We start from the raw sequence: 56,228 nt of genomic DNA, 5'->3' as shown, positions 1-56,228 counted from the left end.
AAGGTTCTACTTTTATCATCCGTCTGCCACTGACGCTGGCTATTCTCGATGGACAGTTGGTTAAGGTTAAGGACGAAACCTATATTTTTCCGCTGGTTTCTATTGTCGAATCTATTCAGCTGCAGAAACGCTCACTGAATCATGTAACGGGAAGCCAGTACGTTATGAAATTGCGGGACGAGTACATTCCTATTGTCCGTCTTGACGAGCTGTTTAACCTGCGTGCAAGTGATGATGAATTTGAAAATCCAATGCTGGTCGTGGTTGAAGGCGATAATGAAAAAGTCGGCATCGTTGTTGACGATCTTCTTGGCCAGCAGCAGGTCGTAATTAAAAGTCTGGAACAGAACTATAAACGTGTTACCGGAATATCGGGCGCAACTATTCTTGGTGATGGAACCGTTGCACTCATTATTGATGTTTCAGATGTTGGTAAAAATCTGGACAAATCTGCAAAAGGCCAGTCCCGATCAGATCAGGCTGCATAGGAAATCTTATGGATGCTCTAGCAATTGAAGAAAAAAAAGAACCGGGTAGTTCAGATGATCAGCAATATCTGACATTTATGATGTCTGATGAAGAATATGGGGTCGATATTCTTGCTGTACAGGAAATCCGTGGCTGGGAAGAGTCGACTTTGATACCCAATGCTCCTGATTATATCCGGGGAGTGATTAATCTTCGCGGTACTATTGTTCCCATTATGGATTTACGTATCCGCTTTGGCCTTAAGCGTGTGGAATACAGCCCTGTTACCGTTGTTATTATTCTTAAAGTAGAGCGTGAAAATGGTGAGCGGGTTATGGGGATTGTAGTTGATGCAGTCTCTGATGTTTATACCATTGCCGATGCATCCACACGGAAACCGCCGGAACTTACCGAAGATAAAAACTCCGGATTTATTAAGGGGTTGGTTAATGTTAACGAAAAAATGGTCATTCTTCTTGATGTGGATGATCTTCTGAATATTTCTGAAGATAAATATCATTCAGGTTTTACAGATAATCAGAGCCTGTTTAATTAATATCAACAGGCCACCAATAATAATTCTTCATTGTCAGGCTTGAGTCCGGGCAGTGCAGAAAAGGAGAGTGAGATGAGTATTTTGAATAATATCTTTAGTTCCGGAAGCTCCGCAAGAGCGCGTGAAATGGAATCAACACTAAAGGCGCTCGATTCCAGTATGGCAAGAATCGAGTTTTCTATGGATGGTGTTATTCTTAATGCTAACAGTAACTTTCTTGATTTGCTCGGATACCGGCTGGATGAAGTTGTTGGCAAACATCACCGGATATTTGTCACTCCGGAGTATCGTGAAAGTGATGAATACCGTGACTTCTGGACTATTTTGAATCAGGGAAAGTTTCACCAGGAAGACTACCTGAGAATCAGGAAAGATGGCAGTGAAGTCTGGATTCAGGCCACTTATAACCCGGTTATGGACGATAGTGGCAAACCATTTAAAGTCGTTAAGTATGCCACTGATATAACCGAGCGTGTTAAGAAAGACCGGGAAAATAAAGTTAATGCAAACATGGCCGGTGCACTGGGGATATGCCAGGCAAATGTTATGTTGGCCGATAACGATATGAAAATAACGTACATTAATCAAAGCCTGAGAGAGATGCTTGAAGAAAGGGAGGAAGAAATCAGAAAGGAACTTCCCGATTTTAATATGAGTTCTCTGGTCGGGACTAATGTTGATGTCTTTCACAAGAAACCGGGTCATCAGCGTAAGATGATTGCTGCTCTGAATGAGCCTTATAAAACCAACATCAAAGTTTCTGATCTTACGTTTTCATTAACTGCAACTCCCTGGCTGGACGTTTCCGGAAAGCGGATTGGTACAGTTGTCGAATGGTTTGATAAAACTAACGAACTGGCTCATGAAAAACGAGAACGTGATATCAGCAATGCTAATGCCAGGGTTAAGCAGGCTCTTGATGTCGTCACTACCAATGCCATGATTGCAGATAATGACCTTCGTATCGTGTATATGAACCAGGCCGTGAAGGACATGATGAAACACGCGGAGGCAGACCTTCGCCGGGATATTCCCGGCTTTGATGCCAGCCGTCTGGAAGGACAGAATATTGATGTATTCCACAAACGGCCAGAGCACCAGCGCACTATGCTGGCTGCCTTACAGAATACGTATAAAACCCAGATCACTGTTGGTGGCCGCACTTTTGGCCTCATCGCTAACCCCATTTTCAATGATGAAAAAGAACGCATCGGCACCATTGTCGAATGGAAAGACCGTACTGATGAGGTATCAGCGGAACAGGAAATTGATCGTATTGTAGAAGCTGCAGCTTCCGGTGATCTGTCCCGGCGTATTGATCTGAGCGGCAAAGAAGGGTTCTTCCTGAATCTTGGTCAGGGGCTGAATCGTCTGCTGACCATCGCCGATAGTGTTATCAGCGATACAATCCGTGTATTTGATGCACTTGCGCACGGTAATTTGACGCGAAAAATTGACGATGATTATCAGGGCGCATTCGATAAGCTCAAACAGGATGCTAACGCCACGGTTGATCGTCTGACCGATATTATTACGCGTATCCGTGAAGCGGCATCAACGGTCTCAACCGGTGCCAGTGAAATCGCTCAGGGGAATGCCGATCTGAGTAAGCGGACAGAATCGCAGGCATCCAGCCTGGAAGAAACCGCTTCCAGCATGGAAGAGATGACCAGTGCGGTAAAACAAACCAGCGAAAATTCAGTGCATGCCAATGAGCTGGCCAGTTCTGCGAAACAAAAAGCTCAGGTGGGAGGCGACGTTGTCAGCAAGGCCGTGGTTGCAATGGACGAAATTAATGCAGCCAGTAAGAAGATTGCAGACATTATCAGTGTGATTGATGAAATTGCCTTCCAGACTAATCTGCTTGCCTTGAATGCTGCCGTTGAGGCCGCCCGGGCCGGAGAGCAGGGCCGGGGGTTTGCTGTTGTTGCAGGCGAAGTCCGTAATCTGGCTCAGCGCTCAGCCGGAGCTGCCAGAGAGATTAAGGATCTGATCCGTGACAGCGTTGATAAAGTTGATGCAGGTACATCGCTGGTTAACGAATCAGGGAAAACACTGAATGAAATTATCCAGGCTGTGGATCGGGTGTCGGTGATGATTCAGGAAATCAGCACGGCAGCCAGAGAGCAATCGTCCGGTATTGAACAGGTTAACAGTGCTGTTGCACAAATGGACGAAATGACTCAGCAGAATGCTGCATTGGTTGAAGAAGCCTCTGCAGCAGGGGAAGCAATGGCCGAGCAGGCTCAGTCGATGCTGCAGATGATGGAGTTTTTCAGTATCGATGGTCATCAGCGCCAGTCAGCGCCTGTGCTTTCCTCTGTTCCTGCAGCTAAGCCTGCCGCAAAAAGCAGTGGGCACAGCCACGGGCAGAAAAGTACCGGCTTATCGGTGAAGGATGATGACGATGAATGGGCAGAGTTCTGATTTCTACCGATATGACAACTCCAACGGTATCGGCCGATAAAGATAGTGAAGTCCGCGAATTTTTGATGACGGATGAAGATTTTGCACAGATTGCTCATCTGGCAGGAGATCTGACCGGCATCGTTTTGGGGAATCATAAGCGGAATATGGTTTACAGCCGTATCGCCCGTCGTGTCCGGGCGCATGGTTACTCGACCTTCCGTCAGTATCTGGACTATCTTGAAAATAATCTGGAGGCAGAATCCACAGAGTTTATTAATTCACTGACAACCAATCTGACTTCGTTTTTCCGTGAAGGACATCACTTCAGTTTTTTAAAGGATACGCTCTTCCCGCAACTGAGGTTTGCCAATAAAGACCGCAAGCGCCTACGTATATGGTCGGCGGGTTGCTCTATTGGTCAGGAAGCATATTCGATTGCGATTACTCTGCGTCAGGTCGGTTTTCCATCCGATTGGGATGTGAAAATCCTGGCTACGGATCTGGACTCCAGTGTTCTGGATACCGGACGGGCCGGAATTTATCCGACCTCTCATGTTGAGGGGCTGGAACCGTCAGTAGTGAAGCGTTTCTTTTTGCGCAGCCGTGATGAACGTTCTGTTCAGGTGAAGGATGAACTCCGGGATCTTGTCTATTTTAAACGTCTTAATCTGTTAGAAAGCTGGCCTTTAAAAGGTCCGTTCGATGTGATTTTCTGCCGTAATGTTGTGATCTACTTTAACAAGGATACACAGCGGATTCTGTTTGACCGGTACGCCGACCTTCTGCCTGTCGGAGGACATCTTATGATCGGGCATTCAGAAAACATATCCGGAATAACGGATCGGTTTGAATCGTTGGGAAATACCATATACAGGAAGGTTAAATGAGCATTATCCAGCCTGGACGTCCTGTACAGCCCCCTCCCAGCTCAGGTTTTGAACACGTTAACCGCTACTGGGATAATGTTCATCAGACCTGGGCTGCAAAAATTTTGCCGGGAGAATTTTATGTCTCCACGCATGGGGAAATGATCGTCACCGTACTTGGCTCCTGCATTGCAGCCTGCATTCGTGATCGTGTCCGCGGTATTGGTGGTATGAACCACTTCATGTTGCCGGAGCAGGGCGAACATTCATCCGATGTCTGGGGTAGCAACCCCTCGACCCATGCCTCACGTTATGGCAACTGGGCAATGGAATATTTGATTAACGAAATTCTGAAACGCGGGGGGCGGCGTGAAAATCTGGAAGTAAAACTGTTTGGTGGCGGGCAGATGATTGCATCGATGAGTGACATTGGGCAGCGTAATATATTGTTTGCTTACAGTTATCTCGCCAATGAAAAAATCACCGTGGCAGCCGCGGATGTCGGTGATGTATTCGCCCGTAAGGTGCTTTATTTCCCCGATACCGGTTCAGTGAAAGTTCGCCGCATTAAACAGTTGCAGAACGATACATTGATTGCTCGTGAAGAGGCGTATCAAAAAGCGGTATCTCAACCAGCAGTATCTGATGCTGGTTCTATTGATCTGTTCTGAGAGGAATTATGAGCGCTAAGATCAGATTGTTAATCATTGATGATTCTGTACTCATCAGAAAAATGCTTAAGGAGGTGTTTGACTCTACCGCTGACATTGAAGTAATCGGTATGGCAGCAGACCCTTTTATTGCCCGGGACAAAATTAAGCAGCTGAATCCGGATGTACTGACACTGGATGTTGAAATGCCACGCATGAATGGCCTGCAGTTCCTGAATAATCTGATGCGGCTGCGGCCAATGCCGGTTGTCATGGTGTCAACGCTGACAGAGGCTGGAGCACCGGCTACATTGGATGCTTTGGAAATGGGAGCGGTTGATTACATCGCCAAACCTCAGGCTCAGAATGAACAAAGTTTTCTGGCGTTTGCTGCCGCGCTGACAGAAAAGGTACGGATGGCCGCTAATGCCAGAGTGCAGCCTCTGAAAAGCACGAAAATGTTGCGGCCTTTACCGGTAGTCGAGGCCTCGGTCAGTTACCGCCGCTGGATTGCTATTGGCTCCTCGACCGGTGGGACAGAAGCAATAAGAGAAGTTCTGAGCCGCTTGCCGGCTCATTGTCCGCCCATTGTGATCACCCAGCACATACCTGCAGTATTCAGTGCTTCACTGGCGATGCGTCTTGATCGTACTCTGGCAATTGAAGTTCGTGAGGCTTGTAACGGTCTTGAGGTCCGACCTGGCCGCGCAATTATTGCCCATGGAGACTATCACCTGCGTTTCCGCCGCGAAGGCCAGAGCTATTATTGTGTGCTGGATGACGGAGAAAAAGTAAACCGGCACCGGCCGTCGGTTGAAGTGATGTTTGATGATCTGGCAGAAAAGCTGGACAGCAAGCATCTGGTTGCAGTGATGTTGACCGGTATGGGCGCGGATGGCGCCAGAGCTATGCAACGATTACATGATGCGGGTGCTTATACGCTGGCTCAGGATGAGGCCAGCAGTGTCGTTTGGGGAATGCCGAAAGCAGCAGTTGATCTTGGAGCGGTTGATAAAATAGCTCCTTTGGGACGGATTGCTGAGCTGATGCTGGAAGCTGCTGTGTGATAGATTGCGGGCAGATGGCAACAATGACAAAAGACATCTTTGTGCTAAACCTATTGAAGGACTGACAGGATAACGACAGAATCAGAAAGTCCTGTAAATTGTGGTTAAGTAAGGTTTGCAGACACTCAGAGAAAACTCTCTTGGTGCACGACCAAAAACGGAATCGTCCCGTTTGGTTGAAGGAATAATTATTATCCGGTGGAGAAGAACAGATGACTGTACAAGCATCTCTCGCAGGGAATGGGCGGGAACTGACGATTAAAGTAGATGGGCGGTTTGATTTCAGTGCGCATCAGGAATTCCGCGATGCCTATGAAAGCATGGCTGCAGATGTTCAGAGCTACGTTGTGGATCTGGGTGGAACCTCTTACCTTGATAGTTCGGCATTGGGAATGTTGCTGCTGCTGAGAGATCACGCCGGTGGCGATGGGGCCGATGTCCGGATTGTTAACTGTAATCAGGATGTCCGGAAAATACTGACCATTTCTAACTTCGAACAGTTGTTCAAGATACAGTAAGCCAATACTGCATGGATGCCATTAAAGTTCTGATTGCGGATGATAATCAGATTGACCGGATGGTGCTGTCACGCATAGTGCGCAATCAGGGCTATCAGGTACTGGAAGCTGAGAATGGTGTAGAGGCCGTTCGTGCTTTCGACCTGCACCGTCCGGATATTATCCTGATGGATGTTATGATGCCGGTGATGGATGGTCGTGAGGCCGCCCGCCGTATCAAAGCTGATGCCGGAGAGGATTTTGTTCCGGTTATCTTTCTGACCTCTCTTACTGATGCGCAAAGCCTTGCAGACTGTCTGGAGTCGGGTGGCGATGACTTTCTCAGTAAGCCTTACAATCACATTATTCTGCAGGCAAAAATAAGCTCATTTTATCGTATGCGTGAGATGCACCGAACCGTGCAGCATCAGCGTGATACGATTGCCAGTAATAATGAACACCTCCTGCATGAACAGCATGTGGCCAAAGCCGTGTTTGATAACGTGGCTCATGCCGGCTGCCTTTCGGCACCTAATATCCGCTATATGTTGTCCCCACTGGCCGTCTTTAATGGCGACGTGTTACTGGCCGCGCGCAAACCTGCGGGAGGCATGCACGTTTTGCTCGGGGACTTTACCGGGCATGGTCTGCCCGCTGCGATTGGTGCTATGCCACTGGCAGAAATATTTTATGGTATGACGGCCAAGGGCTTTGCTCTGCGCGATATTCTGCGGGAAATTAATCTCAAGCTGAAAGGCATTCTTCCTGTTGGTTTTTTCTGCTGTGCTGTCGTTGTTGATCTGAATTTTGACCGTAAATCGGCAAGTGTCTGGATGGGCGGCGTACCGGATTGCTATATGCTGCGCCAGGATGGTGCCAGGGTTGAAAGCCTGAAGTCGACACATCTGCCACTTGGCGTGCTCAATAACGAACAGTTCAGCGATACCCTGACGGAATATCCTATGAGTGATGGCGACCGTCTGTTTTTGTGGTCCGATGGCATCGTAGAAGCCCGTAATCCGGCAGGCGAGATGTTTGGCGAAGAGCGTCTGCAGAATGTCTTCAGCAAGGCCTCAGATCCGCATCACGTATTTGATGATATTCAGCATGCGTTAGCGGAGTTTGTTGCTGACAGTGCCCGTGATGATGACACCACGCTGCTTGAGCTGCGGATGATTGCTGAGCATGAGCTGGAAGATATTGCTCTGCAACTGGCGTCCGGGCCGTTATCCGGTCCGGTAGACTGGGAGATGTCTTATTATCTTGGGCATGAAACCCTGAGAAACTTTAATCCGTTGCCGCTGATGATTCATATCATGATGGAAGTACCCGGATTACGGGTAATGGGCGGGCAGCTGTATACCGTGATGGCAGAACTGTTTTCCAATGCTTTCGAACATGGCGTACTGGGGCTTAAATCTGAGCTGAAACGCTCATCGGATGGCTTTATGCAGTACTATCAGGAACGCGAAACCCGGCTTGCAGGGCTGAATGAAGGCTATGTCATTATCAGCATGAAACACCAGGGAGACGGACGCAGCGGACGATTAGTCCTGACGGTTGAAGATAGTGGCCCGGGGTTTGATTTCGCCCCTGTTTTTGATGAGCCAAAAGATCCGGCTTCTGCCCAATATTGCGGTCGGGGAATTCCTCTGGTTGATCAAATCTGTGAATCGCTGGAATATAAGGGCAGAGGCAATGTCGTCGAAGCGGTGATACGATGGCCGCAAATATTGGATGGGAGACTATGATGTCACTGGCAGAGCACTTTGACCCCGAGTCACTGGATATGCTCCGGGAAGTTATGGACGATGAATTTTCAGATCTGATGCAGGTCTACATCGACGACTCCCGGCAACGTCTGCCATTGCTGGCACAGGCGCTGCAGCAGCAGGATGCGCAGCAGCTGCGTGAGCTGGCGCACAGCTTTAAAGGTGCCAGCAGTAATATCAGTGCTAATGTTCTGGCGCAATTATGTTATCAGCTGGAAACGGCAGCCCGGGAGGATAAGCTTGCCGGAGCCGATTTGCTGATTGCGCAGATTGAAGCTGAGTATTACGCCGTAGAAACTTTGCTGCAGGACATGCTGTAGGTTACTGGCTACAGGCCTGTTGTGGCCGCTGTGCCAATTATGTCTGATGTACAGCGCTCTTCCCTAACAACCATTCCTTTTTCTTTCCTCTTTTCGGCAATTTGGCCCGTGCTTTGCCTATAGCTACAGGTAAAGCCTTCTGCAGGCCTGAGTAACGGAGATTGGAATGAACGCGACGGGATCAACCTCCAACGCAACAAGTATTCTGCTGTCGCTGGGTATGACCGGCGACAGCGGGCTGTCTGGCCTCGGCGGAGAGGCCGGGGATCAGGGTTTTTCATCCTTACTGTCACAACTAATGCCGGGCGCAGGCGAGAACGCTTTGCCGCTCCCCTCGGCTGATGGCGCACAGACCTTGCCGCCGGAGCAACAAACCTTGCCGCTTATGCTGTCGTCAGCTGCTGTAGACGGTGGCGCAGATGTTAATGATCTGCTGGGACAAATCGGTCTGGGTCTGGAAATGGCTGCTCATACAGATGCCGTCAGGGCTGATGCAGTACCTGCAGCTCAGGTGCTGGCTGGCAGTCTGAAAGCACTATCTGTAACGGACAGTCACCCGGAGGACGATTCTGAAACACCGGATGCCGATGCATCGGCAGCCGCGATGCTGCTGGCGACAAGTGTACCTGTCAGTGATCCGGAAGCCGGAGCGATGAAGCCTGTGCCACAGAGTGAGGGGGCATCGCAGCCGGGCGCTGTCGCCAGCATGATGGCGCCTGGTCAGACGCAGAAAACAGATCATGCCAGAAAGCCGGCAAGTGAGCCGTTGTCTGGCATCGCTGTAGCGACAACTGTCGATGACACCGCCACGGTCGCGGATGAAGGCGCTGGATTCTTACTGCCGGGCGAAGACCGGCCAGCTGCGCAAAGCCTGCAGGGACAGGGGCTAAGCCTGCAGGGGCAGCAAGGGACGGTTCAGCCATCACCGAACAGCGGGAGCACCCTTATTCCGCCAGCCAGTGCTGCGGCAATGACTGCTGCAAGTACGGAAGATAACAGCAGCGCCAGTAGTTTTGTCAGTGAAAGTGGAGATACGCTGACGGATACCGAGCTGCAGGCGCAGCGGCTGCACAGTAGCCGTGAGAAGCTTGAGTTTGGCCAGGATCGTCGCGAGTGGGGTGGTGCACTGGGTGCCCGCATTATGACCATGGTGGCCGAAGATGTGCAGAAAGCCAGAATCCAGCTTGATCCACCGGAGCTGGGCAGTCTGGAAATTAAACTGCATGTCAGTCAGGATCAGGCCAGTGTGCAGGTTCAGGCGCAGCATGCTCATGTCAGAGAGGTTCTGGAAGCGAATGCTCACCGGTTGCGCGATGCTCTGGCAGCCCAGGGGATTACGCTGAATGGCTTTGATGTCAGTGAGCGTGGTCAGGGAAATGAGGGTTCTGGTCAGTCCGGCGATGGACAGGGAGCACAGGGCGGTGATGACTGGCTTGCTGAAGACGGTGTTGTGGATGATAAGCCACAGCCACAGGTAAGCAGCAATAATCTTCTGGATACATTTGCCTGATCTTTCCCCGCCGGTGGCTATCGATGCCCTGGTGGCCCTAAGGCGTGTTTAATCAGTTTTTATACACACTGATAAACACGCCGCTTATTGGCTCAGAATTTTTCAGGCAAGGCGCTGAGTGTGTAAACAGTTCAGCGTATTACCCGTGCTGAGCACAATCCTCTTCTATATCGCCGTAATTCCGGCACCTGCGGCAGAACCTTCTAGACTTACAGCAGCTTTCACGGGTTATTGGTCGTGATGCGATGGATTTTTGACGGAAATCTATGGCACAGCTATTGCTAAATTGACATTTACTGGGGAGATTTTCCGACATGGCAGCAGAACAAGATCTGAAACTAGATGGTGGCAATACCGCAGCAGAAGCACCTGCCGGGGGCAGTAAAAAGAAGCTGATTCTGATTATTGCCGCTGCCGTCCTGTTGATTGCAGTGGCGGTTGGGGTGACGCTTTTTCTGGTCGGCGGCGATGACAGCAGTACAGATGAAAACAGTGCTGACACGGAAGAAACCGTTGCTGAAGAGCCATTGCTACCGGCTCAGTATGTGATTCTGAAGCCAGAGTTTGTGGTGAGTTTTCAGGTCGGCTCACGTCAGCGCTACCTGCAGGTCAGTATTGATGTTATGACCCGTAAACCAGCAGTTGTTGATGCGCTGAATTTGCATGAACCGATGATACGTAACGATATTATCCGGGTCATCGGCGAACAGAATTTTGACCGGTTACGGACGGCGGAAGGGCGGGTCGAACTGCAGGAGTTATTGCTGCAGCAGGTTCGTCAGATCGTACAGCGAGAATCGGGTATAGAGGGCGTAGAAGCTCTTTTATTTACCAATTTTGTAATGCAGTAAGGAACACAGAGCGTGCAAGATTTACTGTCGCAAGATGAAATTGATGCGTTATTGCACGGTGTCGACGAAGGCGATATTGAGCCGGAAGATGACATTGATGCTGCAGGGGTCAAAGCCTACGACCTGACCAGCAACGACCGTATTGTGCGCGGTCGTATGCCAACGCTGGAAATGATCAACGAACGCTTTGCACGCTATACCCGCATCAGCATGTTTAACTTTTTACGCCGCAGTGCTGATGTTGCATCCGGCGGTGTTCAGATTATGAAATTTGGTGAGTACGTACACACCCTGTACGTACCAACCAGTCTTAATCTGGTAAAAATGCGGCCGTTACGTGGTACCGCATTATTTATTATGGATGCCAAGCTGGTATTTAAACTGGTTGATAACTTTTTTGGCGGTGATGGCCGTCACGCCAAAATTGAAGGACGCGAATTTACACCAACGGAAGTGCGTGTGGTACAGCTGGTTCTGAGCCAGATGTTCAGTGATATGATCGAGGCCTGGGGGCCGGTCATGAAACTGGAATTTGAATATGTCGGCTCCGAAGTAAACCCGGCAATGGCTAATATTGTCAGCCCGAGTGAAGTGGTCGTGGTCAGCACATTTCATATTGAACTGGACGGCGGCGGCGGCGATCTGCACCTGACCATTCCTTATTCCATGATCGAGCCCATCCGCGAAGTGCTGGATGCCGGTGTGCAGAGTGATGTGGACGACGTCGATGAGCGCTGGCTGCAGTCATTACGTGAAGATATTCTGGATGCCCGTGTTCCGATACATGGCACGCTGGTAGACCGCTATATCACACTGCGCGAGGTTGCAGCACTGAAAGCCGGTGATGTTATTCCCGTGGACTTACCAGAAGAATTTATTTTGCAAGCCAATGGCGTACCGATTTTCCGCGGGAAAATGGGTATTTCAGATGAAAATTTAGCGGTCAAAATTATTGATCAGCTGAAAAGCAGACGGCGCTGACAGGAGAGTAATATGAGTGATGACAACGAAAAAGACCTGCCAGAAGAAGAGTCTTCTGAACTTGATGCTGATGCTCTGGCGAATGAAGTCGCGGCCGGTGTTTCCGATGCGGGTGATGATGAAGAAGCACTCGCGGATGAATGGGCGGCAGCGATGGAAGAGGCTGGTGAACTGGATGGGGATGACGGCGCTGATGCCGCTTCCGATATTCGCCAGGTTGAGCTGGATGAACTGCACGATGACAGCAAACCCGGCGATAACAACGGCATTGGCCCTGAACTGGATGTCATTCTGGATATTCCGGTCCGTATTTCAATGGAAGTTGGCGCAACACAGATTCCGATCCGTAATTTATTGCAGCTGAATCAGGGCTCAGTGGTAGAGCTTGACCGTCTGGCGGGGGAGCCTCTGGATGTTATGGTCAACGGCACATTGATCGCTCACGGTGAAGTGGTAATGGTGAACGATAAGTTTGGTATTCGTCTGACCGATGTGGTGAGCCAAAGTGAACGTATTCAGCGCCTGCGTTAAAGCGGGCTTAATGACCCCGGTATTTCTGAGTACAGCGCTTGCGGTTGCTGAACCGGCTTTGCCGGCAGCTCCCGATCCGTTATCGTCAGTTGGTAAGGTCGTCATTTTTTTGCTGCTTATTGTGGGCTTGATTCTGCTTTTGGCCTGGCTGGTCAATAAGACTCAGGGGCAGCGGCTTGGGGGAGGCAATGCAAAACTGAAAATGGTTGCCGTTCTGCCGTTGGGAATGAAAGAAAAGATTGCGGTTGTTCAGGTCGGTAATAAGCAACTGTTGGTGGGGATTACACCGCAACAAATAACCACCCTGGCGGAACTGGATGAGCCATTGACGCTGGATGAGGGCGCTGGCTCTGTCAGTTTTCAGGATCTGCTGAAAAAAGCGATACGCTCATGAAAATAACAGCACTGATCAGAATCCTGTTGGGCAGCAGCCTGCTGATGTTTCCGTTGCTGAGTATGGCGGCTGATCCGCAACCATCTTATCTGGGCATTCCGGCGGTTGTGTATAAATCGACGGATAGTGGTGGCGAATATACGGTCACCATTCAGATTCTGGCGATTATGACCATGCTGTCGGTGTTGCCGTCTCTGCTGATTATGATGACGTCATTCACCCGTATTATCGTCGTAATGGCTATTCTCCGGCAGGCCATTGGTTTGCAGCAAACACCGTCAAATCAGGTGTTGTTAGGGCTGTCTTTGTTTCTGACTATTTTTATTATGATGCCTATCTTCCGGACGATTAATGCGGAAGCCGTACAGCCCTATCTGGCCGAAACGATTACACCACTGGAAGCTGCAGAGCGGGCAATTAAACCATTGCATGAATTTATGCTGATGCAAACCCGGGAAAATGATCTGCAGATGTTTATACGAATCAGTGGTCGCGATGATATTGCCAGTCCGGAAGAAACACCGATCCATATTTTAATTCCTGCATTTATTACCAGTGAGCTGAAAACGGCTTTCCAGATCGGTTTTCTGATATTTATACCCTTTCTTATTATCGATCTGGTGGTGGCCAGTATTTTGATGGCGATGGGTATGATGATGCTGTCACCCATTATTATCTCTCTGCCATTTAAGATAATGTTGTTTGTACTCATTGATGGCTGGGTCCTGATTATGGGCACCATGGCCAACAGTTTCGGAACGGTTTAGGAGGCGCTATGACACCATCAGAGATTGGGGATTTGTTTACCCATGCGCTTTATCTGGTTCTGGCGATTGTTGTTGCAATCATTGTTCCGAGTCTGATTGTTGGTCTGATCGTCAGTACCTTTCAGGCCGCTACCCAGATCAACGAACAAACCCTGAGCTTCCTGCCGCGCTTGGTCGTTACGCTGCTGGCTATTATTGCTTTTGGTCCCTGGGCGGTGAATGCTGTACTGGATTTCACCAAAGAAATTTACACCAATATTCCCTTTATTATCGGATAACCTGTGCTGGAACTGGATGCGCTGGATGTCAGTCACTGGATAAGCCGTTATGTTTATCCGTTCGCGCGGATTTCCGGACTGTTAATGGTTATGCCGCTGATTGGTACGCGTATGGTATCGCAGCGCGTACGTCTGATTCTGGCGATTACCATCACGCTGGTGGTTGTTCCTGTACTGCCTCCTTTTATCAAAGTAGATGCGCTGTCACTTGCTTCGCTGATTATTATTCTGCAGCAGCTGCTGATCGGGATTCTTCTCGGTTTTGTCGTCGAATTACTGACGCAGGTTTTTGTTATCGCCGGACAACTGATTGCGATGCAGACCGGTCTGGGGATTGCGACGACGGTCGATCCGTCGCAGGGTGCCTCGGTGGTTGTTATCAGCCAATGGCTGTTATTTATGATCAGTCTGGTGTTTCTGTCACTGAACGGGCATCTGGTGCTTATCGAAATCCTGATCGACAGTTTTTATACCATGCCGATAGGCTTTGATGGTTGGACGCAGAAAGAACTGGGTTTGGTGGTAACCTGGAGCGGTTGGATGTTTGCGGCGGCGCTGGTCATTGCTTTGCCGGCAATGACAGCCCTGCTGATTGTTAACCTGGCATTTGGCGTTATGACCCGTGCAGCACCACAGCTGAATATTTTTGCATTGGGTTTTCCGGTCACCATGATTGTTGGTTTATTTATTTTATGGCTCAGCATGGGAGAGATGGCACAGAGTTTTCAAGGCTATATGGACACGCTGTTTGAATTCATCAAAAAATTGACGGAGATGTCCTGATATGGCGGAAGATTCCGGTCAGGAAAAAAGTGAAGAGCCCACGGCGCGAAGGTTAGACAAAGCCCGTGAGGAAGGTCAGGCTCCCCGTTCGAAAGAGCTGAATACCACCATGGTTTTGTTATTGGGCGCTCTGGGTTTGTTGGCTTTTGGCCCCTGGATGGCCGAGCATATTAACCATATTGCCCGCTTCAGTTTTTCTCTCGAACGTGAAGCCGCCTTTGACCAGAGCATTATGTACGCCCATCTTGGCGCGTCATTATGGCAGGCGACACTGGCGCTGACCCCCTGGCTGATACTGGTTCTTCTGGCGGCCTTATTTGGACCGCTCGGTGTTGGCGGCTGGATTTTTTCCACTAAAGCACTGGCCCCCAAGCTTGATCGCCTTAACCCGTTAAGTGGTCTTAAGCGCATGTTCTCTATGAATTCATTGGTCGAGCTGGTGAAATCCTGGGCCAAAGTTCTGGTGGTCGGGCTTATGGCCTGGCTGGTGCTGTCGGCCTATTTTGAAGATGCAATGCTGTTGCAGCATAAAGAAGCTGAGCCGGCGGTGAGTGGCGCCGTTCATATTATTATCTGGAGTGTTATTTTTCTTTGCCTCTCTACCGTGGTTATCGCCATCGCCGACGTTCCCTGGCAGATATACAGTCATACCAAAAAACTGCGTATGACAATGCAGGAAATTAAAGACGAATATAAAGAGAGCGAAGGTCGTCCCGAAGTGAAAGGGCGTATCAGACAGTTGCAACGGGAAGCATCGCAGCGCCGTATGATGGCGGACGTACCGACAGCTGATGTGGTGATTACCAACCCGACACATTTCGCTGTCGCTTTAAAATACGAATCAGACATGATGCGTGCCCCGACCTTAGTAGCTAAAGGCTCTGATCAGGTGGCGATGAAAATCCGTGAAATCGCCAAAGAAAATAACGTGCCGCAGATGCAGGCACCGCCACTGGCACGGGCGCTCTATACCCACGGTAAAATCGGTGAAGAAATTCCCGAGGGTCTGTATGTAGCGGTAGCTCAGGTGCTGGCGTACATTTATCAGATGGATCTGTATATCAAAGGGCGTGGGCCCAGACCCGAACGTAAACCGGATATGCCGATTCCGCGCGACCTCAGGGTTGACCCTGAGCCACAATAATTCCTTTAAAAGCCGGCAATGCCGGCTTTTTTTATCGCTATTTTCCTGCCTTTGGAAAAATAGGAAAGGTTTTTGCAATACCCTCTGCCAATGATGTTTTTCTGACGGATGTGGTCATGGCAGTAGCCTCAAAAAATCAGGTAATGGGTCAGCTTAAGGGCGGTATGTCGCTGCTGGCTCAGGGGAATTTAAGCATTCCCGTGATGCTGCTGGTGCTGCTGGGCATGATGACGCTGCCGCTGCCGCCGTTCCTGCTGGATACCTTTTTTACATTCAATATTGCTTTATCCATCGTTGTGCTGCTGGTGAGTGTCTACGCCCGCCGGCCGCTGGATTTTGCTATTTTCCCGACCATTCTGCTGGTCGCGACATTACTGCGTCTTGCGCTGAACGTGGCGTCGACACGGGTGGTCTTGCTGTACGGCCATGAAGGTGGCGATTCTGCGGGTAAGGTGATCGAGGCTTTTGGTGAAGTGCTGATCGGCGGTAATTATGCCGTGGGTCTGGTGGTTTTTATGATTCTGATGATCATCAACTTTGTGGTGGTCACCAAAGGTGCCGGCCGGGTATCGGAAGTCAGCGCCCGCTTTACCCTGGATGCGATGCCCGGTAAACAGATGGCGATTGATGCTGATCTGAATGCCGGTCTGATCGATGCGGATCAGGCGAAGATCCGTCGTGCGGATGTTGCTGCAGAAGCAGACTTTTATGGTTCGATGGATGGTGCCAGCAAATTCGTAAAAGGTGATGCGGTCGCCGGTATCCTGATTCTGATCATTAACGTTGTCGGTGGTTTTGGCATCGGTATGGCTCAGCATGGCCTGAGCTTCAGTGACGCTGTGTCCGCTTATACTCTGCTGGCGATAGGTGACGGTCTGGTTGCTCAGATTCCGTCGCTGCTGCTGTCAACGGCAACTGCCATTATGGTGACCCGTAATGGTGGTGACGAAGATATGGGGCAGCAGATCTTCGGCCAGATGTTCGCGTCTTCGCGCGCTCTGGCGGTTGCTGCCGGACTGATGTTTATGATGGGTATCGTGCCTGGTATGCCGCATGGCGTATTTCTTGGCGCCGCCCTGATTGCCGCCAGCGTTGCTTACTTTATTCACTGGCGCAAAGACGGCGGTAAGCTCGGAGATGCGATCGCCCAGCGTATCGGCGCTCAGCCGAAGGCGGCAGAAGCGCTGCCAGCGGGCAGTGGTAACGCATTGGCAGCGCCAAAAGAAAAAGCCGAAGCCGCAATCAAGCAAATGGAAGTCAAAGAACTTGGCTGGGATGACGTCGAGCCGGTTGACCGTGTCGGTCTGGAAGTAGGCTACCGCCTGATTCCTCTGGTTGATAAAAATCAGGGCGGCCAGCTGCTGAACCGGATTAAAGGCGTTCGCCGCAAACTGTCGCAGGAAATGGGCTTCCTGATGCCTTCTGTACATATCCGCGACAACCTCGATCTGCTGCCCAATCAATACCGTATCACTCTGATGGGCGTCACTCTGGCGGAAGCCGAAATCTATCCGGAGCGTGAAATGGCGATTAATCCGGGCCAGGTGTTTGGCAAAATAGACGGTCTGGCCGCCAAAGATCCGGCCTTTGGGCTGGATGCTTTCTGGATTGATGCAACCCAGAAAGACCGGGCGCAGACCCTTGGTTACACCGTTGTGGATGCCAGCACAGTAGTCGCGACCCACCTGAATCAGAAATTACAGCGCCATGCGCATGAGTTGCTGGGTCATGAAGATGTTCAGCAGCTGGTTGATATGCTGGCCAAAGCATCACCGAAACTGGCCGAAGAGCTGGTACCTAATACTTTAAGTATCAGTCAGTTACTGGCGGTTCTGCAGAATCTTTTGCGTGAACATGTACCTATCCGCGATATGCGCTCTATTGCCGAGTCTTTGGCGAATAGTGGCAGTCAGAGTCAAGATACCGCCGCTATGACCGCTGCTGCACGCCTTGCCCTTAGCCGGATGATTGTCCAGAACATCTTTGGTAATGCGGATGAGCTGGTGGTTATGACGCTGGATCCGGGGCTGGAACAGTTGTTGCTTAAAACCCTTCAGCAAAGCGGACAACAGGCCGGACAGTATGGTCTGGTGCTGGAACCGGGAATGGCCGATACCCTGCAACGCTCTCTGGCCGAAGCAGTGCAGGCGCAGGAAATGGCAGGCAATCCGGCGGTGCTGCTGGTAACCAGCCAGCTGCGTGCGGCGATGGCCCAATTTGTACGCAACAGCATCGAGCAACTGCAGGTGCTGGCGTATCAGGAAGTTCCGGATAACAAGAGTATTACCATTGTCGCCAGTATTGGCGGCAAATAGGCCCTTACGAATCATGAGTGCTGACTATGAAAGTTAAACGCTTCACCGCAGCCAATATGCAGCTGGCACTGCGTCTGGTCTCCCAGGAGCTGGGAGCGGATGCGGTCATTCTGTCGAGCAAGAAAGTAGCGGACGGATTTGAAGTGGTCGCCGCTCTGGACTATCAGCCGGGCCATGAGCAGGAACGGGCGGAAATCGAACGCCAGCTGCGCCTGCAGCAGGAGCTGGAAGAGGCGAAAGCGGCATCCCGTGAACCACAGCCAGCGCTGAAAAAACGTGATGAGCGCTATGAAGAACGTATGGCGTTTGCCGGAAAGAGTGATCTTTCCAGCACAGAATCGCTGTCGGCGGTATTGAGTGGCCTGAAAAATGATGATTTCAGTCGCGCCGCCCCGGCAGGTTCGGGCAAAACCGGCCCGGATAACGGCCGCGACGCCACTGAAGACAGCATGTTGCGTCGCCGCGCGGATCAGGAAGGCGAGTGGTACAACAACGTTATTCAGCAAATGAGCGGAGAGTTACGTGAGCTGAAAGACTGGATGGTCAGCCATCAGGGCAGTGCCTGGGATACTCACCGGCCACTGACCTGGCAGCAGTCGCAATTGTGGCAGCGCTGTCAGGATGTCGGGCTGGAGGCGGCCTGGGCGGATCGTGTAGCCAGTCGCATCGATGGCGATGTACCGCTCGAAGACGCCTGGAAAAAAGCATTGAAGCTGATTGCTTCAGACTTGCCGGTAGCCCCGAATGGATTGCTTGATCGCGGTGGTATTTATGCACTGGTTGGCCCGACCGGGGCGGGAAAAACGACCACCATCGGCAAGCTGGCTGCACAGTTTGTGATCCGCCACGGAGCGGAATCGGTGGCTTTGATCACCCTCGATAATTACCGCGTAGCGGCACATGATCAGCTGCGGACCTTTGCCCGCATATTAGGGGTAACCCTGCATGTTGTGCCGGTGAATGGTGATCTGAACAAGGCGCTTGATGGTGTACGTGACAAAAAACTGGTGTTGGTTGATAGCGCCGGACTGGCAAGTCAGGATCCACATTTTGCTGCGCAATTGTCTATGCTTAAACAGGCCGGAGCGCGTCTGAAAAAGCTGCTGGTATTACCTCTGACCAGTCAGGGACGTTGCCTGCAGGAAAACTATGAACATTTTAAAGCGGCAGGTTTGGCGGGTTGTGTGTTTACCAAGCTGGATGAGTGTTTCAGCCTTGGGCCTGCCATGAGTGTCTCGGCGCTGACCCAGCTGCCGGTCACCCTGGTGACTGATGGACCGCACATCCCCGATGATGTGCATTATCCGGATGCTGAAAAACTGGTGAAACTGGCGGAGCAGATGGCGCGCATGGCGCGTACCCGCTGGCAGGCCGCCGAAGCCATGAGCTTCGCCACTCAGCATTCCAGTATTCAACACGGAGTATAACGACTAATGGCAAGGCATCCTGTGCAGGTCATCGCGGTCACCGGCGGTAAAGGTGGTGTCGGCAAGAGCAATGTCTCGGTCAATTTGGCTATCGCCCTGGCCGAAATGGGGCGCAGAGTAGTGGTTCTTGACGCGGATCTGGGGTTGGCAAATATCGATATTCTGCTGGGTATCAGCTCTAATAAAACCATTGAAAATGTTCTGGCGGGTGAATGTGATCTGCGTGACGTAATGGTTAAAGGGCCGGGCGGTATCCGCGTAGTGCCGGCATCTTCTGGTACGCAAAAATTATCGCAGCTGAACGCACTTGAACATGCCGGCCTGATTCAGGCCTTCAGTGATATCGGTGATGATATCGATGTGCTGATTATTGATACCGCGGCCGGAATTTCCGACAGTGTGATGAGTTTTGTCCGTGCCGCGCAGGAAGTGCTGATGGTGGTCACAGATGAGCCAACCTCAATCACTGACGCCTATGCGCAGATCAAACTTCTGAATCGTGACTATGGGCTGTTCCGTTTCCGCATTGTTGCCAACATGGTCCGCACACCACAGGAAGGAAATGCTTTATTTGCCAAACTTACCAAAGTGACAGATCGTTTCCTAGAAGTGGCTATGCAGTATGTTGGCGCCATACCTCAGGACGATGCGCTTAAGCGTGCCGTGCAGCGCCAGAAAGCGGTGATCGATGCCTACCCGCGCTCCAAAGCGGCGACAGCATTCCGTGCACTGGCTAAAAAAGTGGATTCATGGCCACTGCCTTCAACACCCCGGGGGCATCTGGAGTTTTTTGTAGATCGGTTGGTTCAGGAAGCCGGGGCATAACGAGTGTCAGTAGGAAGTTGTCTGGTGTATTCCGACGTACAAAAACACGATTATGAACAGCTGGTACGTGATCATGCGACGCTGGTAAAGCGCATTGCACACCACCTTATTGGCCGTCTGCCTGACAGTGTGCAGCTTGATGACCTTATTCAGGCCGGCATGATTGGCTTGCTGGAAGCCGCGCGTAAATACGATGGTGGCAAAGGTGCCAGCTTCGAAACCTACGCCGGTATCCGCATTCGTGGCGCGATGCTGGACGAGATCCGTAAAGGAGACTGGGCACCACGCTCGGTGCACCGTAATTCCCGTCGTATCAGTGATGCCATTAAACAGATTGAAAGTGAAAAAGGCCGTGATGCTGAAGACAGCGAAGTCGCCGGTTTTCTGGGCATCAGTCAGGATGAATACCATGCCATCCTGAAAGACAGCGCCGGCTGCCGGCTGTTCAGTTTTGAAGAGGTTGTTGAAAAGAGCGAGTCAGGCTTCGACGTCTTTGAAGAAGAGTCCCCCAATCCGCTGGACGGTATCGAACGTGAATCCTTTCAGCGTCAACTCGCCGACGCTATCCGTCATTTACCCGAAAGGGAACAGCTGGTACTCGCCCTGTACTACGACGAGGAACTGAACCTGAAAGAAATTGGCGCCGTATTGGGTGTCAGCGAATCAAGGGTCAGTCAGCTGCACAGTCAGGCAGCTCATCGTCTGCGTGCCCGTCTTGGCGGCTGGTTGTCCTAACTCCTTCCTGTTATTGAAAAAAATCTTTTCTGAGCGCTTTGTTTCTGGATAAAGCGATAACTGTGTCTACACTAAACCTTAGGAACGACTTGGAATATAGAGAGTCGATTACTGGAGGTCGTTTTGGACAAAAACATGAAAATTCTGATCGTTGATGATTTCTCAACGATGAGACGAATCGTCAAAAATCTGTTGCGTGATCTGGGGTTTACCAATACTCAGGAAGCAGACGACGGCACAACAGCACTTCCCATGTTGCAGAATGGTGATTTCGACTTCTTAGTGACGGACTGGAACATGCCTGGCATGACAGGTCTCGACTTGCTGAAGAAAGTGAGAGCCGATGATCGCCTGAAAAGTCTGCCGGTACTGATGGTGACAGCGGAAGCCAAACGCGACCAGATTGTTGCCGCTGCTCAGGCAGGGGTTAACGGCTATGTCGTGAAACCTTTTACTGCTGCGGTACTGAAAGAAAAGATCGATAAGATCTTTGAACGTGTCGAAGGTTAACCAGGAAGACAACTTGATGGCCGGGATCAATCTGGATACCGATAACAGCGCTGTCGGCTCTGAAATCAAAAGCCTTGCAGAAAGCATGCTCAGGCAGCTTGAGCTTGGTGATCTCAGCAAGGCGGTAGCATTGGTTAATAACCTCAACGAGGTTCGTGACCGTACGCTGTACAATGAGATTGGCCGGCTGACCCGCGCTCTGCATGAAGCGATCAAAAATCTGCGGGTCGACTCGGTGGGCGCGGGATCTGAGATCGATAATGCAAGCGATAAGCTGGCCTATGTTCTGGAAATGACAGATAAATCGGCCAACCGCACTATGGACCTGGCCGATGCCGGTATGCCACTGGCAACCGACATCCATGACCGGGCCAGTGCATTATCGGCTGAGTGGCAACGTTTCCTTAATAAAGAATTAAAGCCGGATGAATTCCGTGCTTTAACCAAAGATATCAATCAGTTTCTGATCGACAGTGCGAATCAGTCCCAGAGATTGCAGGGACAGCTATCTGATATCGTGCTGGCGCAGGATTTTCAGGATTTAACCGGTCAGGTTATTCATAAAGTCGCCGCATTGGTAACGGATGTGGAAAGCCGTCTTGTACAGCTTGTTGCGATGGCCGGTAACGTCGATTCCATTACCGGAATAGTTCATGCCGATCTTGAAACGGCTGAAAAGCCGACGGAAGGCGCCAATATCGCTGCGGAGGGACCGCAGATTAATAAGTCCAGTGAAGACGTAGTTGCCAGCCAGGATGATGTTGATGACTTACTGTCCAGTCTTGGTTTTTAAAGGAGCTAACGGATGAGTTTCGATGCTGATGAAGAGATTCTCCAGGATTTTTTGGTTGAAGCCGGAGAAATTCTTGAGCTGCTCTCTGAACAACTGGTCGATCTTGAACAACGCCCACATGATAAAGACCTGCTGAATGCTATCTTTCGCGGTTTTCATACCGTTAAAGGTGGGGCTGGATTTCTGCAACTTAATCCTCTGGTGAACTGCTGCCATGCAGCGGAAAACGTCTTCGATACGCTGCGCAACGGCCATCGTACTGTCAATTCAGATCTTATGGATGTTGTACTCCAGGCGTTAGACAGCGTTAACGAAATGTTTGAAAGCGTTCGCTCCGGTGCTGCGCCTGAAGAAGCAGACCCGGAACTCATTGAGCGGCTGCATAAACTGGCATTACCTGAATCAGAAGATGAAGTTCAGAGCAGCGATCCGGAACCTGCTGCTACTGACTCTGTCGCAGAGGAGCCTGTCAGCGAGTCCGGCCCTGCAGAAACAGCGCCCGCAGAAGACAGTGGTGATATTACAGACGATGAATTCGAGCAACTGCTGGATGCTCTGGACGAAGAAAAAGCGAATGCAGCTGCGGCAGAAACAGCAGATGACGATTTCTTTGATATAGGCTCCGACAGCACAGATAACAATAGTGACGAAATTACCGAAGATGAATTTGAGGCACTGCTTGATCAGATTCATGGTAAAGGTAAGCATGCTGGTGCACAGACATCGGGAACTGTAGAGCCAGAAAAAACAGAGGCTGAGCCTGTCGCAGCGTCTGCTAATGCAGCAGGTGGGGATGATCTGATCAGTGATTCGGAGTTTGAAGAATTACTTGATCGTCTGCATGGCAAAGGCAAGCATTCAAATGCCCCGGGCGCCGAGTCCGCACCTGCAGCCTCTGCGGAAAAACCAGAAGCTGCAAAACCTCCGGTCACGCCCGCTGCAGATACCAAGCCAGCTGCAAAAGCAGAGTCTAAGTCTGCGCCAAAAACAGAAGCAAAACCGGCTGCTGCGAAGGCACCGGCAGCGGTTGAAGAAAGCAAACGTCAGGATAAAGATGCTGCCGCATCAGAAGCAACGGTACGTGTGGATACCAAACGCCTTGACGACATCATGAATATGGTTGGCGAGTTGGTGCTGGTTCGTAACCGTCTGGTTCGTTTGGGACTGAAAAGTACCGATGAGTCGATGGCTAAGGCGGTCGCTAATCTGGATGTGGTAACCGGTGATTTACAGGCATCCGTCATGAAAACCCGGATGCAGCCAATCAAGAAAGTATTTGGCCGTTTTCCCCGGGTTGTCCGCGATCTTGCCCGCCAACTGAAAAAAGAAATTAATCTGGAATTACGCGGCGAAGAAACGGATCTGGATAAAAACCTGGTCGAAGCTCTGGCCGATCCATTGGTTCACCTTGTGCGAAATGCAGTGGATCATGGTGTGGAAATGCCGGACGTGCGTGAAAAAAATGGTAAACCACGGGTCGGTACTGTTGTTCTTTCTGCAGAGCAGGAAGGGGACCATATTCTGCTGATTATTCAGGACGATGGCGGCGGTATGGATGCCGATGTTCTGCGCCGGAAAGCAGTAGAAAAAGGCGTTATGGATCAGGATGCCGCTGATCGTCTGACCGAAAACGAATGCTTTAACCTGATTTTTGCGCCGGGTTTTTCCACCAAAGAGCAGATATCTGATGTATCCGGCCGTGGTGTCGGTATGGATGTTGTTAAAACAAAAATTTCTCAGCTGAATGGCACTATTAACATTGATTCCCGTCCCGGTGTAGGTACAGGAATCCGGATTAAAGTACCACTGACTCTGGCTATTATGCCGACGTTAATGGTCATGCTGAAAAATCAGGCTTTTGCTTTCCCACTGGTTAGCGTCAACGAAATTTTCCACCTCGATCTGACTAAAACAAATATTGTTGATGGCCAGGAAGTGGTGGTTGTACGCGAAAAACCAATACCGTTATTTCATCTGAAACGCTGGCTTATTAAAGGTGAAGCCTATGCCAAAGCCGATGAAACAGCGCATGTTGTTGTCGTTTCGGTGGGTACGAAACGTGTCGGTTTTGTAGTTGACCAGCTGATTGGCCAGGAAGAGGTTGTTATTAAGCCTTTGGGTAAAATGTTGCACGGTACAGCAGGTATGGCGGGAGCAACGATTACAGGTGACGGTCGGATTGCACTTATTCTGGATATACCGAGTATGCTTACCCGCTATGCATCATCCCGGCATTCCAGCGCAGCATAAAGTCTACAACGACTAAGGAAGAGTTGATTTCATGAGTATCCGTGTTCTGGTCGTCGATGATTCCGGATTTTTTCGCCGCCGTGTAACTGACATCATTAATGCAGACGGCCGTATGGAAGTTGTCGGGGTCGCATCTAATGGCCTTGAAGCCATTGAGATGAATGAATCTCTGAAGCCTGATGTTATTACCATGGATTATGAAATGCCGGTCATGGATGGCATTACCGCGGTGCGTAATATCATGCAGCGGCGTCCGGTACCTGTTTTGATGTTTTCTTCACTTACGTTCGAAGGCGCACGGGTTACGCTGGATGCTCTGGATGCTGGTGCATTAGATTTTTTGCCCAAGAATTTTGATCAGATTGCTAAAGATGCAGTTCAGATTAAGCGGGCGCTGACCGATAAAATTGCTGCCGTTGCACGTAGCCAGACTAAAGTGACAACGGTTCAGGCTGTCCGGCCTGCGGTGCGCGGGCGTCTGACTCAGACGGAGCTGGTTGTTATCGGCACATCAACCGGCGGGCCTGCAGCTCTGCAGACATTGTTTAAAAATATCCCCGGCAGTTTCAAAACACCGATTATTATTGTGCAGCATATGCCGGGATCTTTTACCAAAGCTTTTGCTGAGCGTTTGAATTCTCTCAGTCCCCTGATTGTTAAAGAAGCGGCTGATGGCGATAAAATTGAAGCAGGTCATGTTTATGTTGCTCCTGGTGGTATGCAGCTGATGGTGGATCGGCGTGCCGGCGGTGTTATTCATATCCGGGAAAGCGACGAAAGGGTCAACTACCGCCCGAGCGTTGACATTGCGTTTGCTTCAGCAGCTAAACATTACGGTAATAAAACACTGGCGATTGTCCTTACCGGAATGGGAGCTGACGGTCGTGAAGGTGCCCGCCTGCTGAAGCAAGGTGGGGCAACTGTCTGGGCCCAGGATGAGGAAAGCTGCGTTATTTTTGGCATGCCGCTGGCCGTTATCAAGGAAGGGTTGAGTGACGATATATTACCCCTTAAAGATATCGGACCGAGGCTGGTTGAAGAGGTCGGCTAGTGGATCGCTGGGCGTTAGTCACTGTTTTACTGGCAGTTATTGCAGTATTAACCGGCTTTTCCCTTGAAGGAGGAAACCTCACAGCGTTGTGGAATCCTCCGGCAGCTCTGATTGTTTTTGGTGGCGGTATTCTGGCCACTCTTGCCCAACTTCCCGTAAGCCAATACCGCCCTTTGGGTGAATTGCTGTTTTGGCTGATTGCTCCGCCTCAATACTCCTTTGATGTACTCATCAGTAAGTTAACAGTCAGCGGCAATGCTCTGCGCCGTGATGGCCCTTTGGCTCTGGAAAAAGTAGCAGGGTCAGAAACCGACCCTGTTTTCCGTAAAGCGTTGCTATTACTGGCTGACGGTAATGATGTTGAAGCCATGCAGTCTGCACTCCATCTGGAGCTGAAAAGCCAGGAAGAACGTGATCAGGACTTATTGTCTGTACTGGATAATTTTGCCGGTTATTTACCCACTCTGGGAATTGTCGGCGCGGTACTGGGTTTGATGCAGGTTTTGTCGAGTATCAAACAGCCGGAAGCTCTTGCCGCAGGAATCGCCACCGCTTTTGTGGCAACGTTTTATGGCGTTGCCAGTGCGAATCTTATTGTTATTCCCCTGAGCAGCACGTTGCGTCAGCGTCTGGCTATCCGCAGCCGGTATTATGAAGCATTGATGTTAGGTGTTGTGGCATTAAGAAATGGGGTTAACCCGATGGCGCTGCGTTATCGCATGCAGGGAATTGTGTTGTGAGACGGCATGGTCCTGATCCGCATCGCTGGCTGGTTTCTTATGCCGACTATATGACGCTGCTGTGCGTCTTTTTTATCATGTTGTATGCGGTGCAACTGATTGATGATGAGCAGGGCTCAGCAATCCGCAGCGAGCTTGAAGGTGTCTTTTCTACGGTACTTCCCCCCGAGCCCGTCACTCCGCCAACGCTTTCCACGCCCCTGGAAAAGGGCAATGGATTATTACCTTTATTGGCGGATATCCGTCAGGTTGCTCAATTTATTCCGGAATCGGACGATATAAGAATAGAAGGGGACAAAGACTGGATTACCGTATCGTTGAATGCCGATCTTTTATTTGCCCGTGGTGAAACACGTATCCGTGACGAAGCTTTGCCGCTGATGCAGGCTATTGCCGCTGAACTGAAGGATTTTCCGTTTCCAATCAATGTTCAGGGGCATTCGGACGATACACCGGCAAAAGGCATTACCAACTGGGAAATTTCAGCGTTACGGGCAGCATCGGTGGTACAGAATCTGGTGTTGTATGGCGTAGCACCGCAGCGTATGGCCGCTATGGGGCTTTCGTACTACCACCCGTTGAATACTGAAAATACCGAAGAAGCACGGGCAGAGAATCGTCGTGTTGTGATTTTTATGACGCAAACGAGCGAAGCTGCACCCTGGTCCCGTCCTGCTGCAAAGAATTGACATACTTTTTGCTTAATCAATGTTTTACAGCAAAAAGTACTTTTAGTGACCCTTGCGGGTCATGTGCTCACAGAGAACAGGGTGAAACTAGTGCGGATCTGGTCGATAGCAAATCAAAAGGGTGGGGTTGGCAAAACAACCAGCGTGGTTGCTCTGGGAGGTCTGTTGGCTGAACAGGGAAAACGCGTATTGTTGGTGGACCTTGATCCTCATGGTTCCCTGACGAGTTACTTCCGGCAGAATCCCGATAATCTGGAACGCAGTCTTTATCATCTGTTTTTTGAGCAACGCTACAAAGACAAAGCTTTTATTCAGACCGTCATCAAACCCACCAGTCTTCCCAATGTATCTTTGCTGCCTGCGACGACATCGCTGGCCACACTTGAACGTCAGGTCAGTGGGCAGGATGGTATGGGATTGGTTCTGGCACGGTCGCTCGCTCAGTTGTGGGATGAATACGATTACGCCTTACTGGATACGCCACCCATTCTTGGCGTGCTGCTGGTCAATGCGCTGGCTGCCTGTCAGCGTCTGGTGATTCCTACCCAGACAGAGCATCTTGCAATGAAAGGTCTGGAAAGAATGATCCATACCCTGAAAATGGTGATGCGCTCGCAGAACCGTAATCTGCCTTTTATGATCGTACCGACGTTATTTGATCGCCGGACGCTTGCCTCTGTGACCACGCTGAAAGAAATGCGCCGTCTGTATCAGGATTCACTGTGGCAGGAGGCAATTCCGGTGGATACCCGTCTGCGTGATGCCAGTCATGAAGGTGTGTTTCCACATCAGATGGATGAGCAGGGCCGTGGGGTGCGGGCATATCGTCACCTGTTGAGTGAACTGGATGTGGCGGACCCGGGTCGTGGCTAGTTATATTCCACCGTTACCGGCCAATGTCAGCCATCCGCTGGACGACTACTTTGATCATCTGTTAGCCGCTGATGGCGAAGTAGCAGGTCAGGGAGTGAACTGGGATGACTTACTGCGTTCTGCCGTCAGTCCTCATCATCTGCAGGAAGCATTGGCCAGCAGCACGTTACAAAGTGGCTATGCCCCTGTGCTCTTACGTCCGTTAGGTGAGGGAGGTAAAGCAGCTCAGCGCACCCAGCTGTTGACTGCACTGGGGTTGATACGCCATTTACCGGAATCATCGCTGCGTCGCTGTATGTTAGCGGCGTGTCTGCCCGTTGCTGCGGAGACCGTGCTTAATGGCTGATGCTAACTCTAAGACAGATCTGGTAAATCAGGTCGACTTTGTCTTGCAGGACTATCTTGATCAGCTCCTGGTCAGTGCCACGGAAGTGACTCCTGTTACTACGGTTAAATCCGGATCTGCCAGTCTTCAGGTGGCTGAACCTGTTGCAGAAACGCCTTCTGTCGCCATCAGCGAAGAGCTGCCTTCTTCGCCAGCAGAGGTAAAGACAGCGTCACGCACGGTGAGTCCTGCGCGTGACGCCTTTGCTGAGGTTATACCGCAGCAACCAATGCCGGAATTTACTACCGAAACGGATGTCGAAACTCCGTCAGATATCCAGGATGAAATCAGTAGCAGGGCTCATGACGTCAATGAATTGACTAACGAGGCGATGCAAACGCTCTCATTAAACTGGCAATCCAGCCAGGGGATTGATTGTCTTATTTTTAAAGTCGCTGGTCTTAAGCTCGCCATTCCGTTGCCACTGCTTGGCGGTGTGCATAACGTAACAGACAAGGTGACGCCGCTGTTTGGCCAGGCCAGCTGGTCGCTGGGCGTCTGGCAGGGCGATAAGGCCAAGCTTACTATCATCGACAGTGCTCAACTGATCATGCCTGAGAGACGTATCAGTCTGAATGACGACGGCTACAGCTTTTTTATTCAGCTGGACCGCTCGCCCTGGGCGCTGGCGTGTCAGGAAATCTGCGATACCGTAACCTTGGTACACGATTCCATTAAATGGCGTGGGGATGGCAGTAAACGCCCGTGGCTTGCAGGAACGGTGATCTCTGAAATGTGTGCTTTACTGGATGTACCGGGGTTATTAAAACTGCTGGAAGAAAATCGCCGGGTTGCGCGTCAGGCGTAAAGCCCTCCGGTATTTCAGCGTTGCAATATCCTTTCTGTTCAATGGATTACAGCTTTTAGCCCCGGAAAAAATTCCCTGTTTTAACTGGTACACTTTGTGCTCTGTTCTATAGTTAAGAAAGGTTCGTCATGTTTTTTGACACAGTCAGGCATCGGCCTTTCTTAGCGAGGATGTTTTATGTCAGCGATTGCCGGAAATAAAGGTGCGGAAGATCCCGTCTTACAATGGGTAACCTTCCGTCTGGAAAACGAGACGTACGGAATCAATGTGATGCAGGTGCAGGAAGTCTTGCGTTACAGCGAGATTGCACCGGTTCCAGGTGCTCCCCCGTATGTACTTGGCATTATTAACCTGCGTGGCAACGTTGTAACGGTGATCGATACCCGACTCCGTTTTGGCCTGCCAACAGCTGACACCACTGATCAGACGCGTATCGTTATTATCGAAGCGGAAGGTCAGGTGGTTGGTATCCTCGTCGATGCGGTGGCTGAAGTGGTGTATCTGCGTCAGTCAGAAATTGAAACCACCCCGAACGTCGGCAATGAGGAAAGCGCCAAATTCATCCAGGGGGTTTGTCATAAAAATGATGAACTGCTTATTCTGGTGGATCTGGAGAAACTGATGACCGACGAGGAGTGGACAGAAATCCAGGGTTTATAGGAGTCTGTCATGGCGTCTCTGTCACTGATGCACTGGTTATTGATAGGTAATATGGGTTTGCTGTTATTGGTCGGCGCTTTTATGTGGTCGCTTAAACGGCAGCAAAATCAGGATGCCAGCCGGCTGGATCAGGCGGTTGGCAGCTTACAACAGGCACATCAGGCGATGAGCAAAAGCACCATTGGTATGGGGCGAAAGCTCAAACAGATGGATGGACGCCTGCAGCAGGCTGAACGCAAGGTAGTTTTGCCTACAACAGACGAGGCTACCTTTTTGCAGGCATCACGCCTGGTTGGACTCGGAGCAACAGCCAGCGATCTGGTTGACAGTTGTGGCGTCGCGCGGGGAGAAGCGGAGCTGATTGTTTCGCTGAAACGGCAGACAGCGCATTAAAATACTGATTGATTGAAAAAACAGGCCTTGTGCCTGTTTTTTTATGCCTCCGGTGCCGGCCGTATTGAACAGGCTGTGATGGTTCCGCCGATGCAGCGCAGGGATCTTCTGTGTGAAGTAACAAGCCTGTCTGCAGGTAACTCTTTATAACAAAACAATCCATGTCGGCTCCCTCCCTCTTCCTATACTTGGTTTAAGTATGTTGTCAGGAGTTGGGCTATGAAACCTTCACTGCACCTCATGATTATCGGATTATTTACTTTGCTGGGTTTGTATCTGCCTGCTGCAGAACTGCCAGCACAGAACAATCATATGCAGGATGCCCACGCCAGCCTGATCCGTAATGCTACTTTTATGGAGAAAACGCCGGAATTTACCGACCTTTATATTATCCAGACGTCAGATAAAGGCCGGCAAATTGTTATCTACTGCAATTCAGCTTATTGCTACAAACGCAATGGACATATGATGACGGTTTAAACACCGCTGACAAACAGGGCAACGGTGCAGCCAATGCCCGCCGTCCAGACCAGAGAGCGCAGGGTTGCATGATTGCTGAGGTATAACACGCCATACAGCACCCGGATCGCGATAAAAGCCATAGCCAGCATATCAATCCATTCCTGATTACCACCGCTCAGGTGAGCAATAATTACCGCTGCGGCAAATGCCGGAAATGCTTCAAAGCTGTTGAGTTGCACCCAGTGTGCGCGTTTGCGATAACCTTCCTGCTTCTCCAGAAACTCGCGTGGCGAGTAATTGTTGTAACGACGTCCGCCAGCTTTGGCCAGCCCGGTAAATACATAAGGCAATAAAGCGGCGATCAGGACGCACCAATATCCGATAGTCATAGTCTTTCCTGTATTCAGATGAAATAGAGAGCTTGTAAAAGCTGCGCTGCATTTTTAGCTTGTTAGCGGAGGTTGCACGAGGTTGGAGTGTGCCGAAATAGCGTCAGCATTATCCGCACAGGGGGAGTCGCAGTGAAAATGGCGGTACTGAGTACCGCCATAATGTGATCAGGAGTACGGAATGCCCAGTTTGCGATAGATAAATCCCATCAGCCATGCAGGGCCAATCAGCAGAAACTGAATGTCTTTAAAGAATGACGGCTTTTTCCCTTCAATGTAGTGCCCAATAAACTGAAGAATCCACAATACAACAAAGCTGCCAGCGCAGACGGCCCAGAGTGGTGCCAGATTCAGTTGCTCAAACCAGGCAATAAGAGCATAGGTTGCAATGGTAAAAGCGGTCAGGCCGACCGACAGGCTGAATGACATTCGTACATAAAACCCCACTACAACAATGGCTGACAGGGTGGCCCAGTTCAGGTAGGGTACTTGCGTGAAGGTTGCCGGTACCGGTATTTCCCACAGCAACCCCATGATGACAATAAAAATAAGCGGGACACAGATCCAATGAATCAGTTTGTTCAGTGGGTTCTGGTGGCTGGCACCATACTCTTCAAACCATTGATCGGCTGTTTTTTTATTCATAGCGGAGTTCTCTTTGTTTTATTGTTATCGGTTGTCAGATGCTCATAATGTAGCGCAAATGCCGGTATTAAAAATTGTCCCCGCAGGACACCGGGTTTAACCGCAGAAGTCAGTTAATGAATACACCATACAATAACGCGGAAAAAACAGTATCTGTTCTCTGGATAAAAGCCTTACTGCAGGGCGCGGAACTGCAGGGCATTGCTGCTGCCCCGTTGCTGCAGGCGGCCGGCATCAGCCATGAGTTACTGAATACTTCCTACGCCCGGGTATCTCTGCAACAAACCTTAAAAATATGGCGTGCAGCGGAAGCGTTGTGTCCGGCTGAAGATTTTGGTTTGCTGATGGGAGAACTGGTTAAACCGGCACATTTTCAGCTGTTTGCCCTGACACTGATGCACAGTCCGGATCTTGGTTCAGCGTTCGAAAAGTCTGTCCGTTACACCCGGCTTCTGAGTGATGGCGGGCGTTATTTTCTGCAACTCAATGAGCAGGAAGCTGCGATTTGCTACGAACCTCAGGCCGATAATTTCAGCCGTCATCAGGTAGATGCCGTTCTGGTTTTATTACGCAGTTTTGCCAGTTGGCTGGCCTGTAAACCGGTTGCTCTGCAGCGTGCAGAGTTTATGCATAAACAGCCGGAAAATCTGGATAATTACCAACGTATCTTTGCCGCCTCCTTGCAGTTTGAGGCATCGCGGAACGCCTTGGTATTTGCGCCGGAAATTATGGCAGAACCCCTGGCATTAGGTGATGAAAAGCTGGCGGCAATGCATGAGCAGATGCTGGAAGAGCAGTTGGCTCTGCTGCAACAACCCGATACTGCCGGGCTGGTTCAGCACTTTCTGCGTAACAGCATGGATTTATCGGTTGATCGTGATCAGCTGGCCCAGCGTCTGCATATGAGCGGCCGGACTTTGCAGCGTAAATTGCAGGATGATCAGACAAGCTTTCAGCAGTTGTTGGATGCAGAACGTCAGCGGCGGGCTCTGATTCTGTTAACCACAACCAGTCTGCCTCTGACTCAGATCAGCGAGCAACTTGGCTTTTCAGAAAGCAGTACCTTTACGCGGGCTTTTAAACGCTGGGAAGGCGTGGCCCCTCTGGAGTACCGCCAGCAGCATAAATCCTCCACCTCCTAAAACCGCCATTCGATGCCGCTGAAAAAGCGGTAACTGAGCAGGTTAATATCTTCAATACGCAGGCTGTCGTCATCACGGCGGCTGACAAACAGGAAGTTCTGGCTTTCGGTGGACAGGCTGTTCTGCCAGTGCAGATTGGGCGTAATGCGCACTCGCCATACACTGCCGAGCAGTAGTTTCAGGCTGATAAAATCATTGGCCAGCGCTGATTCATCCAGTAATGCCGCGTTACCATCGTCATATACCTGACCGTGCCCGAGACTGAATGCCCAGATCCCCCGCAAGCCAGGCAGTAATGGCTGGTGTTTAATGTTCAGTTGCCAGTAATCAAACTGTGCTGGTATTAAGGTCTCAAGGTTACTGTTCTGCAGACGGACGCTGAGTGGTTGCCATTGTTGTATGTGTTCCAGCCCGGTTGAGCTTATCGGGCTGCCGCTGCGGCGGGTATCCAGCTCCAGTCCCCACTGTTTTGTCGTACTGTTCAGCAGCAGAGCCTGTCCCTGCTGGTAGGACTGATCAGAAATGATCAGTGGTTGCTGCAGCTGGTGTAATTGCTGCAGTTTTTGCTGCTGTGCGCTGAAGGCGACCGTCATCATATCGATCTGGTACAGGGGAAGGCTGATGCGCCAGTCGCTGAATTCGCTATAGCCTTTGCTGCGTGACATTTCAGTGCGCAGACCCTGAGTCCATTCCAGTTGTGGCAGCGCTGGCAGCCAGTGTCGCCCATGCTGGGCTGGTTGTGGCAGGAGGTGGCATTCGACAGCGGCATACTGATCCCCTTCATCCTGCAGGGCAGGAATTCCGGCATAAGGCGCATGCACAAAACCGCCGGAGCAGCCGGCATAATGGCCGGCCCCGGCGAGGGCCGGTGCGGCAGAAAGAATACTGCTGATCAGCAGAAAAAATTCAGGGATTTTCATACAGCCTGTATCGGCCGCCCGGGACAGGAATTGAGGCTTTTTCAGGCGTCAGAGCGTTTTCAGAATATTAATCACATCATCATGATGGGTTTTGGTTTTGACCTTAGCCATCACATGCCGGAGTTTCCCGGTGGCATCAATAATAAAGGTTACGCGGTGGATGCCCATAAACTCTTTGCCCATAAATTTTTTCAGGCCCCAGACGCCATATTGTTCAGCAATGCTGTGGTCTTCATCCGACAGCAGATCAAAATTCAGATCGTATTTATCGATGAATTTCTGCAGGCGTGAAGGAGCATCCGGGCTGATGCCGAGTACTACAGTATTCAGTGCTTCGTATTCGCTGCGTGTGTCGCGGATGCCGCAGGCCTGAACGGTGCAGCCGGGGGTCATGGCTTTCGGGTAAAAGTACAGTACAACGTTTTTGCCTTTCAGTGCACTCAGCGTAACGTTATTACCGTTTTGATCAGGGGTGGTAAAGTCGGGAGCAGATTGCTCCAGTGGGGGGAAATTCAGACTCATGTTTATGCCTCGGTGCAAAAGCACCAAGGCTACCGCAGCGGCCTGATAAATCAAGCCACGTTGATTTCACTTCAACAATTAATACTGCGTTCGGACAGGTACTTTTCCAGTGTTTCACGGGCTTTATTGCCGGCTGGGCTGTTACGGAAAATAAACTCATGGGTTTTATTTTGCAGTACCAGCAGAACGTCAGAGCAGAAATCCCCTTCGTGTTCTTTACGCACTTTGCGCATCCGGGCTTCAACCAGAGTGTCCAGATTGATGTAAAAATCGCCGGGCATCTCTTCCAGATGATCGCCGGCATTCATGCGTACCATTGCAACATTGGGGGTAATACAGATGTAAGCCATCGCTGAACTCCTTGACCTTGCGTATTGTTATAACTGCCACCTGATAGTAGGGGAGGCGTGCGGCAAAAATGTTGATTCAGCGCAGGACAGGGAGGTTTTACAGCTTAATTTTGATATTGCTTTTAGGAATGCAGCAGCAGGGCAGAATATCGCCCTCGTTAAGCCAGGCCATAGGCTCTTCTGCATAGTGGACATCGCCCTCCAGCAGCTGCACACGACAACTGCCACAGTAACCTTCGCGGCACTGATAATGTACGGCAACGTCCTGAGCTTCGAGTGACTCCAGCAGGGTGGCTGCATGCTGGAAGTGAACTTCACGGCCATCGTCCAGCAATACATTGAACAGTGGCTTTTGCATGCCATCGAATTCGATCTGCGGGCTGGTTTCCGGTTGCTCCGGATTGCTTTCCGGCAGAAACAGCTCAGCCTGAAGCGGAGCTGCTTGCTCAGCTTCAGGTTGCAGGGCTTCGAGTTCGAAATTGCTGTCGGGCTGATTGTCCCCGGTCAGTTCGAAATCATTGTCCGGGGTGTCAGGCATTTTTTTCAAAGCAGCAGACATCAGAGGTCAAAATCACCCAGATCGGCGGTATCCACTTCACTGTCGATGGCGCCTACCAGATAAGAGCTGATTTCAGCTTCCTGCGGTGCTACCTGAACGTTATCGCTGTTCAGCCAGGCGTTGATCCACGGCAGTGGGTTGTTGCGCGGCGGGAAAACAGGATCAAAACCCAGAGCAGCAATACGCTGATTGGTGATGTACTCAACGTACTGACACAGAATGTCTTTGTTCAGACCGATCATGGAACCGTCTTTGAACAGATATTCGGCCCACTCTTTTTCCTGCTGTGCGGCTTCGCTGAAAATGCGTACAACGTCATCGCGGCATTCTTCGGCGATGGTGGCAAATTCTGGATCGTCTTTACCTTTGGCCATGATCTGCAGAATGTGCTGAGTGCCGGTCAGGTGCAGGGCTTCATCACGGGCAATCAGCTTGATGATCTTGGCGTTGCCTTCCATTTTGGCGCGTTCGGCGAAGGCAAAAGAGCAGGCAAAGCTGACGTAAAAACGGATGGCTTCAAGTACGTTTACTGACACCATCATCAGATACATGCGGCGCTTCAGCTCGTGCAGCGTAACTTCAATGGTTTCGCCATTTACCTGATGCGTACCCTCACCCAGCTGGATGTAGTAATTGCTCAGATTGATAAAGCTGTCGTAGTACTCGGTAACCGAGATAGCACGGCGGGTGATGTGCTCGTTACGGGTGATATCGTCAAAAATCTGCGCCGGGTTTGGCACGATGTTACGCACGATATGAGTGTACGAACGGCTGTGAATGGTTTCGCTGAATGACCAGGTCTCAATCCAGGTTTCCAGCTCCGGCAGAGAAACAACCGGCAACAGGGCAATGTTCGGTGAACGGCCCTGAACGGAATCCAGCAGCGTCTGATACTTCAGGTTGCTGACGAAAATATGCTTCTCGTGTTCCGGCAGATCAAGGAAATCCTTGCGGTCGTTGGTCAGGTCGACCTCTTCCGGACGCCAGAAGAAAGACAGTTGTTTTTCGATCAGATTTTCAAAAATCTTGTGTTTTTGCTGATCGTAGCGCGCCACGTTGACCTGTTCGCCAAAGAACATGGGCTGGGAAAAGGTATCAAATTCGTTGCGGTTAAATGTGGTATAGGCCATACGGGGTTCTTTCTCAAAGCAGCCACCGAGAGGTGGCTGCGACAGGTCTGAAATAATTAAATCTTACACGCGCCGCCTGCGCAGTCATCGTCTTCTTCGATCACAGCGTCTTTCTGCGGATCTTCCATACCATCGCGGGTGTTATGGTAATAGAGCGTCTTAAGGCCGTTTTTGTACGCGGTCAGCAGGTCTTTCAGCAGCTGTTGCATCGGTACCTTACCACCGTCAAAACGTGACGGGTCGTAGTTTGTGTTAGCGGAGATCGCCTGGTCGACGAATTTCTGCATGATACCGACCAGCTGCAGATAGCCATTGTTGTTCGGAATCTGCCATAACAACTCGTAGTTTTTCTTCAGGCGTTCAAACTCAGGAACAACCTGCTTGAGGATACCATCTTTGCTCTGCTTCACGCTGATATATCCGCGCGGCGGTTCAATACCGTTGGTCGCGTTGCTGATCTGCGAGGATGTTTCAGATGGCATCAGGGCAGACAGCGTGGAGTTACGCAGGCCGTGGGCCAGAATATCTTTGCGCAGGGCTTCCCAGTCGTACTGCAGTGGTTCTTCACAGAACTTGTCGACTTCTTTCTTGTAGCTGTCGATCGGCAGAATGCCCTGAGCATAGGTAGTGTCGCTGAACGCTTCACAGGCACCCTGTTCTTTGGCCAGATTGTTGGATGCTTTCAGCAACCAGTACTGCATGGCTTCAAAAGCGCGGTGGGTCAGGCCGTTGGCACTGCCGTCGGAATATTTCACACCGTTTTTCGCCAGATAGTAGGCATAGTTGATCACGCCCACACCCAGGGTGCGGCGGCTCAGGCTGGCGCGTTTGGCGGCCGGGACCGGGTAGTCCTGATAGCTCAGCAGGCTGTCGAGGGCACGCACGATCAGATCAGCCAGTTCTTCCAGCTCATCCAGATTGTTCAGTGTGCCGAGGTTAAATGCGGCCAGAGTACAGAGCGCGATTTCACCGGAATCATCGTTCACGTCTTTCAGCGGCTTGGTTGGCAGCGCAATTTCCAGACACAGGTTGGACTGACGCACCGGAGCCAGTTTCGGATTGAACGGGCTGTGGGTATTACAGTGGTCAACGTTCTGAATGTAGATACGGCCGGTGCTGGCGCGTTCCTGCATCATGCTGGAGAACAGGTCGACCGCTTTCAGGGTTTTCTTACGGATACCGTCCTGCTGCTCGTATTTAACGTAGAGTTGCTCAAACAGTTCCTGATCTTCGAAGAAGGCGTCATACAGGCCCGGAACATCGGATGGTGAGAACAGCGTGATATTGCCGTTCTTGATCAGACGCTCGTACATCAGCTTGTTGATCTGTACGCCGTAGTCGAGGTGACGTACACGGTTTTCTTCAACACCGCGGTTGTTTTTCAGAACCAGCAGGTTTTCAACTTCGTAGTGCCAGATCGGGTAGAACAGGGTAGCGGCACCACCGCGCACACCGCCCTGTGAGCAGGATTTAACGGCGGTCTGGAAGTGTTTGTAGAACGGGATACAACCGGTGTGGAAAGCTTCACCACCGCGGATCGGGCTACCGAGTGCACGGATGCGGCCGCCATTGATGCCAATACCGGCACGCTGGGAAACATACTTAACAATGGCACTGGCGGTGGCGTTGATGGAATCCAGGCTGTCGCCGGCTTCGATCAGTACGCAGGAACTGAACTGACGGGTCGGAGTACGGACACCGGCCATGATTGGCGTTGGCAGTGACAGTTTGAATGTAGATACCGCATCGTAGAAACGACGAATGTATTCCAGGCGACGCTCTTTGTCGTAGCCGGCAAACAGGCAGGCGGCGATCAGCACATACAGGAACTGAGCGCTTTCATAGACTTCGCCGGTCACACGGTTCTGTACCAGATATTTGCCTTCCAGCTGCTTAACCGCGGCATAGCTGAAGGTCAGGTCGCGGCTGTGATCAATAAAGGCGTCCATCGCTGTGATTTCTTCAGCGGTGTAATCTTCGAGCAGATGGCGGTCATAACGCTCGGACTCAACCATGCGCTTCACATGATCAAGCAGGGCCGGTGGCTCAAAACGGCCGTAGGCTTTTTTGCGCAGATGGAAAATATTCAGGCGCGCGGCCAGGTACTGATAATCGGGTGTTTCTTCAGAAATCAGATCGGCGGCGGCTTTGATCAGGGTTTCATGAATCTCAGACGTCTGGATGCCGTCGAAAAACTGCAGGTGGGCCTTAAGCTCCACTTCAGACACAGATACGTTATCAAGACCCTCGGCAGCCCAGGTGACTACTTTGTGGATTTTATCCAGATTTAAAGGTTCCTGGGTGCCGTCACGTTTGGTGACTTTTAGCTCGCTGTTCATCTCTTCTGTGCCTGTATCCAAGGGAAACTACTCCATCTGTCCTTGATCGGTATGGGTTCCGTAAAACGCTTGACGGCTGGCCTGATAGTCTGTAGGTGCCGGTGTAAGTAACTGAGTTACCGACATATTTTTAAGTCGATCCACAAGATAATGCGGTATACCTATGAATTCAACCCCAAGATATAGTGGGTTATCGGTTTTGCCATGTGGATAACTTGTGTGTAGTTGGTGGACAGGATGTGGCTGTTTTTTCTAAGTCGTTATGCCCTCTGATTTTTACCAAATAATGAATAGATTGGTTACTATGCAACAAAGCGTAACTCGGTCTAGAGTTAATATCAGATGCCTGTGGCAATGTTCCGGGGTACGAACCTGTTTAAGGAATGGTAAGGAACCATGTTGAAGCAAGAAAATGGTCAAAGCCTTGAAGAAAACTGGCGCATTCTCATCGTTGAAGATGACGAACGTCTGGCGACTCTTACCAAGGATTATCTGGAAAGTAACGGTCTGAAAGTCGCGGTTGAAGGTGACGGCAGCCGTGCAATTGAACGTATTAAAACGGAGCAGCCTGACCTTGTTGTCCTGGATCTGATGTTGCCGGGTGAAGATGGCCTGGCGGTATGCCGTATTGTCCGTCCTTACTACAAAGGCCCGATTCTGATGCTGACCGCCCGTACCGAAGATCTCGATCAGGTACTGGGGCTGGAAATGGGGGCAGATGATTATGTTGCCAAACCGGTTCGTCCGCGTGTCTTACTGGCCCGTATCCGCGCCTTATTGCGCCGGGTTAAGGAGGTACCGGAAGAGCAGGTTGTTGAAGGCGGTTCTGATAACCGTCTGACCTTTGGCAATCTGGTTGTCGATAACGCCATGCGTGAAGCCTGGCTCGAAGGCAAGAGCATTGATCTGACCAGTGCCGAATTTGATCTGCTGTGGTTATTGAGCAGCAGTGCCGGACGTGTACTGACCCGGGAAGAAATTTTCCATCAGTTACGGGGTATTGAATATGACGGTCAGGATCGTTCCATTGACGTAAGGGTGTCACGTATCCGTCCTAAGGTGGGCGATGATCCGATGAACCCCAAGCGTATCAAAACCGTACGCAGTAAAGGCTACCTGTTCGTTAAAGAAATCTGACGTCAGGAGACATCGTCATTTTTATCCGGGTTTATTCAGGGCTGCTGGGCGCTTTGTTGATGGTGGGAATCATCTGCACGGTCGCTTTGCAGCTCGTTAACTTTGTGCGCAGCGCGCAATTCAATGAAGACATGGTGGGCGGCAGTGTTGCGCTGCTTGCCCAGCGGCTGCGTCAGGATCCAGGTGCTTTATCTGAGTTATCCGCACGTTTTGATGCTGATATCCGGATATTGCCATTGGCTGAAGGCCCGGTGGACGAATATCAGCAGAACCGTCTGGCCCGCGGGCAGTTGCTGGTTGATACCACCAATGAAGGACGAACAGCACGTCTGCTGTATCAGATGTCTGAGTCTGAATTACTCGATGTGCAGCTCAGTACGGTGACAGAGGTTCAGGCGCAGGCCTCGGCCTATCTGTTACTCGAAGACTGGCAGCGTTCCGGAGAGAGCATCGAAGCCTTTATCAAACGTATGCAGCCGCGCTTTGGTTTTCCGTTGTCGGTGGTGGATATCGACAAACTTTTCCTGTCAGATTCCGATTTTGCCCGGATGCAGTACGGCGATGTGCTGGTTAGGATTTCCATTGAAGGTCAGCAGGCTGAAGCGCTGGCGAAGCTGCCAGGTCAGCCACGGGCGTTGCGGCTCGGGCCTATTGATGCGTTCAACCCCTACTCCTGGCAGGCTATCTTCGTCATTACAGCCATCGGTATCATGTTGCTGGGTCTTGGGGTTTATTGGGTTGTGAACTCATTTGAGATCCGCTTGCGTAAGCTGGAGCAGGCTACCAGTCGTCTGGCGCAGGGGCACCTGAGTGCACGGGTAGCAATTTCTGGTACCGACCCGGTCAGTCGCCTCGGTCAGGCGTTTAATAAAATGGCAGAGCACATCCAGCGCCTGATTTCTATTCAGCGCGAGATGGTGCGTGCCGTATCCCACGAATTACGTACCCCGGTAGCCCGTATCCGTTTTGGCTTACAGATTATTGAAGACAGTGTCGATGATGCTTACGTCAGTAAGCAGCTGACTGGCATGGATTCGGATATTCAGGAGCTGGATGAGCTTATTGATGAGATCCTGACGTACGCGCGCCTGGAGGAAGGTGGGCCGCTGCTCGACTTCCAGAAGGTTAATGTGGCCGATGTGGCGGTGCAGGTGGTTGAAGAAGCGCGTCCACCGGCCCACGTCAGTGTCAGCTATGCCGGCGCTTCGCCGGAGAATGCCCACTATGCCGAGGTGGAGCCGCGCTATATTCATCGTGCCATTCAGAATCTGGTGGGTAATGCCGGGCGCTACGCCAGTTCCCGTGTCCGGGTCAGCTGTACCATTGGAACGGATACCTGCCGGGTTGATGTGGAAGATGATGGCCCCGGTATTCCGGAAGAGGATTGGGATCGGGTATTCACAGCCTTTGCCCGCCTGGATGACAGCCGTACCCGCAGCTCCGGTGGCTATGGTCTGGGATTATCGATTGTTCGCCGTATTGCGTATTGGCATGGTGGGCGGGCAATGGTCAGCCGCAGCGAGGCGCTTGGCGGTGCAAAATTCAGTCTGATCTGGCCGCGCCGTCATCACGAATAACGTGATGGCCTTATATCAAAATTGTATACAAAGCGTTACACAAAGACACTTTTACACTACAGACTGAAAAGCATGGCAGGATCATTATATGTCCCGCGTATCCCTAGGAGACGTGGTGAGAATGTAGCGAAATTATTCGCTTTTTTGGGCTCTTTCAGAGCCCTTTTTTTTGCCTGAAATTCGGGGAAATGGCCGCGACAGGCCTTTAGCTGACCGGAAGAATTCCCGGTAAGTGGCGGAAACAGGTCTCCAGCGCTTGCTGGAAGAAATCCTGAATATAGGCACTGTCTTGCTGATCTTTACGCACAGCCGCATACAGTGTTGGCCATACCCCTTCTTTGCCCAAAGGCCGGGCAGCAACCAGATTGGCATCAATATAGGGCTGCAGCGCCCAGTTTGGCAGGCAGGCGACACCCCGTCCGCTGGCAACCAGCTGCACCATCATCAGCGTTAACTCGGTTTGGCGGGTCGCCCGTGGCTCAATGCCGCTGGGTGACAGAAAGTGTTCAAACACATCCAGCCGGTTGCGGTCGACCGGATAGTGAATCAGGGTTTCGCTGCTGAGGTCGGCAGGCTGTATGCAGTCTTGCTGAGCCAGTGGATGCTGATTGGCGACGGCAAGAACCGACTGATAGCGGAATAATGGCTGATAATAAATTTCGTTATGCGGTCCCGGATCGGACGTTACCACCAGATCTACGTCCCCGCGGATTAAGGCGGGGATGGGCTCGAAGTGAAAACTGGTGCTGAGGTCAATCTCAACCTCAGGCCAGTGATCACGGAAGCTGTTGATGGCTGGCATCAGCCAGTCAAAGCAGCTGTGGCACTCGATTACCATATGCAGGCGGCCACTATGCCCTCCGGCCATTTTCTGCAGATTGCGCTCAGACTGACGCAGTAATGGCAGTACGTCGTCTGCCAGCTGTAATAACTCCAGCCCGGCGCGGGTAAAGCGCAAAGGTTTGGTTTTACGCAGAAACAACGACACGCCCAGGCGCTCTTCCAGATCTTTTAACTGATGGGAGAGCGCAGACTGGGTCAGGTGCATACGTCTGGCGGCTTCCACCAGAGTGCCGCCATCACGCAGGGCGGCGAGGGTGCGCAGATGTTTGATATCGAGCATGAATGAAATTCATAGACATTGAGTTCTGAATGTTAGCTTTTCATAGGCTTTGTTGAAAGCGCTGAATGATGCGATTCTGCTCATCCATCAATTGTGCCAGTTGCTCGCACTCGCTGTTCATACTGCCGGCCAGCTGCTCGGCTTCCTGAGCCAGACTCTCCAGTTGTGTCAGATGATCACGGATCTGATCGGCCGCCAGGTTCTGCTCGGAAGCTGAGCGTGAATTAGCATTGGTCATAGCCTGAATTTCACTGAGCTCATGGCGGATGGTGGAGAAGACGCCATTCACCTGACGGGCCCGCTCCAGAGTCTGCTCGGTCGAATGCTGCCCCTTGTTCATAGCCTCCACAGCCTGACCGCTGTGCTCATTCAGTCCGGTTACGATCAGCTGAATTTCGGCAGCGGATTCCTGAGTGCGTTGTGCCAGATTGCGTACTTCATCAGCGACTACTGCAAACCCGCGCCCTTGTTCCCCGGCGCGTGCGGCCTCGATGGCGGCGTTCAGGGCAAGCAAATTGGTCTGCTCGGCAATATCGCTGATAGCCTGCAGAAAGCGGTCAACGCCCTGAGTTTCGCTTGCCAGCCGGCTGATGGCTTCGGCCGTACCTTTAAGTTCAACCTGCAGGGCTTCGGTCTGAGTCATCATTACTTTGATGTCATTCTCACCGGAAGTGGCATTACCAACGGCCTGCTGACTGGCCTGTTGTGACTGCTGATTGTTTTCATTGAGTTGTAATGCGGTGTGCTGAATGTCGGTACTGACCTGTTCGACCTGTTGGGTATAGCTGTGCTGACGGCGGACGCGCTCCAGTGTGTTTTGTGACAGATTAAGGGTATTGCTGGTGGCGCTGACCAGTGAGCTGGTGTTGTCGGCAATGCGCACCAATACGGTCTGCAGGCGGCGGCGCATGGCATGCTGGGCAAACGCCAGCTGGCCATGAGCATCGTCACGGCCGGTGTAAATCCAGGCCATCAGGCGATTGTTGATAACATCCTGACCATAGCGGGTGAAGGCTTCTTCCTGTTGATACTGACGGAACAGGCTGAAGGCGGCGCTCAGGCCAACGATACCCTGCAGTATCAGATTATCAGACCAGTACAACGCAGCACCTGCGGCAATCAGCCAGGGCAGTGCCTGAGGCAGCATGGCCCGCAGAGCTCCCCAGCGTTGCAGCGGATTCTTACCACTGTTCAGCAGTTTATAGGCTTTTTCAGCACGACTGATCTGCTCGCGGCTGGGAGCAATGCGCACGGATTCATAGCCGACAATCTTATCGCCTTCGTACAGAGGTGTGACGTAAGCATCGACCCAGTAGTGATCACCGTTTTTGGTGCGGTTTTTAACGAGGCCCATCCAGTGTTGTCCGGCTTTTACGGTATTCCACAAATCGGCAAACGCGGCGGTGGGCATATCAGGATGGCGGACCAGATTGTGCGGACTGCCGTTCAGTTCTTCTTTGGTGAAACCACTGATGCGGATGAAGTGGTCATTACAGTGTGTGATAACCCCTTTGAGATTTGTGGACGACACCAGATGGTTATCGGCGGACAAAGTTACTTCACGTTGGGTTACCGGTTGGTTATTACGCATTTTGTTATCAAGGCTGTTATGTTAATTGAATAACTATAGTTCAGTCAGCGTATTCTGCCGGATTTCGCTACATTTCCATTCGGGCCTTGGTCATCTTCGTTTCAGTCAGTAAACTGCCGCAAAAAATAATGAGGATAACATTCTATGCCACGCTGTTTGCTGAGCTTCGATCAGGGAACCACCAGTAGCCGCGCCATTCTGTTTTCTACCGAAGGTCATATTCTGGCCACTGGTCAGCGCGAGTTTACTCAACATTTTCCACAGCCGGGTTGGGTCGAGCATGACCCGGAAGAAATCTGGGAAACCACCCTTGTCAGTACCCGGGAGGCACTGGCGGCTTCCGGCTGCGGGCTGAGTGATATTGTCGCGGCTGGCATTACCAATCAGCGCGAGACAACCATTGTCTGGGAACGCGCCAGCGGTAAGCCGGTATATAACGCTATTGTCTGGCAGGACCGCCGGACGTCGGCACTGTGTCAGCAGCTGAAAGAAGATGCGGCGCTCGAGCCGCGTATCGCCGAGAAAACCGGCCTGCTGCTGGACCCGTATTTTTCCGCCACCAAACTGGCCTGGATTCTGGATAACGTCGATGGCGCGCGTGAGCGGGCAGAGCGCGGCGAATTGGCGTTTGGTACGGTCGATACCTTTCTGCTCTGGCGTCTGACCGGCGGCAAAGTACACGCGACCGACGCCAGTAATGCCTCGCGCACCTTACTGTTTAATATTCATACCCAGCAATGGGACGAGGAACTGTTGCAGCTGTTCCGCATTCCGGCCGCACTGCTGCCTGAGGTTAAAGACAGCGCTGCCGATTATGGCCGTATTGATGCCAACCTGTTTGGTGCTGAGATCGCCATTGGTGGTGTTGCCGGTGATCAGCAGGCGGCGCTGGTGGGCCAGGCCTGCTTCCGTCCGGGAATGGCCAAGAGCACCTACGGTACCGGTTGTTTTATGGTGATGAACACCGGCCGCGAAGCGCTGAAGTCCACCCACCGTCTGCTGACCACCGTGGCCTACCGTATTAATGGCGAAACCACCTATGCACTGGAAGGTTCCATTTTTATGGCGGGTGCCACGATTCAGTGGATTCGCGACGGCCTGAATCTGATTTCCAGCGCCTGTGAGACGCAGTCACTGGCGGAAGCGACAGGTTACGAAAATCCGGTGTATATGGTGCCGGCCTTTACCGGTCTTGGCGCTCCGTACTGGGACCCGCAGGCGCGCGGCGCCATTATGGGGCTGACACGCGACACCGGTATTAAAGAAATCGTGACAGCAGGCTTGCAGGCCGTGTGTTATCAGACCCGTGATCTGCTTGAAGCTATGGCGCTGGATGGCGTTGAGCCAGCACAGCTGCGGGTTGATGGCGGCATGGTGGTGAATGGCTGGCTGGTGCAGTTTCTGGCCGATGTTCTGGGTATTCCTATCGCCTGCCCGAAAGTCACGGAAACCACAGCTCTGGGCGCTGCGTTTCTGGCGGGTTTGCAGGCCGGGGTTTATCAGAACCTGGATGATGTGGAAGCGTTTTGGGTACACGATCGTGCTTATGAACCCAAGCTGGAAGAAAGTCAGCGTCAGCATTTATACGATGGCTGGCTGAATGCGGTTCAGCGGGTACGCTGCGGCGCCTGAGCTGTAGCCGGGTAACAGAACTGGCGGATGTCAGTTACGCCAGTTTCTGTTACGAAGATTACGCGAATTGACATAGCCGGCGAAAAAATAGTCTCTATAATCGTGCGCTTTGTTCTCAGTGCACGGGATGCCGCCATGAGACAGCAACAACGTGACATTCTTCGCCGTCATGGGCTGGCCAGCAGTGGAGCGCTGCTGTTTACGCTGCTTTTTATGGCGGGCTTTCAACTGCGGGGGGACCCCGCGGATGCGGCTGTTCTGTATTCTGCCATTGCGGTTTATTGGTTTGGACAGGCATTACTGTTGTATTGGGTTGGTTCGGGCCGCACCCTGAATTATCAGGACCCCGGCCTGACCGCTTTCTTTATGGTCTGGGCCATTTCTTTTGTCTCCATCATTCTTTATCTGTGCAGTGATAACCGCAACGTGGTGATGCTGGGCTATCTGGCGGTGATGCCGTATGGGGTGTTCCGCCTGACCTGGCGCGGTTTTCTCGGTGTTGCGCTGTTTACCATGGCGTCTTACACCCTGGTGATGCTGGTGCTGCATCACCAGAATGCCGGTCAGTGGCAAGCCAGCCAGGAGGCTTTGTTGGGGGCTGCATTCTTTATCAGCCTGCTGGCATACAGTTTTCTTGGGCGTGAAGTGGCTTTGCTGCGTGAAGCCTACCGCCAGAAGAACCGCGAGTTGCGCCGCGCGATGGTGCGTATAGAAGAGCTGGCCATTACCGATGAACTGACCGGCTTATACAACCGCCGTTATCTGTTGCGTACGCTGGAGAAACAACGGGCTCTGGCAAATCGTGAAGGGCTGCCCTTTGTGCTGGCCTTTGTCGATATTGACCACTTTAAACAGATCAACGATCAGCATGGTCACCGTATCGGTGATCAGGTGCTGGTGGAACTGGCGCAACTGCTGCGGCTGTCGGTACGGGAGGTCGATCTTGCCGCACGTTATGGCGGTGAAGAGTTTGTGCTGCTGCTCAGTGGCCTGACGCTGGCTACTGCTGAGAGTGCGCTGAACCGTATCCGCATCGCCGTGATGGAAGAGAATTTCTCCGAGTCTTCTCTGCCGCTGACGGTATCCATCGGTGTGACGCAATATCATGCCGGTGAGGAGGGCGATGAACTGCTCAACCGTGCTGACCGTTTGTTGTATGAAGCGAAGCGTGCCGGACGTAACCGCGTGCGCACCGAAACGCTGGAGCAAACCTCAGCTCAGTCTTCCTGAGAAAAAAAAGCCCCGTCGAACCTGAAGGTCACGGGGCTTTTGAGGTGCTGTTTTTGAGGCGCTGTTCAGGCCTACAAGTTCAGGCTTACAAGAGTGAGCCTGTTATCTTTCAGTCTTCCTGACAGAGCAGGAACTCCAGCAGGGCTTTCTGTGCATGCAGACGGTTCTCCGCCTCATCCCAAACTACCGAGCGCGGGTCATCCAGTAAGTCTTCACTTACTTCCTCTCCACGATGTGCTGGCAGGCAGTGCATAAAGAGCACGTCTTTGTTGGCCAGATCCAGCAGCTCGCGTGAGACCTGATAATCACAGAATTTACGCAGGCGCTGTTCCTGTTCATCTTCCTGACCCATAGACGCCCAGACGTCCGTTGCCACCAGATCGGCACCACGTACCGCTTCTTTCGGATCACGCATCAGCGTGACACGGTCAGCGGCTTCATCAACCAGAAATTGTGACGGTTCAAAGCCTTCCGGTGTGGCAATGTTCAGTTTGAAATCAAACTGCTGCGCCGCGTTGATGTACGACTGGCACATATTGTTGCCATCGCCGATCCAGGCCACGGTTTTGCCCTGAATAGAGCCACGGTGCTCGACGTAGGTCTGGATATCGGCCAGCAGCTGACAGGGATGAAAGTCATCCGTCAGGGCATTGATTACCGGTACCTCGGAGAACGCCGCAAAGCGTTCTACGGTTTCGTGTTCGAAGGTACGGATCATGACGACATCGACCATGCGTGACAGCACGCGGGCGCTGTCTTCTACCGGCTCACCACGGCCCAGCTGGGTATCGCGCGGCGACAGGAAGATGGCATGGCCACCCAGTTGTGCCATACCGGCCTCAAAGGAAACACGGGTGCGGGTGGAGGATTTTTCAAAAATCATCCCCAGTACACGGTTTCGCAAAGGCTCGTAGATTTCTCCGCGTTTGTGCATCTGCTTCAGCTCGATGGCGCGCTGGATAAGCCAGTTCAGCTCTTCCGGAGAATGGTCTAACAGGGTTAAAAAATGTCTCACGTTAGTTCCTTATTCAAACTCAACCGAGCGCCTCAATCAGGGCGGACACGGTTTCGATGATCTGGTCAGCTTCGCTCTGTGACAGATTCAGCGGTGGCAGCAGACGCACCACATTGCCGGAGGTCACATTCAGCAGCAGACCCTGTTCCAGAGCGGTGGCCATCAGTGACGGGCAGTCCTGGTTCAGCACCAGACCGATCATCAGGCCGTGGCCACGGATTTCGAGCAGACGCTCGCTGTTGTTCAGGCGCGCACGGAAACCGTCACGCAGGTAATCGCCCATAGTGCGGGCGTGATCACACAGATTCTCTTGTTCAATGGTCTCAACGACCGCCAGTGCTGCCGCACAGGCCAGCGGGTTACCGCCATAGGTTGAGCCATGATTGCCTGGCTGCAGTACCTGAGCCGCTTTGCCCTGAGCCAGACAGGCACCAATAGGCACGCCGTTACCCAGACCTTTGGCGGTGGTTACGACATCCGGGCGGAAACCAAAGTGCTGGTAGCAGAAATAGGTGCCGGTCCGGCCGTTACCGGTTTGTACTTCGTCGAGCATCATCAGCAGCTGGTGGTCATCACACAGGGCACGTACGCCGGTCAGATAGTCGGCGCTGGCAGTCGCCAGACCGCCTTCGCCCTGTACCGGTTCCAGCATTACCGCAACGACATTCGGGTTGGCTTTGACGACGGCTTTAATGGCATCCAGATCCTGATAAGGCACACGGATAAAACCATTGAGCAGCGGGCCAAAACCTTCCTGCACCTTGGTGTTACCGGTAGCGGTCAGGGTGGCCATGGTACGGCCGTGGAAGGCCTTGGTCATAACAATGATGACGGGCTCATGGATGCCGCGGTCGTGACCGTATTTACGCGCAATTTTAATCGCCGCTTCGTTGGCTTCGGCACCGGAGTTGGAGAAAAACACGTTTTCCATACCGGAGACACGTACCAGCGCTTCAGCCAGCGCCTGCTGCTTGCTGATGCCATACAGGTTTGAGGTGTGAATCAGCTTGTCAGCCTGCTCACGGATAGCTGCCGTGACCGCCGGGTGGGCATGGCCCAGACCGCATACGGCAATACCACTGAGCGCATCCAGATAGCGTCGGCCCTGAGTATCAATAACCCAGCTGCCTTGTCCACTTTCAAACGTCACGGGTAACCGCCCGTAGGTATTCATGATGGCTTGCATATCACTCAAATCCTCTGAAACGCAAAAAGGCAGCCTTGGCTGCCCCGGAAGGGTCAGCATCATACGAAAGGGCCGTAACTTTGTAAATGTTGCCCGATTGAGAGGTGAATACCCACTCTGGCTGAGCATTTTGGCCAATCGCCTGCGGCGTTGTGATCATTGTCAGTGCCGGGGGAGCTGAGTAGGGTGAAGGCTTCTCTTTTTAATGAAAGGTCGCCGTATGGAGCAGTATCTGCAAAGCACCCGCTATTTTGACGCAGCCAATCCGCAGGTTGTGGCACAGGCGCGCGCGCTGGCTGGTGATGCATCTGATCCGCTGGAGATTGCCCGCCGCCTGTATCTTGGGGTGCGCGATGGTGTGCGCTACAACCCTTATACCTTCAGTGATGATCCGCAGAGTTTCAGCGGCAGTCATTGTCTGGCCGCGGGCCAGTCATACTGTATTCCCAAGGCGGTATTGCTCGGCACTATGGCGCGGGCGCTGGGTATTCCTTCCCGGCTGGGATTAGCGGATGTGCGCAATCACCTGTCCTCCCCACAATTACTGGCGTTTCTGCGTTCCGATGTATTTGTTATGCATGGCTATATCGAGCTGTGGCTGAATGAGCGCTGGGTAAAAGCGACACCGGCCTTCAATAAAGCGTTGTGTGAGCGTATGGGCGTGGGCGTGCTGGAGTTCGATGGCGAGCAGGATTCGGTGTTTCAGCCGTTTGATGAACAGGGCCGGGCGCATATGGAATATCTGAACGATCATGGCACCTTTGCTGATGTACCGGTTGATTTTATTGTCGCTCAGGTTGCAGCGGCTTATCCGCATCTGGTGAAAACCGCCGATTTTGCCGAGCGCTCACTGGAAGGGGACATGACCGCGCCTGTGAGTTGAATCGGTCAGAACCCCTGATCGTCGCCACAAAAATCCTTTGCTGGCTGGCGGCCACCGTACTTCGCAGAATGTGACTATTTACGGAGGCTGGTATGCAGAAACTGAACAAGGGGCGGAGCTGGTTGTATATAACAGCCGTGCTTTGGGGACTGAGTGGCACTCTATGTGTTGCTGAAGAACCGGCAGAGGACACTGATGAGCCGGTAGCGGCAACGGTGGATGACGGTGATGAAGCGTATCGCCGTGAGATTCAGCAGGAATGTGAATCTCAGGCGACGTCAATGGAGCTGGAAGGGTCCGACCGGGCCGATTACGTACGTTTATGTCTGCAGCAATACGGCCTGTAAACCGTGGTCAGCCGCGTCCGCGGGTACGGGTGCGGTTAGCGCGGGCATTTTTCTCGATAAAGATCATGATCTTGGCGGCCACGTCGATACCGGTCGCTTCTTCAATGCCCTGAATGCCGGGAGATGAGTTCACTTCCATCACCACCGGGCCATGGTTGGAGCGCAGAATATCCACACCGGCAACGTTCAGGCCCATGGTGCGTGCGGCGCGCACCGCGGTGGCACGTTCTTCCGGGGTAATACGGATTAAAGAAGCGCTGCCGCCACGGTGCAGGTTAGAGCGGAATTCGCCTTCCTGCGCCTGACGTTTCATGGCGGCCACGACTTTATCGCCCACCACAAAACAGCGGATATCAGCACCGCCGGCTTCTTTAATGTATTCCTGCACCATGATGTTGGCTTTTAACCCCATAAAAGCCTCAATCACGCTTTCGGCGGCTTTGCGTGTTTCCGCCAGTACCACGCCGATGCCCTGAGTACCTTCCAGCAGTTTGATCACCAGTGGGGCGCCACCGACCATACGGATCAGATCGGGAATATCATCCGGGCTGTGGGCAAAACCGGTAACCGGCAGACCAATGCCTTTACGCGCCATTAACTGCATAGAGCGCAGCTTGTCGCGTGAGCGGCTGATGGCGACGGATTCGTTCAGCGGATAGACGCCCATCATCTCAAACTGGCGCAGCACTGCGGTGCCGTAAAAGGTAATGGAAGCACCGATACGCGGGATAACAGCATCAAAATCATCCAGCTCGTGGCCCTGATAATGAATGCTGGAATCCAGACTGTTGATATTCATATAGCAGTGCAGGGTATCCAGAACACTGACTTCATGTCCGCGCGCTTCGCCGGCTTCCACCAGACGACGGGTGGAGTAGAGGTTGGCGTCACGCGACAGAATAGCAATTTTCATAGGAAATCGGTTCCTGGATACTGGCGTTCGACATCGACCAGAAAACGCCCGCTGATGGCCCGGCGGCCAATCAGCATGGGGTATTTCATGCTGCCGCGGTGGCTGAGGCTGAGTTCGATGGTCCAGGTTTTCCCGGCAGCAAAAAGCTGAGTTTTAATAATGTAGCGATGGCTGCGCTGGCCATTGGAGCTGGCGATCACACGACGGTCGACCACCTCGGCTTCACAGATCTGATCCAGGGTTGCGGTGTCGTTATCAAACAACACATGGAAGCGAACCCAGGATTTTCCGTCCCGTTTAAAGGGCTCAATGCGTTCAGCATGCAGGCTGCTGGTGCAGGCCCCGGTATCGACCTTGGCCAGACACTGAATGCCAAAGTCGGGGAGAGAGACTTGTTCTATGTAGCCGAGTACAGGCTTAATCATCGCTGTCTATGCTGTCCGAGCCGGTTTCAGCCACAGCAGCGGAAGAAGCCGTGAAGTAGATCTGCTTACGGCGTAATGCATTGAGGTAAATGGCCCAGGTTTTCTCGACATCAGAGGCTGGCTTCTCGTTACCGTGACAGGTGGCAACAAAGCGCTCTTCTTCGTCATTCTGTGGCGCGCGGCTGCCTTCGTGCAGCGCTTTCATGGCCACACCTTTTGTTTCCAGAATCTGCGCCTGAATACGGGTGAAATCCCCTGAACGCTGGAAACCACGTGGAAAATTGCGGTCGTCAAAGAACTTTTTATCGCAGTCAAAACTCTTCACTTGGCTATTGTCCATTCTGCACCTACTATCCCGATGAGGTAATTTTGGGCGGAGTATGGTCAGCCATGATTCGTCGGTAAAACAAAAAAAACTTATCGTAACGAAAATTTTCTTTGGTCGATATGGACACAGAACTGCTTAAAACTTTTATGGAAGTCTCACGTACCCGGCACTTCGGACGGGCGGCAGAAAACCTGTATCTGACGCAGTCTGCCGTCAGCTTCCGGGTACGCCAGCTGGAAGGACTTCTGGGGGTGGAACTGTTCTCCCGCCAGCGCAATAACATTCAGCTGACCCCGGCAGGTGAAAAACTCATGCCATTGGCTGAAAGCAGCGTTCTGCTGGAACAGCGTATCCGCCAGGAAGTGGCGATGGCGGATGGCAAAAGCCAGCAGATGTCACTCGGAGCGACCCCGAATCTGTGGGATGCCTTTCTGCAGGAGCAACTGCGCCTGTTTATGAGCAGCTCTCCGGGGATTGCCCTGAATGCCATGGCGCACAGCAGTGGCAATCTGGTGCGGCAGATTATTGAACGCACACTGGATCTGGCCTTTGTCTTTGATGCTCCCAAAGTGGACGAACTGACCACCATTGAAGTGATGAACATCCCTCTGTATCTGGTTTCCGCTGAACCTTGTGACAGCTGGCAGGATGCATTGGCGCAGGATTATGTGCTGGTGGACTGGGGAACGTCGTTTCAGATTCAGCACGCGCAGGAGTTCAAAGGGGCAAAACCACCGGTATTACAAACCAACACCGGACGGATTGCGCTGGATTGTATTCTCAGTAATGGCGGCTCAGCGTATTTGCCGTCCAGCCTGATTCAGCCGTACCTCGACAGCGGGCAAATGCATGTTGTGCCCGATGCGCCGGTCATCAACCGTACGGTTTATGCCAGCTTTCATGCCAGCAGTGGCCGTGAAGAGCTGATTAATAAAGTGATCGAACAGATTGCAACCAATGTCACTGCCGCGGCTGCACTGGCATCGCCACAGGGGGAATCCCGATGAGTATCCGTTGCCAGGCATGGGTTATGACACAGACCGGTGGGCCTGAGGTTATACAGAAAGCTGAGATTGAATTACCTGAACCGGGCATCGGCCAGGTGCTGATTCGTGTGGTGGCTGCCGGTTTCAATCCGGTGGATACCAAAATCCGCGCCGGGCTTGCGGCCATTGCGCCACAGTCTGGTGTGCTGGGCTGTGATGTCAGCGGTTATATAGAAGCAACAGGTGAAGGCGTCAGTGCATTTTCTCCGGGCGATGCTGTTTATGGCTGCGCCGGCGGGGTTAAAGGACATCATGGTGCGCTGGCCGAATATATGGTCGCCGACGCTGATTTGCTGGCCCCTGCTCCTCATAATCTGCCGCTGGAAGACTGCGCTGGTCTGCCTGTTGCTGCGATTACGGCTTACAACGCAGTACAGCGCCTGCAGCTTCAGGCCGGAGAGCGCTTGTTTGTGGTGGGAGCTTCCGGTGCGGTTGGTCTGATGATGACGCAGATTGCGCATCAGTTGGGTGCGCTGGTTGAAGGTTCGGCCGGCAGTCGTGAACGTATCGCTCAGGTTGAAGCCTTTGGTGGCCGTGGCTGGCTGCATTCCCAGTGTAGTGAGCTGGTTGCGCAGGGGGAGAGTTTCGCCAGAGTGCTGGACACCTTTGGTGGTGCGGGTCTGCAAACCGCTCTTGAACTGGCAGCACCTTATGCGCAGGTGGCGACGATCAATGCCCGTAATCAGTACGATTTATCCCAGGCGCATGCCAAAGCGCTGACTCTGCATGCTGTTTTTATGCTGTTGCCACTGTTGCGGCAGGAAAATATGGCGGCCCATGGGGAGTGCCTGCGTACGCTGACAACCGGCATTGAAGCCGGTGAGCTTAAAGGCCTGCCTGTGCAGCGTTTTGCTATGTCTGAAGTGGCACAGATTCATGCCCGTTATGAAGCCGGAGAATTACCGTTTAAGGCGGTGATGCTGCCCGACTTCTGAGTCATACAGGAGTCAGGCATAAAGAACATCTACCGGGGGTCAGTCGATCCCCAGCCATTTGTGCGTCTGCAGGCTCAGCTTCCATTGCGGGTGGGCAAGACAATATTCAACGGTCTTGCGCATATTGTTGACGGACAGCCCTTCCTTTGCCCCTTCATTCTTATCCGTTGCCAGAATCATGGCCTGATAATCGGCCATCGGCTGCAGATAGAAATGCCGCGCATTAAAAGAAGCAAAGCGTTCCGGCAGGGCTTTGCTCTGCGGATAGACCAGCTTCAGCTCATCACACGCGGTAATAACAATCCCGGCATCGGCTTTGGGGCTCAGACAAAGCCAGTCGATGCCTGCAGGCGCAGGCAGAGTGCCGTTGGTTTCAACACCGACTTCAAAGCCCGCATTGTGCAGTGCTTCTATTAAAGGTACGTCGAGTTGCAGCAAAGGTTCACCGCCGGTGCAGACCACATAAGGAATGCCCTGAGCGGGGTCTGGCCACTGGCTGCTGATCAGGCTGACCAGCTCCGCTGCACTGTAGATTCCGCCATTGTCACCATCGGTGCCGATAAAATCGGTATCGCAGAAATCGCACACGGCGTCAGCACGGGAATCTTCGCGCCCATTCCACAGATTGCATTTACTGAAGCGACAAAACACAGAAGGGCGTCCGGCCTGTGCGCCTTCGCCCTGCAGTGTGTAAAAAACTTCCTTAACGCGGTAGCGGTCGGCCATCAGCTGTTCTCGTAAGCCAGTGGGTCGATGGCATGGTTATGGGCAAAGGCTTCCAGGCGTTCAACGCAGGAGCCGCACTTGCCGCAGGCTTTCTCGCGACCGTTGTAGCAGGTCCAGGACTTACCATAATCCAGCCCCATCTTCAGACCGTCGGCGAGGATCTCTGTTTTGTCGCTGTTCAGGTACGGAGTGACGATATCAACCGGCTCGTAGTTGGCCAGCTTGGCGACCTTATTCATGGCGTGAACAAAGTCAGGGCGGCAATCCGGGTAAATCGCGTGGTCACCGGAATGCGCTCCGTAAAATACTTTGCTGGCACCAATATCCACGGCGTAACCAATGGCCAGCGACAGCAGAATCATATTGCGGTTCGGCACCACCGTGGATTTCATATTGGCTGCTTCATAGTGGCCTTCCGGGATTTCGATATCAGACGTCAGAGAGGAACTCTGCAGCAGTTGGTTGATTGCGGTGATATCAATGATGCGGTGGTTGATTTCCAGTTCTTCACACACGCGGGTGGCAAAAGCGATTTCCTTGCGGTGCTTCTGGCCGTAATCAAAGGTAAGAGCATAGAGCTCGTAACCTTCTGCTTTGGCTTTATTAAGAATGGTAAAGGAATCCATACCACCGGAATAAATAACAACGGCTTTCTCGGCCATAACTAACCTCTTTCTTAAAAAGATACTGGAACAGATAAACAGTCCGAACCAGGGAGCCGGGTGGCTCCGGGAATTAAGCGGGCAAGTATACGTGCTTTATATAGAAGGGGGAAAAGAGAGGGCGGGAGGTTCCTGTAATTTTTTTTCAGAAAGCTGTTGACCGCCAGCAGGATCTCTCTATAATGCGCCCCTCTCGACCGCTATGGTGTGTTGAGAAGATTGAAAAAGCTTTATTTTCAATGACTTACAAGATTCTAACGGATCGTAAGTTACTGAAAAATTCTCGAAAAAGGTGTTGATTTCGGTCAGTAAGAGCGTAGAATGCGCCACCTGCTTTGAGAGTGACCCGAAAGGGTTGTTTGAAGCTAAGTTAAGTGATTGATTTTAAAAGAAATTTTGAAAATTAACGCTTGACACAATCTGAGGGTGCTGTAAAATGCGCCGCCTGGCTCGGGAAGCGAAAGCGGAAAGATCCAGAAAGTTAAGCGGTTGAAAAGATTCAAAAAATCGCTTGACACCAAGAGCTGCTTCTATAGAATACGCAGCCCGCTTTGAGAGAAACGAAGCGACGTTCTTTAAAAATTCAAGCATTAAGTAATTCGTGTGGGTGCTTACTGGGACGCTCTGGAGACAAAGCATTATCAAGTAAGAACTCGTCGATAATTCATTTATGAAGCAAAGACAGTTTTATTCTTGAGCAAGATTTAGATTGGATA

General features: G+C 51.8%; 60 protein-coding genes (1 of these 60 running past the window's edge). 43 read left to right on the top strand and 17 right to left on the bottom strand.

The genetic code is table 11. From position 1 onward, the window contains the following. The 34 genes from LGT44_RS02210 to LGT44_RS02040 all read left to right on the top strand — a co-directional run. Positions 1–488, top strand: the end of a protein-coding gene (locus LGT44_RS02210) for a chemotaxis protein CheA (protein ID WP_230330551.1). Its footprint begins 1,624 nt before the window's first position; only the last 488 of its 2,112 coding nucleotides appear in the window; its start codon lies beyond the left edge, outside the window; its stop codon occupies positions 486–488. A gap of 8 nt (positions 489–496) precedes the next feature. Further along, positions 497–1,024, top strand: a complete 528-nt coding sequence (locus LGT44_RS02205) for a chemotaxis protein CheW (protein ID WP_145465794.1) — start codon at positions 497–499, stop codon at positions 1,022–1,024. Between the two features lie 126 nt (positions 1,025–1,150). Continuing rightward, a complete protein-coding gene (locus LGT44_RS20090) occupies positions 1,151–3,451 on the top strand; it encodes a methyl-accepting chemotaxis protein (RefSeq protein WP_274704277.1) in 2,301 nt (766 codons plus the stop codon). After that, positions 3,436–4,320, top strand: a complete 885-nt coding sequence (locus LGT44_RS02190) for a CheR family methyltransferase (protein ID WP_230330552.1) — start codon at positions 3,436–3,438, stop codon at positions 4,318–4,320. The genes LGT44_RS20090 and LGT44_RS02190 overlap by 16 nt, the downstream gene beginning before the upstream one ends. After that, positions 4,317–4,970: a chemoreceptor glutamine deamidase CheD gene (gene cheD, locus LGT44_RS02185; RefSeq protein ID WP_145465792.1), complete on the top strand. Its 654-nt coding sequence runs from the start codon at positions 4,317–4,319 to the stop codon at positions 4,968–4,970. The genes LGT44_RS02190 and cheD overlap by 4 nt, the downstream gene beginning before the upstream one ends. Positions 4,971–4,978: 8 nt before the next feature. Next, complete coding sequence (locus LGT44_RS02180; protein ID WP_145465791.1) at positions 4,979–6,016, top strand: protein-glutamate methylesterase/protein-glutamine glutaminase; 1,038 nt, start codon at positions 4,979–4,981, stop codon at positions 6,014–6,016. Between the two features lie 212 nt (positions 6,017–6,228). Then, on the top strand, positions 6,229–6,534 hold the full coding sequence (locus tag LGT44_RS02175; RefSeq protein WP_145465790.1) for an STAS domain-containing protein: 306 nt from the start codon (positions 6,229–6,231) through the stop codon (positions 6,532–6,534). Between the two features lie 11 nt (positions 6,535–6,545). Next, complete coding sequence (locus tag LGT44_RS02170) at positions 6,546–8,264, top strand: ATP-binding SpoIIE family protein phosphatase (RefSeq protein WP_145465789.1); 1,719 nt, start codon at positions 6,546–6,548, stop codon at positions 8,262–8,264. Continuing rightward, positions 8,261–8,605: an Hpt domain-containing protein gene (locus LGT44_RS02165; RefSeq protein WP_222428423.1), complete on the top strand. Its 345-nt coding sequence runs from the start codon at positions 8,261–8,263 to the stop codon at positions 8,603–8,605. Before LGT44_RS02170 ends, LGT44_RS02165 begins: the two co-directional genes overlap by 4 nt. Positions 8,606–8,771: 166 nt before the next feature. Then, complete coding sequence (locus LGT44_RS02160; RefSeq protein WP_230330553.1) at positions 8,772–10,115, top strand: flagellar hook-length control protein FliK; 1,344 nt, start codon at positions 8,772–8,774, stop codon at positions 10,113–10,115. A gap of 314 nt (positions 10,116–10,429) precedes the next feature. Further along, positions 10,430–10,966, top strand: a complete 537-nt coding sequence (locus LGT44_RS02155) for a flagellar basal body-associated FliL family protein (protein ID WP_145465787.1) — start codon at positions 10,430–10,432, stop codon at positions 10,964–10,966. Positions 10,967–10,978: 12 nt separating this feature from the next. Then, on the top strand, positions 10,979–11,947 hold the full coding sequence (gene fliM, locus LGT44_RS02150) for a flagellar motor switch protein FliM (RefSeq protein WP_145465786.1): 969 nt from the start codon (positions 10,979–10,981) through the stop codon (positions 11,945–11,947). Positions 11,948–11,959: 12 nt separating this feature from the next. Then, positions 11,960–12,478: a flagellar motor switch protein FliN gene (gene fliN, locus LGT44_RS02145; RefSeq protein WP_145465785.1), complete on the top strand. Its 519-nt coding sequence runs from the start codon at positions 11,960–11,962 to the stop codon at positions 12,476–12,478. A 10-nt stretch (positions 12,479–12,488) separates the two neighbouring features. Further along, a complete protein-coding gene (gene fliO, locus LGT44_RS02140; RefSeq protein ID WP_145465784.1) occupies positions 12,489–12,872 on the top strand; it encodes a flagellar biosynthetic protein FliO in 384 nt (127 codons plus the stop codon). Beyond that, a complete protein-coding gene (fliP, locus tag LGT44_RS02135; RefSeq protein ID WP_145465783.1) occupies positions 12,869–13,639 on the top strand; it encodes a flagellar type III secretion system pore protein FliP in 771 nt (256 codons plus the stop codon). The genes fliO and fliP overlap by 4 nt, the downstream gene beginning before the upstream one ends. Before the next feature lie 8 nt (positions 13,640–13,647). Next, positions 13,648–13,917: a flagellar biosynthesis protein FliQ gene (gene fliQ / locus LGT44_RS02130; protein WP_145465782.1), complete on the top strand. Its 270-nt coding sequence runs from the start codon at positions 13,648–13,650 to the stop codon at positions 13,915–13,917. Positions 13,918–13,920: 3 nt separating this feature from the next. Continuing rightward, positions 13,921–14,700 (top strand): flagellar biosynthetic protein FliR, encoded by a 780-nt coding sequence (gene fliR, locus LGT44_RS02125; RefSeq protein WP_225693526.1) that lies wholly within the window; start codon positions 13,921–13,923, stop codon positions 14,698–14,700. Between the two features lies 1 nt (position 14,701). Then, a complete protein-coding gene (flhB, locus tag LGT44_RS02120; protein WP_145465780.1) occupies positions 14,702–15,844 on the top strand; it encodes a flagellar biosynthesis protein FlhB in 1,143 nt (380 codons plus the stop codon). Between the two features lie 116 nt (positions 15,845–15,960). After that, on the top strand, positions 15,961–18,159 hold the full coding sequence (gene flhA, locus LGT44_RS02115) for a flagellar biosynthesis protein FlhA (RefSeq protein ID WP_408033923.1): 2,199 nt from the start codon (positions 15,961–15,963) through the stop codon (positions 18,157–18,159). A 26-nt stretch (positions 18,160–18,185) separates the two neighbouring features. After that, positions 18,186–19,586 (top strand): flagellar biosynthesis protein FlhF, encoded by a 1,401-nt coding sequence (gene flhF, locus LGT44_RS02110; protein WP_145465778.1) that lies wholly within the window; start codon positions 18,186–18,188, stop codon positions 19,584–19,586. Positions 19,587–19,592: 6 nt separating this feature from the next. After that, positions 19,593–20,411, top strand: a complete 819-nt coding sequence (locus LGT44_RS02105) for a MinD/ParA family protein (RefSeq protein WP_145465777.1) — start codon at positions 19,593–19,595, stop codon at positions 20,409–20,411. A 3-nt stretch (positions 20,412–20,414) separates the two neighbouring features. Next, positions 20,415–21,146 carry an RNA polymerase sigma factor FliA gene (locus LGT44_RS02100; protein ID WP_186435726.1) on the top strand — a complete coding sequence of 244 codons (732 nt, stop codon included), beginning with the start codon at positions 20,415–20,417 and terminating at the stop codon, positions 21,144–21,146. Between the two features lie 135 nt (positions 21,147–21,281). Further along, positions 21,282–21,656 (top strand): chemotaxis response regulator CheY, encoded by a 375-nt coding sequence (gene cheY, locus LGT44_RS02095; protein ID WP_444875578.1) that lies wholly within the window; start codon positions 21,282–21,284, stop codon positions 21,654–21,656. After that, a complete protein-coding gene (locus LGT44_RS02090; RefSeq protein ID WP_230333516.1) occupies positions 21,643–22,449 on the top strand; it encodes a protein phosphatase CheZ in 807 nt (268 codons plus the stop codon). Before cheY ends, LGT44_RS02090 begins: the two co-directional genes overlap by 14 nt. Positions 22,450–22,461: 12 nt before the next feature. After that, positions 22,462–24,699: a chemotaxis protein CheA gene (locus LGT44_RS02085; protein ID WP_230330555.1), complete on the top strand. Its 2,238-nt coding sequence runs from the start codon at positions 22,462–22,464 to the stop codon at positions 24,697–24,699. Between the two features lie 31 nt (positions 24,700–24,730). Further along, a complete protein-coding gene (locus LGT44_RS02080) occupies positions 24,731–25,750 on the top strand; it encodes a protein-glutamate methylesterase/protein-glutamine glutaminase (RefSeq protein WP_145465774.1) in 1,020 nt (339 codons plus the stop codon). After that, positions 25,750–26,490: a motility protein A gene (locus LGT44_RS20085; RefSeq protein WP_230330556.1), complete on the top strand. Its 741-nt coding sequence runs from the start codon at positions 25,750–25,752 to the stop codon at positions 26,488–26,490. Before LGT44_RS02080 ends, LGT44_RS20085 begins: the two co-directional genes overlap by 1 nt. Next, a complete protein-coding gene (locus LGT44_RS02070; protein WP_145465772.1) occupies positions 26,487–27,179 on the top strand; it encodes an OmpA family protein in 693 nt (230 codons plus the stop codon). The genes LGT44_RS20085 and LGT44_RS02070 overlap by 4 nt, the downstream gene beginning before the upstream one ends. 90 nt (positions 27,180–27,269) lie before the next feature. Beyond that, the gene (locus tag LGT44_RS02065; RefSeq protein ID WP_145466729.1) at positions 27,270–28,052 is read left to right on the top strand and encodes a ParA family protein; all 783 of its coding nucleotides are present in this window, start codon (positions 27,270–27,272) and stop codon (positions 28,050–28,052) included. After that, on the top strand, positions 28,045–28,398 hold the full coding sequence (locus LGT44_RS02060; protein WP_225693530.1) for a hypothetical protein: 354 nt from the start codon (positions 28,045–28,047) through the stop codon (positions 28,396–28,398). The genes LGT44_RS02065 and LGT44_RS02060 overlap by 8 nt, the downstream gene beginning before the upstream one ends. Beyond that, positions 28,391–29,245, top strand: a complete 855-nt coding sequence (locus LGT44_RS02055) for a chemotaxis protein CheW (protein WP_230330557.1) — start codon at positions 28,391–28,393, stop codon at positions 29,243–29,245. Before LGT44_RS02060 ends, LGT44_RS02055 begins: the two co-directional genes overlap by 8 nt. A 177-nt stretch (positions 29,246–29,422) precedes the next feature. Continuing rightward, positions 29,423–29,905 carry a chemotaxis protein CheW gene (locus tag LGT44_RS02050; protein WP_145465769.1) on the top strand — a complete coding sequence of 161 codons (483 nt, stop codon included), beginning with the start codon at positions 29,423–29,425 and terminating at the stop codon, positions 29,903–29,905. Positions 29,906–29,914: 9 nt separating this feature from the next. Further along, a complete protein-coding gene (locus LGT44_RS02045) occupies positions 29,915–30,298 on the top strand; it encodes a DUF2802 domain-containing protein (RefSeq protein ID WP_145465768.1) in 384 nt (127 codons plus the stop codon). 219 nt (positions 30,299–30,517) lie between these two features. Beyond that, entirely contained in the window at positions 30,518–30,778 is a 261-nt protein-coding gene (locus tag LGT44_RS02040; RefSeq protein ID WP_225693534.1) for a hypothetical protein, read from the top strand. Here the strand turns inward: LGT44_RS02040 and LGT44_RS02035 are convergent. Both LGT44_RS02035 and LGT44_RS02030 read right to left on the bottom strand, forming a co-directional pair. Further along, the gene (locus LGT44_RS02035; protein WP_230330558.1) at positions 30,775–31,149 is read right to left on the bottom strand and encodes an MAPEG family protein; all 375 of its coding nucleotides are present in this window, start codon (positions 31,147–31,149) and stop codon (positions 30,775–30,777) included. The two genes, LGT44_RS02040 and LGT44_RS02035, sit on opposite strands and share 4 nt — an antisense overlap. Before the next feature lie 168 nt (positions 31,150–31,317). Then, complete coding sequence (locus LGT44_RS02030; protein WP_230330559.1) at positions 31,318–31,794, bottom strand: Mpo1 family 2-hydroxy fatty acid dioxygenase; 477 nt, start codon at positions 31,792–31,794, stop codon at positions 31,318–31,320. Between the two features lie 116 nt (positions 31,795–31,910). On the opposite strand from LGT44_RS02030, the gene LGT44_RS02025 reads away from it, so the two are divergent. After that, positions 31,911–32,936, top strand: coding sequence for an AraC family transcriptional regulator (locus LGT44_RS02025; protein ID WP_230330560.1), 1,026 nt, complete (start codon positions 31,911–31,913; stop codon positions 32,934–32,936). Here LGT44_RS02025 and LGT44_RS02020 read toward each other — a convergent pair. The 6 genes from LGT44_RS02020 to nrdA form a co-directional block, all read right to left on the bottom strand. Beyond that, positions 32,933–33,856, bottom strand: coding sequence for a hypothetical protein (locus LGT44_RS02020; protein ID WP_230330561.1), 924 nt, complete (start codon positions 33,854–33,856; stop codon positions 32,933–32,935). The genes LGT44_RS02025 and LGT44_RS02020 overlap by 4 nt on opposite strands. Before the next feature lie 48 nt (positions 33,857–33,904). Next, complete coding sequence (bcp, locus tag LGT44_RS02015) at positions 33,905–34,378, bottom strand: thioredoxin-dependent thiol peroxidase (protein WP_145465762.1); 474 nt, start codon at positions 34,376–34,378, stop codon at positions 33,905–33,907. Positions 34,379–34,449: 71 nt separating this feature from the next. Continuing rightward, entirely contained in the window at positions 34,450–34,728 is a 279-nt protein-coding gene (locus tag LGT44_RS02010; RefSeq protein ID WP_145465761.1) for a hypothetical protein, read from the bottom strand. Between the two features lie 97 nt (positions 34,729–34,825). Continuing rightward, positions 34,826–35,266 carry a class I ribonucleotide reductase maintenance protein YfaE gene (gene yfaE, locus LGT44_RS20080; protein ID WP_328296332.1) on the bottom strand — a complete coding sequence of 147 codons (441 nt, stop codon included), beginning with the start codon at positions 35,264–35,266 and terminating at the stop codon, positions 34,826–34,828. A gap of 20 nt (positions 35,267–35,286) precedes the next feature. Beyond that, entirely contained in the window at positions 35,287–36,417 is a 1,131-nt protein-coding gene (gene nrdB, locus LGT44_RS02000) for a class Ia ribonucleoside-diphosphate reductase subunit beta (RefSeq protein WP_230330562.1), read from the bottom strand. A 56-nt stretch (positions 36,418–36,473) separates the two neighbouring features. Continuing rightward, on the bottom strand, positions 36,474–38,756 hold the full coding sequence (gene nrdA / locus LGT44_RS01995) for a class 1a ribonucleoside-diphosphate reductase subunit alpha (protein ID WP_145465759.1): 2,283 nt from the start codon (positions 38,754–38,756) through the stop codon (positions 36,474–36,476). Positions 38,757–39,152: 396 nt separating this feature from the next. Between nrdA and LGT44_RS01990 the strand changes: the two genes are divergently transcribed. Together LGT44_RS01990 and LGT44_RS01985 are read left to right on the top strand one after the other, a co-directional pair. Further along, positions 39,153–39,893 carry a response regulator gene (locus LGT44_RS01990; protein WP_145465758.1) on the top strand — a complete coding sequence of 247 codons (741 nt, stop codon included), beginning with the start codon at positions 39,153–39,155 and terminating at the stop codon, positions 39,891–39,893. Between the two features lie 86 nt (positions 39,894–39,979). Next, a complete protein-coding gene (locus LGT44_RS01985) occupies positions 39,980–41,470 on the top strand; it encodes an ATP-binding protein (RefSeq protein WP_230330563.1) in 1,491 nt (496 codons plus the stop codon). A 205-nt stretch (positions 41,471–41,675) separates the two neighbouring features. On the opposite strand, the gene LGT44_RS01980 is transcribed toward LGT44_RS01985, so the two are convergent. After that, a complete protein-coding gene (locus LGT44_RS01980; protein WP_230330564.1) occupies positions 41,676–42,593 on the bottom strand; it encodes a LysR family transcriptional regulator in 918 nt (305 codons plus the stop codon). 40 nt (positions 42,594–42,633) lie between these two features. Continuing rightward, positions 42,634–44,184 carry a methyl-accepting chemotaxis protein gene (locus LGT44_RS01975; protein WP_230330565.1) on the bottom strand — a complete coding sequence of 517 codons (1,551 nt, stop codon included), beginning with the start codon at positions 44,182–44,184 and terminating at the stop codon, positions 42,634–42,636. A gap of 144 nt (positions 44,185–44,328) precedes the next feature. On the opposite strand from LGT44_RS01975, the gene glpK reads away from it, so the two are divergent. Together glpK and LGT44_RS01965 are read left to right on the top strand one after the other, a co-directional pair. Further along, positions 44,329–45,816 (top strand): glycerol kinase GlpK, encoded by a 1,488-nt coding sequence (gene glpK, locus LGT44_RS01970; protein WP_230330566.1) that lies wholly within the window; start codon positions 44,329–44,331, stop codon positions 45,814–45,816. Between the two features lie 135 nt (positions 45,817–45,951). Beyond that, positions 45,952–47,046 carry a GGDEF domain-containing protein gene (locus LGT44_RS01965; protein ID WP_230330567.1) on the top strand — a complete coding sequence of 365 codons (1,095 nt, stop codon included), beginning with the start codon at positions 45,952–45,954 and terminating at the stop codon, positions 47,044–47,046. Positions 47,047–47,155: 109 nt separating this feature from the next. Here the strand turns inward: LGT44_RS01965 and argF are convergent, their stop codons facing one another. Together argF and LGT44_RS01955 are read right to left on the bottom strand one after the other, a co-directional pair. Then, the gene (gene argF, locus LGT44_RS01960; protein WP_230330568.1) at positions 47,156–48,061 is read right to left on the bottom strand and encodes an ornithine carbamoyltransferase; all 906 of its coding nucleotides are present in this window, start codon (positions 48,059–48,061) and stop codon (positions 47,156–47,158) included. A 19-nt stretch (positions 48,062–48,080) separates the two neighbouring features. Further along, positions 48,081–49,247 carry an aspartate aminotransferase family protein gene (locus tag LGT44_RS01955; RefSeq protein ID WP_230330569.1) on the bottom strand — a complete coding sequence of 389 codons (1,167 nt, stop codon included), beginning with the start codon at positions 49,245–49,247 and terminating at the stop codon, positions 48,081–48,083. A gap of 205 nt (positions 49,248–49,452) precedes the next feature. Between LGT44_RS01955 and LGT44_RS01950 the strand changes: the two genes are divergently transcribed. Both LGT44_RS01950 and LGT44_RS01945 read left to right on the top strand, forming a co-directional pair. Further along, positions 49,453–50,130 (top strand): transglutaminase-like domain-containing protein, encoded by a 678-nt coding sequence (locus LGT44_RS01950; RefSeq protein WP_225693548.1) that lies wholly within the window; start codon positions 49,453–49,455, stop codon positions 50,128–50,130. A 92-nt stretch (positions 50,131–50,222) separates the two neighbouring features. Further along, on the top strand, positions 50,223–50,477 hold the full coding sequence (locus tag LGT44_RS01945; protein WP_225693550.1) for a hypothetical protein: 255 nt from the start codon (positions 50,223–50,225) through the stop codon (positions 50,475–50,477). Positions 50,478–50,484: 7 nt separating this feature from the next. On the opposite strand, the gene rimK is transcribed toward LGT44_RS01945, so the two are convergent. Genes rimK through maoP form a run of 3 tightly spaced genes read right to left on the bottom strand, consistent with a single transcriptional unit; the run spans position 50,485 to position 52,155 of the window. Beyond that, positions 50,485–51,390, bottom strand: a complete 906-nt coding sequence (gene rimK / locus LGT44_RS01940; protein WP_145465749.1) for a 30S ribosomal protein S6--L-glutamate ligase — start codon at positions 51,388–51,390, stop codon at positions 50,485–50,487. Further along, on the bottom strand, positions 51,387–51,815 hold the full coding sequence (locus LGT44_RS01935; RefSeq protein ID WP_230330570.1) for an ATP-dependent zinc protease family protein: 429 nt from the start codon (positions 51,813–51,815) through the stop codon (positions 51,387–51,389). The genes rimK and LGT44_RS01935 overlap by 4 nt, the downstream gene beginning before the upstream one ends. After that, positions 51,808–52,155: a DUF413 domain-containing protein gene (gene maoP / locus LGT44_RS01930; RefSeq protein WP_145465747.1), complete on the bottom strand. Its 348-nt coding sequence runs from the start codon at positions 52,153–52,155 to the stop codon at positions 51,808–51,810. Before maoP ends, LGT44_RS01935 begins: the two co-directional genes overlap by 8 nt. A 107-nt stretch (positions 52,156–52,262) precedes the next feature. Between maoP and hdfR the strand changes: the two genes are divergently transcribed. After that, positions 52,263–53,150 (top strand): HTH-type transcriptional regulator HdfR, encoded by an 888-nt coding sequence (hdfR, locus tag LGT44_RS01925; RefSeq protein WP_145466726.1) that lies wholly within the window; start codon positions 52,263–52,265, stop codon positions 53,148–53,150. A gap of 23 nt (positions 53,151–53,173) precedes the next feature. Beyond that, positions 53,174–54,124, top strand: a complete 951-nt coding sequence (locus LGT44_RS01920) for an alcohol dehydrogenase catalytic domain-containing protein (RefSeq protein WP_230330571.1) — start codon at positions 53,174–53,176, stop codon at positions 54,122–54,124. Between the two features lie 39 nt (positions 54,125–54,163). Here the strand turns inward: LGT44_RS01920 and queE are convergent, their stop codons facing one another. Together queE and queC are read right to left on the bottom strand one after the other, a co-directional pair. Further along, positions 54,164–54,850 (bottom strand): 7-carboxy-7-deazaguanine synthase, encoded by a 687-nt coding sequence (queE, locus tag LGT44_RS01915; RefSeq protein ID WP_230330572.1) that lies wholly within the window; start codon positions 54,848–54,850, stop codon positions 54,164–54,166. Next, positions 54,850–55,536, bottom strand: coding sequence for a 7-cyano-7-deazaguanine synthase QueC (gene queC, locus LGT44_RS01910; RefSeq protein WP_328296331.1), 687 nt, complete (start codon positions 55,534–55,536; stop codon positions 54,850–54,852). The genes queE and queC overlap by 1 nt, the downstream gene beginning before the upstream one ends. Positions 55,537–56,228 lie beyond the last annotated feature (692 nt).

The sequence above is a fragment of the Thalassolituus alkanivorans genome (genome assembly GCF_020447205.1).
Taxonomy (GTDB): Bacteria; Pseudomonadota; Gammaproteobacteria; order Pseudomonadales; family Oceanobacteraceae; genus Venatoribacter; species Venatoribacter alkanivorans.
This window is presented reverse-complemented; position numbering and strand designations above follow the sequence as displayed.

What these genes read in the sequence shown, in the direction of transcription:
- LGT44_RS02205 (WP_145465794.1), top strand. Translation starts at nt 497, where the DNA reads ATGGATGCTCTAGCAATTGAAGAAAAAAAAGAACCGGGTAGTTCAGAT.
- LGT44_RS20090 (WP_274704277.1), top strand. Translation starts at nt 1,151, where the DNA reads ATGGAATCAACACTAAAGGCGCTCGATTCCAGTATGGCAAGAATCGAG.
- LGT44_RS02190 (WP_230330552.1), top strand. Translation starts at nt 3,436, where the DNA reads ATGGGCAGAGTTCTGATTTCTACCGATATGACAACTCCAACGGTATCG.
- cheD (WP_145465792.1), top strand. Translation starts at nt 4,317, where the DNA reads ATGAGCATTATCCAGCCTGGACGTCCTGTACAGCCCCCTCCCAGCTCA.
- LGT44_RS02180 (WP_145465791.1), top strand. Translation starts at nt 4,979, where the DNA reads ATGAGCGCTAAGATCAGATTGTTAATCATTGATGATTCTGTACTCATC.
- LGT44_RS02175 (WP_145465790.1), top strand. Translation starts at nt 6,229, where the DNA reads ATGACTGTACAAGCATCTCTCGCAGGGAATGGGCGGGAACTGACGATT.
- LGT44_RS02170 (WP_145465789.1), top strand. Translation starts at nt 6,546, where the DNA reads ATGGATGCCATTAAAGTTCTGATTGCGGATGATAATCAGATTGACCGG.
- LGT44_RS02165 (WP_222428423.1), top strand. Translation starts at nt 8,261, where the DNA reads ATGATGTCACTGGCAGAGCACTTTGACCCCGAGTCACTGGATATGCTC.
- LGT44_RS02160 (WP_230330553.1), top strand. Translation starts at nt 8,772, where the DNA reads ATGAACGCGACGGGATCAACCTCCAACGCAACAAGTATTCTGCTGTCG.
- LGT44_RS02155 (WP_145465787.1), top strand. Translation starts at nt 10,430, where the DNA reads ATGGCAGCAGAACAAGATCTGAAACTAGATGGTGGCAATACCGCAGCA.
- fliN (WP_145465785.1), top strand. Translation starts at nt 11,960, where the DNA reads ATGAGTGATGACAACGAAAAAGACCTGCCAGAAGAAGAGTCTTCTGAA.
- fliO (WP_145465784.1), top strand. Translation starts at nt 12,489, where the DNA reads ATGACCCCGGTATTTCTGAGTACAGCGCTTGCGGTTGCTGAACCGGCT.
- fliP (WP_145465783.1), top strand. Translation starts at nt 12,869, where the DNA reads ATGAAAATAACAGCACTGATCAGAATCCTGTTGGGCAGCAGCCTGCTG.
- fliQ (WP_145465782.1), top strand. Translation starts at nt 13,648, where the DNA reads ATGACACCATCAGAGATTGGGGATTTGTTTACCCATGCGCTTTATCTG.
- flhB (WP_145465780.1), top strand. Translation starts at nt 14,702, where the DNA reads ATGGCGGAAGATTCCGGTCAGGAAAAAAGTGAAGAGCCCACGGCGCGA.
- flhA (WP_408033923.1), top strand. Translation starts at nt 15,961, where the DNA reads ATGGCAGTAGCCTCAAAAAATCAGGTAATGGGTCAGCTTAAGGGCGGT.
- flhF (WP_145465778.1), top strand. Translation starts at nt 18,186, where the DNA reads ATGAAAGTTAAACGCTTCACCGCAGCCAATATGCAGCTGGCACTGCGT.
- LGT44_RS02105 (WP_145465777.1), top strand. Translation starts at nt 19,593, where the DNA reads ATGGCAAGGCATCCTGTGCAGGTCATCGCGGTCACCGGCGGTAAAGGT.
- cheY (WP_444875578.1), top strand. Translation starts at nt 21,282, where the DNA reads ATGAAAATTCTGATCGTTGATGATTTCTCAACGATGAGACGAATCGTC.
- LGT44_RS02085 (WP_230330555.1), top strand. Translation starts at nt 22,462, where the DNA reads ATGAGTTTCGATGCTGATGAAGAGATTCTCCAGGATTTTTTGGTTGAA.
- LGT44_RS02080 (WP_145465774.1), top strand. Translation starts at nt 24,731, where the DNA reads ATGAGTATCCGTGTTCTGGTCGTCGATGATTCCGGATTTTTTCGCCGC.
- LGT44_RS02055 (WP_230330557.1), top strand. Translation starts at nt 28,391, where the DNA reads ATGGCTGATGCTAACTCTAAGACAGATCTGGTAAATCAGGTCGACTTT.
- LGT44_RS02050 (WP_145465769.1), top strand. Translation starts at nt 29,423, where the DNA reads ATGTCAGCGATTGCCGGAAATAAAGGTGCGGAAGATCCCGTCTTACAA.
- LGT44_RS02045 (WP_145465768.1), top strand. Translation starts at nt 29,915, where the DNA reads ATGGCGTCTCTGTCACTGATGCACTGGTTATTGATAGGTAATATGGGT.
- LGT44_RS02040 (WP_225693534.1), top strand. Translation starts at nt 30,518, where the DNA reads ATGAAACCTTCACTGCACCTCATGATTATCGGATTATTTACTTTGCTG.
- LGT44_RS02035 (WP_230330558.1), bottom strand. Translation starts at nt 31,149, where the DNA reads ATGACTATCGGATATTGGTGCGTCCTGATCGCCGCTTTATTGCCTTAT.
- LGT44_RS02030 (WP_230330559.1), bottom strand. Translation starts at nt 31,794, where the DNA reads ATGAATAAAAAAACAGCCGATCAATGGTTTGAAGAGTATGGTGCCAGC.
- LGT44_RS02025 (WP_230330560.1), top strand. Translation starts at nt 31,911, where the DNA reads ATGAATACACCATACAATAACGCGGAAAAAACAGTATCTGTTCTCTGG.
- LGT44_RS02020 (WP_230330561.1), bottom strand. Translation starts at nt 33,856, where the DNA reads ATGAAAATCCCTGAATTTTTTCTGCTGATCAGCAGTATTCTTTCTGCC.
- bcp (WP_145465762.1), bottom strand. Translation starts at nt 34,378, where the DNA reads ATGAGTCTGAATTTCCCCCCACTGGAGCAATCTGCTCCCGACTTTACC.
- LGT44_RS02010 (WP_145465761.1), bottom strand. Translation starts at nt 34,728, where the DNA reads ATGGCTTACATCTGTATTACCCCCAATGTTGCAATGGTACGCATGAAT.
- yfaE (WP_328296332.1), bottom strand. Translation starts at nt 35,266, where the DNA reads ATGCCTGACACCCCGGACAATGATTTCGAACTGACCGGGGACAATCAG.
- nrdB (WP_230330562.1), bottom strand. Translation starts at nt 36,417, where the DNA reads ATGGCCTATACCACATTTAACCGCAACGAATTTGATACCTTTTCCCAG.
- nrdA (WP_145465759.1), bottom strand. Translation starts at nt 38,756, where the DNA reads ATGAACAGCGAGCTAAAAGTCACCAAACGTGACGGCACCCAGGAACCT.
- LGT44_RS01990 (WP_145465758.1), top strand. Translation starts at nt 39,153, where the DNA reads ATGTTGAAGCAAGAAAATGGTCAAAGCCTTGAAGAAAACTGGCGCATT.
- LGT44_RS01980 (WP_230330564.1), bottom strand. Translation starts at nt 42,593, where the DNA reads ATGCTCGATATCAAACATCTGCGCACCCTCGCCGCCCTGCGTGATGGC.
- LGT44_RS01975 (WP_230330565.1), bottom strand. Translation starts at nt 44,184, where the DNA reads ATGCGTAATAACCAACCGGTAACCCAACGTGAAGTAACTTTGTCCGCC.
- glpK (WP_230330566.1), top strand. Translation starts at nt 44,329, where the DNA reads ATGCCACGCTGTTTGCTGAGCTTCGATCAGGGAACCACCAGTAGCCGC.
- LGT44_RS01965 (WP_230330567.1), top strand. Translation starts at nt 45,952, where the DNA reads ATGAGACAGCAACAACGTGACATTCTTCGCCGTCATGGGCTGGCCAGC.
- LGT44_RS01955 (WP_230330569.1), bottom strand. Translation starts at nt 49,247, where the DNA reads ATGCAAGCCATCATGAATACCTACGGGCGGTTACCCGTGACGTTTGAA.
- LGT44_RS01950 (WP_225693548.1), top strand. Translation starts at nt 49,453, where the DNA reads ATGAAAGGTCGCCGTATGGAGCAGTATCTGCAAAGCACCCGCTATTTT.
- LGT44_RS01945 (WP_225693550.1), top strand. Translation starts at nt 50,223, where the DNA reads ATGCAGAAACTGAACAAGGGGCGGAGCTGGTTGTATATAACAGCCGTG.
- rimK (WP_145465749.1), bottom strand. Translation starts at nt 51,390, where the DNA reads ATGAAAATTGCTATTCTGTCGCGTGACGCCAACCTCTACTCCACCCGT.
- LGT44_RS01935 (WP_230330570.1), bottom strand. Translation starts at nt 51,815, where the DNA reads ATGATTAAGCCTGTACTCGGCTACATAGAACAAGTCTCTCTCCCCGAC.
- maoP (WP_145465747.1), bottom strand. Translation starts at nt 52,155, where the DNA reads ATGGACAATAGCCAAGTGAAGAGTTTTGACTGCGATAAAAAGTTCTTT.
- hdfR (WP_145466726.1), top strand. Translation starts at nt 52,263, where the DNA reads ATGGACACAGAACTGCTTAAAACTTTTATGGAAGTCTCACGTACCCGG.
- LGT44_RS01920 (WP_230330571.1), top strand. Translation starts at nt 53,174, where the DNA reads ATGACACAGACCGGTGGGCCTGAGGTTATACAGAAAGCTGAGATTGAA.
- queE (WP_230330572.1), bottom strand. Translation starts at nt 54,850, where the DNA reads ATGGCCGACCGCTACCGCGTTAAGGAAGTTTTTTACACACTGCAGGGC.